Source organism: Mesorhizobium sp. CNPSo 4689, assembly GCF_057784325.1.
Window position 1 is genome coordinate 278,009 of the sequence record NZ_JBWLUZ010000003.1, and the last position, 53,833, is coordinate 331,841.

A 53,833-nucleotide genomic window follows, 5' to 3' on the forward strand; every position below is an offset into this window, starting at 1 on the left:
GGGCCAGGCATCCAGTATTACGCTTACTCACCCTGTCGCCCCGTTCATCGCCTTGAGCTGGGCGGGATCGCGCGGCGGCATGAAGCCCTGCGGAAACACCTTGCAGACGGGGACAGCGAAGGTGGCGATCAAAAGCTCGGCCTCGTTGCGCATTTTCCGTGGAGCCGAATTGTCGTCGCGGATCGTCCTTGCCGAGGCGACAAGCGCGCCATCGCAATCGCAATGATCGTGGCGGGCGATGTAGCAGGCGTCATGGGTCTGGCAGGCGGCATCGAGGCGGTCGACCGGCCTCAACGACAGGTCGCCGCTACGCGTGCCCGGGCCGCAATAATTGCCGAAGACGAAAGGTGAGGGGCGGGCCAGGGCATAGCGGATCGGTTTCGGCAATTCCGCTTCGGGCACCTTGGTCCAGGGGTTGGCGCAGCCCGATAGGAAAACCAGCGGCAGGATGGCAAGAACGGCTCGCATTGTTTCCGCGCCAGCTTTCGAAAATGGTCCACCCGCGCTTGCCGCTCGGTGGCGGATGCCACACTGGCCGATTTTGTGGCAAGGGCAAGGCGCTCAGACGAACAGCGTTCGCTCCCGCTCCACCACCTTTGTAATGAAGCCGGCGACCACCTGGACACGGCGCAGCGGCCTCACCGATTCGTGATAGACCAGCCAGTAGGCGCGGCGGATAGGGGCCACGATGTCGACGGGCACCAACTCCGGCATGGAGCGGGCGACGAAAGTGTGCAGGATGCCGATGCCGGCGCCGGAGCGCACCGCCTCGGCCTGGCCGAGCGCCGAGGAGATGGCGAAGCTGGTGCGCCAATCGGCGCTGAACTCGGCCGCATAGTCGAGCGAGGGGCTAACGATGAGGTCGGGCACGTAGCCGATCAGCGTATGCTGGCCAAGCGCGGCTGCCGTTTGCGGCAGGCCATGCGCCTCGACGTAGGTGCGCGAGGCAAACAGGCCGAGCGTGTAGTCGACCAGCTTGCCCGCCACCAGCCGGCCCTCGGTCGGCCGCTCGACGGTGATGGCGATGTCGGCCTCGCGCCTGGACAGCGAGAACGAGCGCGGCACAGGCACCAGCTGGATGGTGAGTTCGCGGTGGAGTGTCGTCAGCTGGCCGAGGTGCTTGGCCAGGAAGGCGACGCCGAAGCCGTCGGGCGCGCCAATGCGCACCGTGCCGGAGATGTCGTCGCCTTCGCCGGCCACGGTCGAGCGCGCGGCGATCATGTCGCTCTCCATGCGCTCGGCAATGTCGAGGAAGCGTTCGCCCGCCGGCGTCAACTCACTGCCGGTGGTCAGCCGGCGAAAGAGCTTTGTCCTGAGCGCGTCCTCGAGCGCGGCGATGCGGCGCGAGACGGTGGCGTGGTTGAGTTCAAGGCGCTTTGCCGCGCCAAGGATCTGCCCGGCGCGAGCCACGGCGAGGAAGATGCGGACGTCATCCCAGTTCATGGGGGTGGTCCGTATGATGATGGTCGACGTTGCGTTCCTTCGCGCCCCCCTCTGTCCTGCCGGACATCTCCCCCTCTAGGGGGGAGATTGGCGGTTTCGCCGGCAGCTCCCAATTGCCAACCTTTGTGATTGGCGAAAGCAGAGATGACAGCTCAATCTCCCCCCTGGAGGGGGAGATGTCCGGCAGGACAGAGGGGGGCGTGACGAAGCTCAACGTTGGAGTTCCTGTGACGACAAGCACACCCTATCATTTGCGGCAATTGATGCACAGACACCCAGCGCTATCTATTTCCCGCACAACGGTTGCGTTCTGGCTCGCGTTGCCATCGCCCCGACAAAGGCGGACAATGGCTCATCCAAAACAAGGGAGAGAGATCATGATCGAATACGGTCATTACATCGGCGGCAAGCATGTCGCCGGGACCAGCGGCCGCAAGCAGGATGTCATGCAGCCGATGGACGGCTCCGTGCGTGGCACGGTGGCACTGGCTTCGCAGGCGGAACTGCGCGCTGCGGTCGAGAACGCCAAGGCGGCGCAGCCGAAATGGGCCGCCACCAACCCGCAGCGCCGCGTCCGCATCCTGATGAAATTCCTCGAACTGGTCGCCAGGGATTATGACCAGTTGGCCGACATCCTGGCGCGCGAGCACGGCAAGACCATCGCCGACGCCAAGGGCGACATCCAGCGCGGCCTCGAAGTGGTCGAAGTCTGCATCGGCGCGCCGCATATGATGAAGGGCGAATTCACCGACGGCGCCGGCCCCGGCATCGACGTCTATTCGATGCGCCAGCCGCTCGGCGTTGTCGCCGGCATCACCCCGTTCAACTTCCCGGCGATGATCCCGCTGTGGAAGATCGCGCCGGCCATCGCCTGCGGCAACGCCTTCATCCTGAAGCCTTCCGAGCGTGATCCGGGCGTACCGATCCGCATTGCCGAACTGTTCCTCGAGGCCGGCCTGCCGGCCGGCATCCTCAACGTCGTCAATGGCGACAAGGAAGTGGTCGACGCCATCCTCGACGATCCGGACATCAAGGCCGTCGGCTTCGTCGGCTCGACGCCGATCGCCCACTACATCTATTCGCGCGGCACCGCAGCCGGTAAGCGCGTGCAGTGCTTCGGCGGTGCCAAGAACCACATGATCATCATGCCCGACGCCGACATGGACCAGACCGTCGACGCGCTGATCGGCGCCGGCTATGGCTCGGCCGGTGAGCGCTGCATGGCGATCTCGGTGGCTGTGCCGGTCGGCAACGACACCGCCAACCGGCTGATGGAAAAGCTGATCCCGCGCGTCGAAAGCCTGAAGGTCGGCCCGTCGACGGATTCATCCGCCGATTTCGGCCCGCTGGTGACGGCGCAGGCGCTGGAGCGGGTCAAGGGCTATGTCGACATCGGCGTCAAGGAAGGCGCCAAGCTGGTCGTCGACGGCCGCGGCTTCTCCATGCAGGGTTACGAGAACGGCTACTATATGGGTGGCTGCCTGTTCGACAACGTCACCGCCGACATGCGCATCTACAAGGAAGAGATCTTTGGGCCGGTGCTCTCGGTGGTGCGCGCGCCGACCTACGAGAACGCCATCAAGCTCGCCAACGACCACGAGATGGGCAATGGCGTCGCCATCTACACCCGCGACGGCGACGCGGCGCGCGACTTTGCCTCGCGGGTCCAGGTCGGCATGGTCGGCGTCAACGTGCCGATCCCGGTGCCGATCGCCTATTACACCTTCGGCGGCTGGAAGGCGTCGTCCTTCGGCGACCTCAACCAGCACGGCGCGGATGCGTTCCGCTTCTACACCAAGACCAAGACGGTCACCTCGCGCTGGCCGTCCGGCATCAAGGACGGCGCGGAATTCGTCATTCCGACGATGAACTGATCCGTTTCGAATATCGACAATCAAAGGCCCGGCCAAGAACCGGGCCTTTTGCTTTCTGGGATTACGGATCGCGGCCAGTATCTGCCGGAATGCTAATGTGATGGAACCATGCGGGCAGCGGTGATCTTACCTCGCTAAGCGCCGCCGCGGAGGGCCGGCGGATCGATGGCGGTGGCGATTGTTTCGAGCGTCACCGGTGCAAGGAGGTGTGAGATGGTACGTCTCACGGCAATGATGCTTTGCGTGGCGACGGCGCGTCCTTTGCCACCCCAGCTGCGGCGGCCGAACAATGCGCGGCGCGCGCCGACATCGTCAGGGCGCTCGGCGACAAGTTCCACGAAAGCGAAACCGCACGCGGCCTGGTCAATCCAAGCGTCATCCTTGAGGTCTTCGTTTCCGAGCAGGGCACCTGGACGATCCTTGCCACCGACACGCAAGGTCAGAGTTGCGTCATCATGGCGGGCGAAGGTTGGGACGGTGCGACGATGGTGGCTGCCCTGCCGGGTACCTGAAGGTTTTCCAAGGCTGTTGCGGCATGGCCAGACCGCGACTGTCTTTCGGATCTAAAAGGGAACAAGCGGGCGGCGCCCGCTTGTTATTTTCCTTGGCCAGCACCATATATGGAACATAGCGGGAACATCCGCTGGACGGCAGACCGGAACACAGAAAGGAGCGACGCGATGATGACGTCGGAACCGGCCTGGGTCGCCCCGGCAAAATGAGGCCGTCAACCACCTCTTCTTGCCGGGACGCGATGGCAAAGGAGGTGCTTTATGGCACGCAAATCTCTGTCAGCTTGGGTGAAGACCCTGGTTCTTGCCGGTGCACTGGCGATGGGTACGAGTGCCGCCAGCGCCCAGTACCAGTTCTGCGTTGAGCACGGCGTTCTCGTCGCGCATCTGAGCGAGAATTTCCAGGAAAAGCAGTTTGCGTTCGGGCTGATCGGTCAGACCGCGATCATGGAAGTCTTCGTCGCCAAGAGCGGAACCTGGACGATCGTCGTCACCGATGTCGCCGGCACAAGCTGCATCATCGCGGCCGGCAACAATTGGGAAAACGTGGTGGCCCAGCCCGGCCACGATGCGTGACGGAACGAGCGCTGTGCCTTGCGCGCCCGCCGTCAAAGCCGATGAACAATGGCCTCGCCGGCAGCATCGTCATGCGCCGATCTCCAACCGCGTGATCCCTTCGTCGGCCAGCGTGAAGTTGTAATGGAGTGTCGCCGGACTGCCGGGGAAATTGCCCGACACGATGCCGGCGACCCGCCATGCATGGCCATCGACCGTCGCGCCGGCAACCTCGACCGTCACCCGATATTTGCGTGTGGTTGCTTCCATCCAGTCACGGATGGCGGCTGCCCCCTGATGGGTTTCGCCTTCATCACGGACCGTTGCGTTCGGTGAGAAGGGGATGAGCATTCCGTCGATGTCATGCCTGTTCTTGGCGGCAAAATAATCCACCAGTGGCTGGGGCAGTTTCATGGTCATGGGCTCGTCTCCGGTTCCGATTGCCACTGTCGACCTGACGGCCGCGGCGCTTGTCCGGTTCCTAAAATGAGATATGCTGAAGAAATGACAAGAACCGACGAAAAAGTAAGGTACTTACCTGAAAGTAAGGACGGGCCCGAAGGTAAGGTCGAGGTGCTGACGCCGTTGTCAGCGGCGAGTGGCGTCGAGAATGTGCTGCGTATTCTGGAGGGCCGTTGGAAACTGGTGATCCTGTTTCACCTGTTCGGCGGCAAGGTGCTTCGCTTTTCCGATCTCGAACGGGCGATCCCGGCGATCTCGCAGAAGATGCTGATCCAGCAGCTGCGGCAGATGGAGGCCGACGGCATCGTACGCCGAATCGTGCATCACCAGGTGCCGCCGAAGGTCGAGTACTGCCTGACCGACTGGGGCCAGGCGCTATGCCCGGCTCTCGACGCCTTGTTGAAATGGGCGGCGCAGAAGGAGCCGGCCGAACGCTGATTCCGATTCGTCTATCGCGTCGCCGCCGTCTCGGCATGGCCACGCAGCAGCGCCATCAGCCGCTTGGCGTCCTTTGCTGCTCCTTCCTCGTCGCCATCGAGGATCGAGCGGATCAGCGCGACATGGTGCTCGGCCGATTCGGCGAGCCCGGTATCGGCCTTGTAGCGGAACCAGAAGCGGCGGCTGTGGGTCTGCAAGGGTGCGGCAAGCCGCGCCGCGAACGGGTTGTCGGCGGCCTGCGCAAGCGCCTCGTCGAGCGCCTTGTCGGCCTGGATGAAGGCCAGCACATTGCCCGAAATCACCGCCTTCTGCATGGCAAGGGCGGCTTCGTGAAACAGGTCGGCCGCCTCGCGGGTGACGAAGCGTGCGGCCGAGCGGGCGAGCACCACCTCGACGCCGCGACGCGCGTCGAGGACGCGCAGCCAGTCGCCGGGATGGAGCGGAGCAATCGCGATGCCGGCACGTGGCCGGACATCGAGCAGTCCTTCCCAGGCCAGGCGCTGGATCGCTTCGCGCACCGGCGTGCGGCCGAGGCCGAGGCGTTCGATCAGCGCGCCTTCGGTGACGAAACTGGCCGGCGCCAATTCGAGCGTCACGATCATGTGCTCGAGCATGCGATAGGCTTTTGCCGCCGCTGGCTCGGAGCCAGATATATCATCCCACAATGCCATCGCGCCCTCTGATATATTTTAGATATATCATAACAGATTCCGCATTGACAGCGGGTTTCTTGTCAAATATATCACTGATATATCAGATGGAGAGATAACTATGTGGACCGGAGTTTTCCCCGCCGTCACGACCAAATTCACCGAGGACGACCGCCTCGACCACGCCGAGATGGAGCGCTGCTTTGCACTACAGATGGAGGCCGGTTGCGACGGCATCATCGTTTGCGGCTCGCTCGGCGAAGGGCCGATGCTGTCGCATGACGAGAAGATCGAGGTGCTGAAGACGGCACAGAAGGTCGCCGGCAAGAAGCCGGTGCTGCTGACGGTCAACGAGGCCGGCACCCGCGAGGCGGCCAGCATCGCGCGCCGCGCCGCCAAGGAAGGCGCCAACGGACTGATGGTCGTGCCGAGCCCTATCTATCACACCAATGAGGAAGAGACGGTCGCGGCGCTCCGCGCCGTCGCCGAGGCCGGCGACCTGCCGGTCATGATCTACTCCAACCGGCTCGCCTACCGCGTCGACGTTACCGTCGACCAGATGGAGGAACTGGCGGCCGACAAGCGCTTTGTCGCCATCAAGGAATCCTCCGACGACATCCGTCGCTCGACTGAGATCATCAACCGCTTCGGCACACGCTACGACCTGTTCACCGGCGTCGACAATCTCGCCTTCGAGGCACTGTCGGTGGGCGCCATCGGCTGGGTGGCCGGGCTGGTCACCGCCTTCCCGCGCGAGACGGTCGCCATCTACCAGCTGATGAAGCAGGGTCGCCGCGAGGAGGCTCTCTCCATCTATCGCTGGTTCCGGCCGCTGCTCGACCTCGACGTGTCGACCTATCTGGTGCAGAACATCAAGCTGGCGGAAGTGTTTGCTATTCAAACCAACGACCGCGTGCGCATGCCGCGCCAGCCGCTGTCGGGCGAGCGCCGCAAGGCGGTCGAGAAGATCGTCAAGGACGCATTGGCAGTGCGGCCGAAGCTGCCGCAGTTATAAGTAATCTCTTAGAAGATGGCGGCAGCTGATAAGGGGTAGCGCCCACGTGCAAGGAAATTCCAAATCGGCAGAAGAAGGGCGCAGCCCCTCATCCGCCCTTCGGGCACCTTCTCCCCGTGAACAGGGAGAAGGTGAAGACATCGCCATCGTCGGTGGCGGCATCATCGGCATCTGTGCCGCCGCCTATCTCACCGAGGCGGGGAGAAACGTCACGATCTTCGATCGGACCGGCATTTGCGAGGAGACGAGTTCCGGCACTGCCGCCGCCTTCGCCTTTTCCGACGTGCTGCCGCTCGCGCACAAGGGCATGATCAGGCAATTGCCGAAATGGCTTGCCGATCCGCTGGGGCCGCTCAGCATTCCGCCCGCCTATCTGCCGAAACTCCTGCCCTGGCTGTTCCGCTTCTGGCGCGCCGGGCGGGCCGATCTCTACGAAGCCAGCCTTGCGGCGCAGGTCGGCATGATGCGGCTTGCCGAGGCGGAATGGATGGGCCTGCTCGATCGCTCCGGCACGCGGCCGATGCTGCGCGAGGACGGCTCGCTGGAGTTCTACGAGAGCGAGGCCGAGTTTCGCGCTTCGCTGCCGAGCTGGGCGGCGCGCGAGCGCTTCGGCATCGGCTTCCGCCATGTTGAGGGCGAGGAACTGGCGGGGCTGCAGCCAGGCCTGTCGCCGCGTTTCGTCAAGGCCACGTTCGTGCCGGGATGGAAAACCGTCGCTGATCCCAAACTACTCGGCAAGGCGGTCTGGGCCTATGCCGAGGGTCTTGGCGCCCGCTTCGAAAAAACCCGGATCGAGCGTGTCGATGCGGGCCAGGACGGTGCGACGCTGACGCTTGCCGATGGCACCACGCGACGGGCAAGGCAGCTCATCATCGCCGCCGGAGCATGGTCGCATCTGCTAGCGAAAAACCTCGGCGAGCGCATCCCGCTGGAGACCGAGCGCGGCTACAACACGACGCTGCCGAAGACCGCTTTCGACGTGAAGCGGCAACTGATCTTCTCCCGCCATGGCTTCGTCATCACGCCGCTCGAAACGGGCTTGCGCGTCGGTGGCGCGGTCGAACTCGGCGGCATCGAGCGGCCGCCGAATTTCGCCCGCTCGAAGGCCATGCTGGAAAAGGCGAAAGCCTTCCTGCCCGGACTCGATCCGGCCGGCGGTCGCGAATGGATGGGGTTCCGGCCGTCGCTGCCGGATTCGCTGCCGGTCATCGGCGGTGCCCGGAACAGCGCATCGGTCTTCTATGCCTTCGGCCACGGCCATCTTGGCCTGACCCAGTCGGCGGCCACCGGCCGCTTGATCCGCGATCTGGTTCTCGGGCAGACTCCGCCGATCGATCTCGCTCCCTTCAGTCCACAACGGTTTTGAGTTCCAGGAGACGTCATGGCCAAGCAATCCTTCTTCTGCATCGACGGCCATACCTGCGGCAATCCGGTGCGGCTGGTCGCCGGCGGCGGGCCGCTGCTCCAGGGTTCGACGATGATGGAGCGGCGCGCGCATTTCCTCGCCGAATATGACTGGATCCGCACCGGGCTGATGTTCGAACCGCGCGGCCACGACGTGATGTCGGGCTCGATCCTCTATGCGCCGACGCGCGAGGATTGCGACATCGCCATCCTGTTCATCGAGACCTCGGGCTGCCTGCCGATGTGCGGCCACGGCACCATCGGCACGGTGACGATGGCGATCGAGCACGGGCTGATCAAGCCGAAGACACCGGGCGTGCTGAGGCTCGACACGCCTGCCGGCCTGGTCATCGCCGAGTACAAACAGGTCGGCGAGTATGTCGAGGAGGTGCGCATCACCAATGTGCCATCCTTCCTCTATGCCGAGGGCCTGACGGTGGAATGTCCGCAGCTCGGCGAGATCAAGGTCGACGTCGCCTATGGCGGCAATTTCTACGCCATCGTCGAGCCCCAGGACAATTACCGCGACATGGCCGATCATTCCGCCGGCGACCTCATCGCCTGGAGCCCGGTGGTGCGGCAACGGCTGAACGAGAAGTACACATTCGAGCATCCCGAGAACCCGGGCATCAACCGGCTGTCGCACATGCTGTGGACCGGCAAGCCGACGCATCCTGAAGCGGATGCGCGCAATGCCGTCTTCTACGGCGACAAGGCGATCGACCGCTCACCTTGCGGCACCGGAACCTCGGCGCGGATGGCGCAGCTTCATGCCAAGGGCAAGCTCAAGGCCGGCGACAGCTTCGTGCATGAATCGATCATCGGCTCGCTGTTCAAGGGCAGGGTCGAAAAGGAAGCCAGCGTCGCGGGCAAGCCGGCGATTATCCCCTCGATCGGCGGCTGGGCGCGGATGACCGGACTGAACACCATCTTCATCGACGACCGCGATCCGTTCGCGCATGGGTTCATCGTCAAGTGACGTCGATTGGGCCGGCCTGAGATTGTTTGTCGGCTGAAACCTCCTGGCGAAACCAGTCGGCGAATTTGAGCGCTGCCGGTGAGGCTTGCGCCGACATCGTCAGGAAGTAGCCCTTGTCGCGGTTTGTCGCGACCTCCGACAGAACGATCAGGTCGCCGCGCCTCAACTCGTCGCGAAAAACCTCGACCGGACAGAGCGCCACGCCGTGACCGGCGATGACCGCCGTGGCAAGAATGTTGAAGTCGGCAAAAACCGGTCCGTTGCCCACATCGACCCCGGGCAGTCCGGCCTCCAGAAACCATTCACGCCAGCCCTGGCGAGTCTCGTCGTGCAGAAGGTCGGCGACGGCGATGCCGGCCGGCGTGCGCAGATGCTCCCTGCGTGCGAGATAGTGCGGGCTGCATACCGGCCGATTGAAGCGTGAAAACAGCTTTAGGCTGGTGACGTCGGGAGATGGATCGGCACCGAGCGTGATCAGCACGTCGTTCTGGTCGTCGCCGAGCCTCTCGTCGGCCTTGGCGTAGGCGACCCTCATGCCGATACCGGGATGACGCGCGGTGAAGTCCGACAGACGCGGCACCAGCCAGCGGCTGGCGATGGATGGAATACAGCCCACGGACAACGTCTCAAGCCCGGCATTGCGCCGTATTCGGCGGCACGTGGCGCCGAGTTCGGCAAGCGCGCCGCTCGCCGAGGCTAGCAGGAGCACCCCCGCTTCCGTCAGGCGGACCTTGCGGGCATCCCGGTGAAAGAGCGAGACGCCCAGCCATTCCTCGAGCCGCCTGATCTGGTGGCTGATGGCGGGATGGGTGACGTGAAGCTCTTCGCCGGCAGCCGAAAAGCTCAGATGGCGGGCAGCCGCCTCGAAAGCGCGAACGGCATTCAGTGGGATGTAGTCCATCTGTAGAATTTACTAACATATCGTGTGAGAAGCAATCATTTGAAATCCTGCCTTCGCTGCGGCATTCGTTGGCCAAACTATGCCTTTGGAGAGAACGATCGTGTTTACAAGACAACTGACTGATGTAGAAAAAACTGACTTCTTCGTCGATTGGGGCAATGGCACAAGCCATCGCCTGCTGACGCAGCAGGACGGCATGGGCTTCACCGTCTGCCATACCATTGTGCGCGCAGGCAGCGAATCTCGCCTGCACTACCGGAGGCATTTCGAGGCCTGCTACTGCATCGCCGGCGCGGGCGAGGTCGAAGACATGTCCGGCCAGGTGCACCGAATCGAGCCGGGCACGATCTATGTGCTCGACGAACATGACGAGCACTATTTGCGTGCGGACGCGGCCAGCGACATGGTCCTGGTCAGTGTATTCAATCCCCCGTTGAACGGCACCGAGCGGCACGTTCTCGGTCGGGATGGCGGCTCGGCTTACTGACCCTTGCCGCACGATCATCCCCTCTATCGGCGGCTGGGCGCGCATGACCGGACTGAACACCATCTTCATCGACGACTGCGACCCGTTGGCGCATGGTTCGTCGTCAAACAGGGAGAATCCTGACCAAGCGGAACAGCAGGAGCGCAAACGGGACGGCCTTGGCCGGCGCAACGATCCTGCCCATCACCTAATTTTGACGGCGATTTCTTCGAAATGGGGTGCATGATACGGCTGAATCGTCAAAGACATTGCGTTATGCCAATGATAGGGTCCGCGATAGTCCAGGGGTCGGGTAGCGAAAAAACGGGCAATCGGATGGCGTGCCGGCAAAACACGTTCGACGATTGAAAAATCACGTTGCAATCCGGGCTCGAAACTTTACGACTAGGGGAAATACGAAAAGGAATGCGTCCACAAAGGCGACATTCCAGGGGAGCCACGGCAGTATGCAGTACTTCGTCCAGCAGCTTATCAACGGGCTGACGCTGGGATCGATCTATGGGCTGATCGCAATCGGCTATACGATGGTCTACGGCATCATCGGCATGATCAATTTCGCCCATGGCGACATTTTCATGGTCGGCGCCTTCACCGCCCTCATCGTCTTTCTCATCCTCGGCGCGATGTTCTATTCAGTGCCGGTCGTCATCGCCCTGCTGATCATGATAATCGTGGCGATGCTTCTGACCAGCCTCTACAACTGGACCATCGAAAAGGTGGCTTACCGGCCGCTGCGCGGCTCGTTCCGGCTGGCGCCGCTGATCACCGCGATCGGTATGTCGATCGCGCTGTCCAACTTCGTCCAGGTGACGCAAGGGCCGCGCAACAAGCCGATCCCGCCGCTGGTGTCCAAGGTCTACACGATCGAGGGCGTCAGCGTGTCGCTGAAGCAGATCATCATCGTTCTGGTCACGGCAATCCTGCTGGCGATCTTCTGGTATCTCGTCAACAAGACCTCGCTTGGCCGGGCGCAGCGCGCCTGCGAGCAGGACCGCAAGATGGCGGCACTGCTCGGCATCGACGTCGACCGTACCATCTCCATCACCTTCATCATGGGCGCGGCCCTTGCCGCCGTCGCCGGCACGCTGTTCCTGATGTATTACGGCGTCGTGGTGTTCTCCGACGGCTTCGTGCCGGGCGTGAAGGCCTTCACCGCAGCCGTGCTCGGCGGTATCGGTTCGTTGCCCGGGGCCGTGCTCGGCGGGCTGTTGATCGGCTTCATTGAAAGCATGTGGTCGGCCTATTTCTCGATCGACTACAAGGACGTCGCCGCCTTCTCCATCCTGGCGATCGTGCTGATCTTCCTGCCTTCCGGCATTCTGGGCCGGCCAGAAGTCGAAAAGGTCTGAGCTCATGGCAGTCACCGTTTCCCCGGAGCGCGACGTCGTCGCCACTCCCGTGCAGCGCGCTTTCCGCGAGGCGCTCTATGCCGGCGCCATCGCGCTCGGCCTGTTCGTGTTGTTCATCGGCCTGAAGACCGACCAGAACATCTCGAACGAGCTGATCCTGGTGCAACGCTGGGTCCTCCTTGCCATCGTCGTCATCGCTACCGCCGTCGGTCGCTTCGTCTATGTCGGCTATGCGCAGCCGGCGCTGGAACGGGCCAAGGCGCAAAAGGCCGCGGCGCCAGCGGCGGCCGCAACTGCGCCCGGCTTCGTACGCCGAAACTTCAACCAGATCGGCGTTGCCGTGCTGTTGCTGTATCCGGTGGTGATCGTGCTTATGTTCGGCTTCCAGGGTTCGCTGAAATGGGTCGACAATTTCGGCATCCAGATCCTGATCTATGTGATGCTGGCCTGGGGGCTGAACATCGTCATCGGCCTCGCCGGCCTGCTCGATCTCGGCTATGTCGCCTTCTATGCCGTCGGTGCCTATGCCTATGCGCTGCTCGGCACGCATTTCGGCCTGTCGTTCTGGATTCTGCTGCCGGCTGCCGGCCTGATGGCCGCGTTCTGGGGCGTGATGCTCGGTTTTCCGGTGCTCCGGCTGCGCGGCGACTATCTGGCGATCGTGACGCTGGCCTTCGGCGAGATCATCCGTCTGGTGCTGATCAACTGGCGCGAGGTGACCAACGGCTCGGCCGGTATCTCCGGTATCCCGAAAGTCACGTTCTTCGGCCTGATGTCGTTCAACGTTTCTGACCCGAACTACATCGCCAAGGTTTTGGGCATCGCCCAGTCGGGCGCCTACTACAAGATTTTCCTCTATTATCTGATCCTCGGGCTCTGCTTCCTCACTGCCTTCGTCACCATCAGGCTGCGCCGCCTGCCGGTCGGCCGCGCCTGGGAAGCGCTGCGCGAGGACGAGATCGCCTGCCGCTCGCTCGGCATCAACACCACCACCACCAAGCTCACCGCCTTTGCCACCGGCGCCATGTTCGGTGGCTTCGCCGGCTCCTTCTTCGCCGCGCGGCAAGGCTTCGTCAGCCCGGAATCCTTCGTCTTCCTGGAATCGGCGATCATCCTGGCCATCGTCGTGCTTGGCGGCATGGGGTCGCTGGGCGGCATCGCGGTGGCGGCGCTGGTGATGATCGGCGGCACCGAAATCCTGCGCGAGCTGAACTTCCTCAAGGTGGTGTTCGGTCCCGACTTCACGCCGGAACTCTACCGCATGCTGTTGTTCGGCATGGCCATGGTCATCGTCATGCTGTGGAAGCCGCGCGGTTTTGTCGGCAGCCGTGAGCCAACCGCCTTCCTCAAGGAGCGAAAAGCGGTATCGGGCTCCTTCACCAAGGAAGGTCACGGCTGATGAGTGCGAGCCCTTCCACGAACGACTTCATCCTGCAGGTCGAACATTTGTCGATGAAGTTCGGCGGCCTGATCGCCATCGGCGACCTGTCCTTCCAGGCCAGGCGCGGCGAGATCACCGCGCTGATCGGCCCGAACGGCGCCGGCAAGACCACCGTGTTCAACTGCATCACCGGCTTCTACAAGCCGTCGGAAGGCATGATCACGCTCAACCGGATTGACGGCTCGAGCTACCTGCTCGAGCGCTTGCCGAACCACGAGATCCCGGCACGCGCCAAGGTGGCCCGTACCTTCCAGAACATCCGCCTGTTCTCGGGCATGACGCTGCTGGAGAACCTTCTGGTCGCCCAGCACAACAAGCTGATGAAGGCGTCCGGCTATACAATGCTTGGCCTGTTCGGTTTCTCGAGCTACCGCAAGGCATCGACGGAATCGATCGACCTGGCCAAGCACTGGCTGGAGAAGGCCAACCTCGTTGATCGCGCCGACGATCCCGCCGGCGATTTGCCCTATGGCGCGCAGCGGCGCCTGGAAATCGCCCGCGCCATGTGCACGGGGCCGGAGCTTCTGTGCCTAGACGAGCCGGCCGCCGGCCTCAATCCGAAGGAATCGGCGGCACTCAATGAACTGTTGATGGACATCAAGAAAAGCACCTCGATCCTTTTGATCGAGCACGACATGTCGGTGGTCATGCAGATTTCCGACCATGTCGTGGTGCTCGAATACGGGCGCAAGATCTCGGACGGCAGTCCGCAATCGGTGCGCACCGACCCGCGCGTCATCGCCGCCTATCTCGGCGTTGACGATGAGGAGGTCGAGACGGTGCTGATCGAGGTCGGCGACGAGGACGTCATCGAGCAGCTGGACACCGGCCCCGACGCCGCGCACGGCCCGGGCACGTCGTCTTCGTTTCTCGCCGGACCGGTGACCGACACGATCGGCCATAGCGAGGGCGAGCGCGTCACGGTGTCGAAGGGCGCCTCGAAAGCAGAGCAGGTCGATGCAAAGGCCAACGCCGCGCCAAGAACGCCTGCCAAGCGGGCCACGGCCAAGCCGACCGGGTCGACACCCAAGCCGCGCGGAGGGCGTAAGTAATGGCCGGTACAACGCTGCTCGATATAAAGGGCGTCGAGACCTACTACGGCAACATCCGGGCGCTGAACGGCGTCGACGTCAGCGTCAACCGGGGTGAGATCGTGGCGCTGATCGGCGCCAACGGCGCTGGCAAGTCGACGCTGATGATGACCATCTTCGGCGCGCCGCGGGCTCGCGCCGGCACGATCACCTTTTCCGGCACCGACATCACGCAGATGCCGACGCACGAAATCGCGCGCATGCGCATCGCCCAGTCGCCGGAGGGTCGCCGCATCTTCCCGCGCATGACGGTGATGGAAAACCTGCAGATGGGCGCCAGCCTCGACAACCTCAAATATTATGATGAGGATGTCGAGAAGGTGTTCACGCTGTTCCCGCGCCTGAAGGAGCGCATCGCCCAGCGCGGCGGCACGCTATCGGGCGGCGAGCAGCAGATGCTGTCGATCGGACGCGCGCTGATGGCGCGGCCGAAGCTGCTCCTGCTCGACGAGCCGTCGCTGGGGCTGGCGCCGCTGATCGTCAAGCAGATCTTCGACGCCATCCGCGAATTGAACCGCACCCAGGGGCTGACCGTGTTCCTGGTCGAGCAGAACGCCTTCGGCGCGCTGAAGCTCGCCACCCGGGGCTACGTCATGGTCAACGGCAATGTGACGATGAGCGGCACCGGCAAGGAGCTGCTCGCCAATCCGGAAGTGCGCGCCGCCTATCTCGAAGGCGGGCACCACTGAGTTCAGGAGACATCATCATGCAGGGCATTCTCTACGAGGAACCCTCGATCTGGCAGTTCTTCTTCGTCACCTGCCTGCTCGGCGGCTGGGCCGCATGGATGACGGGCAAGGCGAGTGCGCAGACCTGGCGCAGCTTCTTCCAGCTGTTCCTCTACATGCTGGGCCTCGGAATCGGCATCAGGTTCATCCATCACGCGCTGTTCGACGGCACGATGTTCTCGCTGCGTTACTACATCGTCGATACAATCGTGCTGATGATACTGGGCTTCATCGGCTACCAGTACACGCGCACCAACCAGATGGTGACGCAGTATAATTGGCTTTACGAAAGAGCATCGCTTTTGAGCTGGAAACCGAAGGGTTGACGTTCATGATTAACGCCGCTTCGGGGATGAATCGGCGTGACAAGTGCCTGAAAATCGGCAAACTGAGCTTTCTGCGATAAGGGTGGGCATCGCATGAAAGTGTCATCCACGCCCACTCCGTAAATGGGAGCGTTTATATGAAAAAGTCACTCTTGTCCGCCGTGGCCCTGACCGCGTTCATCGCGTTCAGCGGCAGCGCGTGGGCTGACATCCTGATCGGCGTCGCCGGTCCGATCACCGGCCCGAACGCCGCTTTCGGCGCCCAGCTGCAGAAGGGCGCAGAGCAGGCCGTCGCTGACATCAACGCGGCCGGCGGAGTCCTCGGCCAGCAACTCAAGCTGAGCGTCGGTGACGACGTGTCGGATCCGAAGCAGGGCATCTCGGTCGCCAACAAGTTTGTCGCCGACGGCATCAAGTTCGTCGATGGCCACTTCAATTCGGGCGTCTCAATTCCTGCGTCGGAAGTCTATGCCGAAAATGGCATCCTCGAGATCACGCCTGCCGCGACCAATCCGAAGTTCACCGAACGCGGCATGTGGAACACGTTCCGCACCTGCGGACGCGACGACCAGCAGGGCAAGGTTGCCGGCGACTATGTCGCCAAGAACTTCAAGGACGCCAAGATCGCGCTCATCCATGACAAGACGCCTTATGGCCAGGGCCTTGCCGACGAAACCAAGAAGGCGCTCAACGGCAATGGCGTCACCGAAGCCATGTATGAAGGCATCAATGTCGGCGACAAGGACTTCTCGGCGCTCATCGCCAAGATGAAGGAAGCCGGCGTCACCGTCGTCTATTATGGCGGCCTGCACACCGAGGCCGGCCTGATCATCCGCCAGCTCGCCGACCAAGGCCTCAAGGCCCAGTTCATGTCCGGCGACGGCATCGTCTCGAACGAATTGGCCTCCATCGCCGGCGACGCCGTCGAAGGTACGCTGATGACGTTCGCTCCCGATCCGCGCAAGAACCCGAACGCCAAGGAGCTCGTCGAGAAGTTCCGCGCCGCCGGTTTCGAGCCGGAGGCTTATACGCTCTACTCCTACGCCACGATACAGATCATCGCGGCGGCTATCACCAAGACCGGCTCGGCCGACGATGCCCAGAAAGTCGCCGAGACGATCAAGTCGAGCGGCCCCTGGACGACGGCCATCGGCGACATCGGCTATGACGCCAAGGGCGACATCACCCGCCCGGACTACGTCATGTACACCTGGAAGAAGGGTGACGACGGCAAGTACTCCTACTTCGAGCAATAAGCCGACAAACGTCTGAAACCGGAGAATGCCCGGCGCGCCGCGCCGGGCATTTTTCGTTGCTGGCGCGAACAAACCATTTAAATCGGTTTAGATGTCGCGCGAATCCGTTTGCACTGCAGCATTTTCACGTTAATCATTGCGGCAGCCCCCATCCTCTCCGCCTTTGGAGCGCAGTCCTTGGCCATCACGAAAATCCTTGTCGCCAACCGGTCCGAAATCGCCATCCGCGTCTTCCGCGCGGCCAACGAGCTTGGCCTCAAAACCGTGGCGATCTGGGCCGAAGAGGACAAATATTCGCTGCACCGCTTCAAGGCCGACGAAAGCTACCAGGTCGGGCGCGGGCCGCATCTGGCCAAGGACATGGGGCCGATCGAAAGCTATCTGTCGATCGAAGAGGTGCTCCGCGTCGCCAGGCTGTCGGGCGCCGACGCCATCCACCCGGGCTACGGGCTGTTGTCAGAAAGCCCTGAGTTCGCCGAGGCCTGCGCCGAGGCCGGCATAACCTTCATCGGACCCAAGCCGGAGACCATGCGCCGGCTCGGCAACAAGGTCGCGGCGCGCAATCTGGCAATCGAGGTCGGCGTGCCGGTCGTGCCCGCCACCGAGCCGCTGCCGGACGACATGGAGGCAGTCAAGGCGCTCGCCAAGACCATCGGCTATCCGGTGATGCTGAAGGCATCGTGGGGTGGTGGCGGCCGCGGCATGCGGGCCATCCGCTCAGAGGCCGATCTCGCCCGCGAGGTGATGGAAGGCAAGCGCGAGGCCAAGGCCGCCTTCGGCAAGGACGAGGTCTATCTCGAAAAGCTGATCGAGCGCGCCCGCCATGTCGAGGTGCAGGTGCTGGGCGACACGCATCGCAACGCCGTGCATCTGTTCGAGCGCGACTGTTCGATCCAGCGCCGCAACCAGAAGGTCGTCGAGCGCGCGCCGGCGCCCTATCTGAGCGAGGCGCTGCGCCAGGAGCTGTGCGGCTATGCGCTGAAGATCGCGCGCGAGACCGCCTATATCGGCGCCGGAACGGTCGAGTTCCTGCAGGACGCCGACACCGGCAAATTCTACTTCATCGAGGTCAATCCGCGCATCCAGGTCGAGCACACCGTCACCGAGCAGGTGACCGGCATCGACATCGTCAAGGCGCAGATCCACATCCTCGACGGCTTTGCAATCGGCACGGCGGAATCGGGCGTGCCAGCGCAGAAGGACATAAGGCTGAACGGCCACGCGCTGCAGTGCCGCATCACCACGGAAGACCCCGAGCACAATTTCATCCCGGACTATGGCCGCATCACCGCCTATCGCGGCGCCACCGGCTTCGGCATCCGCCTCGACGGTGGTACTGCCTATTCGGGCGCGGTCATCACCCGCTTCTACGATCCGCTGCTGGAGAAGGTGACCGCGTGGGCGCCAACGCCCGCCGAGACGATCGCCCGCATGAACCGTGCGCTGCGCGAATTCCGCATTCGCGGCGTGGCTACCAATCTCACCTTCCTCGAAGCGATCATCAATCACCCGAGCTTCGCCGACAATTCCTACACGACCAAATTCATCGACACGACGCCGGAACTGTTCCAGCAGGTCAAGCGGCAGGACCGCGCGACCAAGCTGCTCAATTATCTGGCCGATGTCAGCGTCAACGGCCATCCCGAGACGCGCGGCCGCCCCATGCCCAAGGCCGATGCGGCGGCACCGGTGGTGCCCTATCTCAACGGCAAGGTGCCTGGCGGCAGCAAGCAGAAGCTCGATGCGCTCGGTCCGGAGAAATTCGCGGCCTGGATGCGTGCGCAGAAAGAGGTTCTGGTCACCGACACGACGATGCGGGACGGACACCAGTCTCTGCTCGCCACCCGCATGCGCACGCATGACATCGCCGGTATTGCCGGCACCTATGCGCGGGCGCTGCCGCAATTGCTGTCGCTCGAATGCTGGGGCGGTGCGACCTTCGACGTCGCCATGCGCTTCCTCACCGAGGATCCATGGGAGCGGCTGTCGCTGGTGCGCGAGGCGGCGCCCAACCTTTTGCTGCAGATGCTCCTGCGCGGCGCCAACGGCGTCGGCTACACCAACTACCCCGACAATGTCGTGCAGTATTTCGTCCGCCAAGCGGCTAGCGGCGGCGTCGACCTGTTCCGCGTCTTCGACTGCCTGAACTGGGTGGAGAACATGCGCGTGGCCATGGACGCGGTCGGCGCCGAGGGCAAGCTGATCGAAGCCGCGATGTGCTACACCGGCGACATACTCGATCCGGCGCGGGCCAAATACGACCTCAAATATTATGTCGGACTGGCGAAGGAATTGCAGGCCGCCGGCGCCCATATCATTGCGGTCAAGGACATGGCCGGGCTGCTGAAGCCGAGTGCCGCGCGCGTGCTGTTCAAGGCGCTGCGCGAGGAAACCGACCTGCCGATCCATTTCCACACGCATGACACTTCGGGCCTGTCGGCGGCGACGGTGCTGGCGGCGGTGGAAAGCGGCGTCGACGCCATAGACGCAGCGATGGACTCTTTCTCGGGCAACACCTCGCAGCCTTGCCTCGGTTCGATCGTCGAGGCGCTGAAGGGCACCGAGCGCGACCCCGGTCTCGACCCGCAATGGATCCGCAACATCTCGTTCTACTGGGAAGCGGTGCGCAACCAGTATGCCGCGTTCGAGAGCGACCTCAAGGGACCGGCTTCGGAAGTTTACCTGCACGAGATGCCGGGTGGACAGTTCACCAACCTCAAGGAGCAGGCGCGCTCGCTGGGGCTCGAAACACGCTGGCACGAGGTGGCGCAGACCTATCACGACGTCAATCTGATGTTCGGCGACATCGTCAAGGTGACGCCGTCGTCCAAGGTCGTCGGCGACATGGCGCTGATGATGGTGAGCCAGGATCTGACCGTCGCCGATGTCGAGAACCCGAACAAGGACATCGCCTTCCCGGACTCGGTGGTGTCGATGCTGCGCGGCGATCTCGGCCAGTCGCCTGGCGGCTGGCCTGAGAAGCTGCAGAAGAAGGCGCTGAAGGGCGACAAGCCGATCACGGCGCGGCCGGGTTCACTGCTCAAGCCGGCCGATCTCAAGGCCAGCCGCAAGGAGATCGAGCAGAAGCTCGAACGCAAGCTCAGCGAATACGAATTCGCTTCGTGGCTGATGTATCCGAAAGTGTTCTCCGACTTCGCCGCCACGCAGGAGATCTACGGGCCGGTCAGCGTGCTGCCGACTCCGACCTATTTCTACGGCATGAAATCGGAAGACGAGATCTTCGTCGACATCGAAAAGGGCAAGACGCTGGTGGTGCGCTGCCTGGCGATCGGCGACGTCGACGAGAAGGGCATGGTCACCGTGTTCTTCGAGCTCAATGGCCAGCCGCGCCGCGTGAAGGTTCCGGATCGCGCACATGGCGCGTCGGCGGCCAAGGCACGGCGCAAGGCCGAGCCGGGCAACGAGGCGCATGTCGGCGCGCCGATGCCGGGCGTGGTCTCCGCGCTTGCCGTTGCCGCCGGTCAGGCGGTCAAGGCCGGCGACGTGCTGCTCTCCATCGAGGCGATGAAGATGGAAACGGCGCTGCATGCCGAACGCGACGGCACCGTTGTCGAGGTGCTGGTCAAGGCCGGCGACCAGATCGATGCCAAGGATCTGCTGATTGCGTTTGGATAAGATCGCGGCGGCGCCGTCGGGAGGCGCTGTCTGCGGCTGGCAGCAACCCTTCGTGTCGCATCGATAACGGCTTGACCCGCGCCGCCCGCTCGGGCATCGAACCCGCTCGAATTTGCCGCGGCGAGAATCGCCTGATCGCGGCGCCGAAACGACGTGGAGAAAAAGATGGCCGACGACATCACCGAGACCAGCCAGACTGTTGCCGCCGGCCAGTTGCGCGCCTTCATCGAACGCATCGAGCGGCTCGAGGAAGAGAAGAAGACGATTTCCGACGACATCAAGGAAGTGTTCGCCGAGGCCAAGGGCACCGGCTTCGACACCAAGGCGATGCGGTCGATCATCCGGCTTCGGAAAAAGGATCAGGCCGAGCGGCAGGAAGAGGAAAGCATCCTCGACCTCTACAAGGCCGCTCTCGGCATGGTCTGAGACTGGTTCGCTTTTCTTTTTAGGCTTGAGCCGATTACCTTCGCGCATGACCCGCGCGGAATAGTCTGCCGAGCGCTTCGAAGCGCGCTGTCGCGCCGGAGGCCACAGGAAGGGGCTATCCCGGCGATAGAGTCGAGCCAGGCGCAGATCTCGGCGAGTTCTGCCAGGAGCATCTCTGGACTTAGCTCCAATGCCCTACTTCAAAGTAGCCGCTGCACGTGTTCAAATTCCATGTTCACCAGCCGCCACGGCTGGTGCCCGGACTTTGGAAGGAGCAGCGCGATGGCAGGTCTCTGGCAATTTGCATCGGCGGCGCTTGCTGCATCGGCGCTCATGGCATTGACGGCGCAGGCAGCGCCGGTGTTGCCGCGAGCGCCGGCAAATCTCTTCGCAGGCGAGGGCCATCCTTGTCGGCACGAAATCCGTATCGACTTCGAAATCGTCCAGCTCGTCGAAATCGACGTCGAAGAGCTGCTCCGGCGGCTCCTGCAGCAGTGACAGGGATCGCGACCGCGACAGAAATACAAACGGCAGCACGTCGACCAGCACCAGCACCTCGACGAGCTCGTCCAGCAACTCGAATTCCAATTCGAACTCGAACTGATCGAACCCGTCTCATCGCTCCAGAGCCCGCTTCTCGTGACGGCAACGCAAAGCGGCTGCGTGGGAGAGGGCCAGCGGGGCCTGAGTGCCCCCTCTTTTGGATTTCTGTTGTTTTAGCTTCGCTAAGCTGAACCGTCGCGCGAGGGTATCGCGCGCGGGCCGATGCCGTTTGGAGCTCGGCGTCCACCTTGGCGGATGGCCGATGCCATGGGTTCGCAATATGGCTTCGCCAGTGCCCTTTTTCGGCATCTTTCGTCGCCTCGCATCAGGGGTGCGTTTTCCCTTCCCACATGCCCTATGACCGGTTGACTAAGAAACATGACTCTCTTAGTCAACATTGAACTTGAATCAGCTAGTCAACAATTCACACGCGCCGGTGACCACTGTCCGCGGCGACCAAAGCAGTGGGGCATATCGAAATGGCATTTCATCGTGGTGGCGACGTGGTTGAACGTGGCGGAGTCCTTTACCGAGGAAGGCTGATTGCCTGCCTGTCGACGCTGCTTTGCGCAGGTCATGCGGCGGCGCAGGAAAGCGGCGCTTCCGCATCGGACGGCACGACGGTGCTGGAGCAGATCACGGTGAGCGACAAAGCCGCCCAAAGCGCGTCCGAGGATGACAGCAAGACGGTCGTCGCCAAGCGCAGCTCCGGCGCAACCAAGACCGACACGCCGCTGATCGAGACGCCGCGCTCCGTGTCGGTGGTGACGCGCAAGGAGATGGAACAGCGCGGCGCGCAGGACATCATCGAGGCGGTCCGCTACTCGGCGGGCGTGACGACCGGCGCCTATGGCTTCGATCCGCGTTTCGACCAGATCTACATCCGCGGCTACAGCACGACGACGATCGGCGATTACAAGGACGGCCTGCGCCAGCCATACATGAACTACGGCACCTTCCGCACCGACCCCTATTCGCTCGAGCGCGTCGAGGTGATCAAGGGGCCGGTGTCCGTCCTCTACGGTGCCGGCACGCCCGCCGGCATCATCAACAAGGTGTCGAAACTTCCCACCGAAGAGAAGATCCGCGAGGTGGAGTTGCTCTACGGAACGCAGGACAGGGCGCAGGCGGCATTCGATTTCAGCGGCCCGGTTCAGGAGGGCAGCAACGATTTCTTGTACAGGGTCGTCGGCCTGGCGCGGAACGGCGAAACCAATTTCGACATCGCCGACGACCGTTATTTCCTGCAGCCTTCGCTGACCTGGGCTCCGGATGCCGCCACGTCGTTTACGATCTATGGGCTGGTGCAGGCCGACGAAACCGACACCGACGTCGGCGCCGTGAAGGACCCGTCGGGAAACATTCTCCAGCTGCGTTCCAGCGATCCGGACTACGACTACCAGAAGATGCGGCAGCAGCAGATCGGCTACAGGTTCGAGCATGAGTTCGACGGCGGCATCACGTTTCGACAGAACCTTCGCTATTCGCATCTGGACCTGAGATCGCGCTATCTCGGCATCTATGACTGGACGGGCACCGTCGCCCATCGCGGCGCGAGCTCGATCCGCGACGAGATGAACGTCTTCCAGGCCGACAACCAGCTCGAAGCCAAGTTCGACACCGGGCCGCTGGCGCATACAGTTCTCTTCGGCCTCGACTATACCAACGTGACGTCTTCCTTCGGCTACGGCTTGGACTTCGTCACCAATCCGGCCTACGACTTCGACATCGCCAATCCCACCTATGGTGTCTCCGGCCCGACGCCGGATTACACTTTTATGCAGTCCGACGCGGATCTGCGCCAGACCGGCCTCTATGTGCTGGACCAGATCGAAATGGACAAATGGCGCTTCACGCTTGGCGGTCGCCAGACCTGGGTCGAGCAGACCCGCGTTCAGCTTCTGAGCGACGGCTCCGAGGATGTGAAGAAGGACGCATTCAGCGTCCAGGCCGGGGCCCTCTATCTGTTCGACAACGGCGTCGCGCCTTTCGCCAGCTACGCGACCTCGTTCGAGCCGATCAACAACCAGTCGGTGTCGGGCGGCATCCTCAAGCCTCAGGAGGGCGAGCAGTTCGAACTGGGCGTCAAGTACCAACCGCCGGGAACCGATATGCTGCTCTCGGCGGTCACCTATCATCTTGTTGAGAAGAACAAGCCGGTCGTCGTCGACGCCAATCTGGGGACATACCGTTCGCTGGGCGAGGTGACCAGCAATGGCTTGGAGCTGGAGGCGCGCGCGGCCGTCATGAACGGGCTGGAGGTGGTCGCCGCCTACACCTACAACCATGCCGAAATCACCGCAGGCGACGGTGTCGGCAATGCGCCGGCCGTCACGCCCGAACATGTGGCGACCCTCTGGGCGAACTACACGTTCGATCAGAGTTCGACCGTTTCGGGCCTGTCGGTGGGGGCCGGGGTGCGGCTCCTCAGCGAGACCTATACGGACACCGCCAACACCAGCAAGAATGACGCGGCCTTCTATCTTGATGCCTCCGCATCCTACGATTTCGGCGCCATCGACAAGAAGTATGACGGCGTCACCGCGGCCTTTGCCGTCCGCAACATTGCCGATGATCGCGCGACGGTGTGCAACGAAGGCTATTGCTATCTCGGCCAGGGCCGCAACATGACCGCGTCCCTGAAATACCGCTGGTAGGTTCCGTGCTCCCTGGCGATGGCCGGGCGTGACCGTTGCATGTCAGCATGATGGTGTGATGTAAGGCAGCCTCGGCTATCCATGAGGCTGCAACGAGCATCGAACCAACCATGAGCGAATTCGATTTCGGAGCCCGCCGCGGTTCGGAATTCCGGCATCGCGGCTTCTGGGCGCTGTTTGCGGAGCGGCATCCGGAAGAAAGGGCAAGGCTGGCCCGGCGCGGACCCTGGTTCTGGCAGCGCGGGCTGCCGGACTTCGCACTGGTCCTTTCCATGTATGTCGCGCCGGCGCAGAACCATGCCGGCGTCTTCTTCGGGCGCAATGAGAAGCTCGGCGCTACCGAGGTCTGGTCGCGGCTGAAGCCGTTCCAGCCGGCGATCGAAGGCAGGCTGAAGCTCAGGCCGGAACAGAGTTGCGAGGGGCTCGGCATCAATTCGCTGTGGCGCGTGAACTGCTTTGCCGAGGACAATTGGCCGGCGATGGCCGACTGGCTGGTGACGGAATGCTCGCGCTTCGAGCGCGCCGTGACCGAAGTGCTCGGAGATGGCGGCGACGGTTCATGAATCGCCTCGCCCTGCTTGCGACTGCGGCCATCCCGACAGGATCGCGATGGCCGCAGCCGGGTCAGGTCTGGTTTAGTTCGGCTTCGCCTGGTCGCGGCCGATCTCGTCCAGATGGTTTTGCAGCGTCAGATGGTCGAGCGCGTCCACAGGCAGGTTGGTGAACAGCGAGATGCGGTTGTTCAGCATGCGATAGGCATCGGCGAAGGCGAGGTGCATCTCAGCGGCGGTGCCGTCCGCCTTGGCCGGGTCCGGTATCGCCCAGAGCGCCGTCATAGGATGGCCGGGCCAGATGGGGCACGCCTCGTTTGCGGTGTTGTCGCAGACCGTGAAGACAAAATTCATTTCCGGCGCATCGGGCGCTGCAAACTCGTCCCAGCCTTTCGAGCGGGCAAAACTCGTGTCGTAGTTGAGGCTTTCCAGCAGCTGCAACGCGTGGGGATTGACCGTGCCTCTCGGCTGCGAACCGGCGGAAAAGGCCTTGAACTTGCCGGCGCCGATCCGGTTGAGGATGGCCTCGCCCATGATGGATCGCGCCGAATTGGCGTTGCAAAGAAACAGGACGTTGTAGAAATTGTCGCTCATCTCAAGACCTCCCTGGCAGGCGACTGGATGATTGGCCGGCAGTTCCGGCAGGTGCCGATGATGCCGACAGGGGCGACGTAGGAAGGTTTGACGACGGTTTGATGACAATCGTTCAAATAACAGGCTCGCGCATACCCGACTATAGCTTCGCGTCGACAGACTTGCTGCATTCGGCATGTCGGCCGCCGTTAAAAAGAAGGCCGCGGCAATGAGTTCTCCGGAGCCCCTGGCAGGCGAAGGCGGCGAGGCAGGCCGCACGCCGGGCTTCTTCCGCTCGCGCTGGCAAGGCCTGGTGCCGCTCGATCGACTGTTCTGGCGCGACCTGGTGCTTGTCGGCACGGCGATCAACATCGCTTTGTCGGTGGTGGCGCTGATCCTGCTCGGGATGAAGCTGTCGCTGGCCGTGGTCCTGGCGGTGCATTTCCTGCCAGTGCCCTACAATATCTTCCTGACCTTTGCCGTCTGGCGCACCGCGGAAAGATCCGGTGGTGCCAAGGCTTCGCTGATGATGCTGGGTTCCGCGCTTTGGCTGATCCTGGTGGTCGTGGTCTGACAGGCTCGAATGCTTGTTCACCGGCAAAGAAAAAGGCGGCCGAAGCCGCCTTTCCATTTTCATCGACTTGCCGCTCTATCTCTTGCTTAGACGCAATTCCGGACGGAAAACCGTTCACACTTTCCTGGAATTGCTCAGGCGGCCGGTTCGAATTTCAGCGCCACGCCGTTGATGCAATAGCGCAGGCCTGTCGGCGGCGGGCCGTCGTCGAAGACATGGCCGAGATGGCTGCCGCAGCGGGCGCAATGGCATTCGGTGCGGACCATGCCATAGCTGCGGTCGATCGTGTTCTCGACGGAGCCCGGCACCGGGTCGTTGAAGCTCGGCCAGCCGGTGCCGCTCTCGAACTTCAGTTTGGATTCGAACAGAGGCTGGTCGCAGCCGACGCAGGAAAAGGTACCGGCGCGCTTCTCGTAGAGCAAGGCGCAGCTTCCGGGACGTTCGGTGCCATGATTGCGCATGACGGCATATTGCTCAGGCGCCAGCCGGGCGCGCCATTCGGCGTCGGTGCGGGTAACGGGGTAGGTGTGGGTGTCCATGAAGAATCTCCTCGGCCTTGGCGGCTTGTTACTACAGCGCCGCGCGTCCGTCGGACGCGCAAAGGACGCTGTAGCGCTTTGGTTTGCGCATGATCCTTTCCGAACCGGAGGTTCGGGGTCATGCGCGAGTTGCAGCCTGTATTCGCACCAAGATAGGCATTTGTTACGGCGTTTGCCCGGATTTTCGATCGTGCTCTCAGGCGATCGCCGCGAGATAACGCGCAACCGAAGCTCCGAATGCCACTTTCGCCCCGCCGATGATGTTCTGGTTCCACCAGGCACCATAGATATGGTCGAACTCGAAAGGCTCCAGCGCCGCCGCGATGCGGCGCAAAGCCGTCGCGTTCAGCGGGATGTAGTTCGGGTAGCTGTACATGAAGCTGACATGACGGCGGGTCGGCGTGACTTGCAGGATGTCGCCGGACAGCAGGGCGTTGCCGCCGTCGCGCTTCCAGTGCATCACCTGGCCACCAGCAAAGTGGCCGCCGCAGCGGATGAGTGTCAGCGATGGATTGATGGCAAGCCTCTCGCCTTCCCAACTAACGATGGCAGGATGCGGCCGCATGATCCATTGGCGGTCGTCGGCATGGAGATAGATCGGCACGCCGCCAAACGCTTCGCTCCACTCGACCATCACCGAATAGTAGTGACAGTGCGAGATGGCGATGGCAGCCAGGCCGCCACGCCGGTTGATCTCGGCCGCCGCTGCGTCGCTGACCATCGAGATGCAATCCCACAGCACATTGCCGTGCGGCGTTTGCGCCAGCAGAGCCCGCTGGCCGATGGCGAAACGCGGCTCGATGCCGAAGGCGAGCACGCCGGCTTCGTCCTTCATCACAAGCCGATGCGTGGCGGCGAGCTCTTCCGGCGTGATCCAGGCCTGGCCCTCCCAGCGCACGAACTGCCGTTCGTCCTCGCAGATCGGGCAGTGTTGCGGCGGCGCATCGCTCGCCGCGAACTGGACACCGCATTGCAGGCAGAGAAAGCAGGTCATGGTGGCTCCGGGAGACTGCTCAGTGCTTGCGCGAAAGCTGCTTCGTCGCGGCCTCGAGCCCGGCCAGCGTCAGCGGAAACATGCGGCCGCCGAAGATGTCGCGGATGATAGTGATCGAATGGGTAAACCCCCAGTTCTTCTGGTTTTCCGGGTTAAGCCAGACGGCGTTCGGCCATTGCTGCAGCAGGCGAGCCAGCCAGATCGCGCCCGCCTCCGGGTTCCAGTGCTCGACCGAGCCGCCTGGGTGTGCGATCTCGTAGGGGCTCATCGAGGCGTCGCCGACTATAATCACCTTGTAGTCCGGCCCGTATTTGTGGAGCAGGTCGAAGGTCGGGGTCGTCTCGGCGAGACGGCGGCGATTGTCCCGCCAAACGCCTTCGTAGAGGCAGTTGTGGAAATAGAAATATTCGAGCTGGCGGAATTCGGCGCGAGCGGCCGAAAACAGCTCCTCGACGGTCCTGATGTGGTCGTCCATCGAGCCGCCGACATCGAAGAACATCAGGAGCTTCACCGCATTGCGCCGTTCGGGCCGCGTCTTGACGTCGAGATAGCCGTGCTCGGCGGTGGCGTGGATGGTGCCGGGCAGGTCGAACTCCTCCTCGGCACCCTCGCGCACCCAGCGCCGCAGCCGCTTCAGCGCGATCTTGATGTTGCGGGTGCCAAGTTCGACTGCGTCGTCGAAATTCCTGAACTCGCGCTTGTCCCAGACTTTGACCGCGCGGCGGTGGCGGCTTTCGTGCTGGCCGATGCGCACGCCTTCGGGATTGTAGCCATAGGCGCCGAAGGGCGAGGTGCCGCCGGTGCCGATCCACTTCGAGCCACCCTGGTGCCGGCCTTTTTGCTCCTCAAGCCGCTGTTTCAGCGTTTCCATGAGCTTGTCGAAACCGCCGAGCGCCTCGACCAGCTTTTTCTCCTCCTCGGTCAGGTGCTTTTCGGCGAGCCGGCGCAGCCATTCCTCGGGAATGTCGGCGACGTCGACCGCATCCGGTCCGCCCAGCGCCTCGACGCCCTTGAAGACATGCGCAAACACCTGGTCGAAACGGTCGATGTGGCGCTCGTCCTTCACCAAAGCGGCGCGGGCGAGGTAGTAAAAACCCTCGACGTCATAGTCGACCAGCCCGGCCTCCAGCCCCTCCAGCAGCGACAGATATTCCCAAAGCGAGACGGGAACCCGTGCGGCCTTCAGTTCGAGGAAGAAGGGGATAAACATGGCGCTATCTACAGCAGATCATACTCGATGAATCCCGTCCGCCGCGCCACATGGTCGTAGAGCTTGCGCGCGGTGGCGTTGGTCTCGTGCGTCATCCAGTAGACGTTCTTGACGCCGATCTTTGCCGCTTCCTGCTTCACCGCTTCGATGAGCGCAGCACCCACGCCCTTGCCGCGCACCTCCGGGTCGGCGAACAGGTCCTGCAGATAGCAATTGTTTTTTTCCGACCAGCAGGAGCGGTGGTAGAGATAGTGAGTGAGGCCAACCGCCTTGCCGTCGAGGGTGGCGATGAAACCCTTCGGCTCGAACTCGCCTGCCGTGAACAGCCGCTTCCAGGTGACGGCGTAGACCTCCTCCGGGAGCTTGGTTTCGTAGAAGGTGAGATAGGCGGTCCACAGGCGCTGCCAGTCGGCACGGTCGGACTGCGCCAAGGGGCGGATGGTGATCTCGGTCATTTCGTTCTCCTCCGAAGCTTGTGGCTTGAAGCTGCCTCGGCGCCCGGTTGGCGGCAACGGTCCAGCGAGGGGATAACCGCTGTCCGGTCTTTTCCTACCCCTGCCGTCTCGCCATGAAAGCCAGGCGCTCGAACAGATGCACGTCCTGCTCGTTCTTCAGCAGCGCGCCGTGCAGCTTGGGCAGGGCATTCTTCGGATCGGCGCGCAAATCCTCGGGCGCGATGTCGTCGGCAACCAGCAGCCGGATCCAGTCGAGCGCCTCGGAGGTCGAGGGCTTCTTCTTCAGCCCGGGCACGTCGCGGATCTCGTAGAACTGGGTGAGTGCGGCGCGAACCAGATTCTGCTTGATGCCGGGATAGTGCACGTCGACGATTCTGTGCAGCGTCTCGACATCGGGAAAGCGGATGTAGTGGAAGAAGCAGCGGCGCAGGAAAGCGTCCGGCAGTTCCTTCTCGTTGTTGGAGGTGATGATGACGATTGGCCTGACCGCGGCACGGATCGTCTCGCCGGTCTCGTAGACGAAGAACTCCATCCGGTCGAGTTCCTGCAACAGGTCGTTGGGGAACTCGATGTCGGCCTTGTCGATCTCGTCGATCAAAAGCACGACCTTCTTGCCGGCCGCAAACGCCTCCCACAGTTTGCCGCGCTTGATGTAGTTCCTGATGTCGTTGAAGCGGTCGTCGCCGAGCTGGCTGTCGCGCAGCCGCGAAACGGCGTCATACTCGTAGAGGCCTTGCTGCGCCCTTGTGGTCGACTTCACGTGCCATTCGATCAACTCGAGGCCGAGCGCTGCCGCCACCTGGCGGGCAAGCTCCGTCTTGCCGGTGCCCGGCTCGCCCTTGACCAGCAATGGCCGCTCCAGCGCGATCGAGGCGTTGACCGCGACCATCAGATCCTTGTCGGCGACATAGGCCGCCGTGCCTTCGAAACGCATTTTTGCTCCTCGGTTCGATCGAGCCGACCGTAAGGAGGCGGCTTGGCCGGCGCAAGGGTGGGTGGCGGTGGCGAGGGCCTGGACCCAGCGTGGAAAGAATGTCGTCTCTCTGGCGCTTGGCCACCCATCGGCCTATATTGGGGTTGGCGGTCTGCGCTTCCCGGCAGGAGACACTTTTCCCCGGGGCCTTAACGATCCTTAGGGAGCTGTCCCTGGGAAGACCCGTGGGTTTTCTCACACGGCGCCCACCTACTTTGTAGGCACCCGGGATCGACTTCTCCACCGGTTGTGTGGATCGTCACTCGTTGAAAAGATCATATTTGGCGGATTTTGTCGTCGCGCCGCTTTGTGCGGTGCTCACGAACGAAAAGTTCGCTCCGCTCCTCCAAAACGTCGCTCCTAAAACTCCATCCAAATCTGACCTTTTCTAGCGTCGCGCATGACATCTTCCAAAGAACTAAAAAAACAGCTGCGCAAGGAAGCTCTCGGGAGGCGCGATGCCCTCGACGAATTCTGGCGCGTGGAAATCGCGCTCGAAATGGCCGAGACCGCGCGCGACCAGCTCGCGGTCGAACCGGGCCAGATCGTCTCCGGTTTCTGGCCGATGCGTTCGGAAGTCGACGTCCGGCCATTGATGTTCGCCTTGCGCGAAAAGGGCGCGCGGCTCTGCCTGCCGGCCATTCTCGACAAGACCACCATCGTCTTTCGCGAACTGGTGCGTGGCACGCCACTGGTCGAGATGGGCTTCGGCACAATCGGCCCGCATGAAGAGGCCGCGGTGCTCGACCCGGCCGTAATGCTGGTGCCGCTCGCTGCTTTCGACGCGCGCGGCCACCGCATCGGCTACGGCGCCGGCTATTACGACCGCGCCATCGCCAAGCTTGTCGACAAGGGGCAGCCGCCACGGCTGATCGGCATCGCCTTCGACTGCCAGGAGGTGGCACAGGTGCCGGACGAAAACCATGACGTGATCATTCCGGAAATACTCACCGAGAGCGGGCTGCGCCGGTTCGGTATCTCTTGAAATATGATGATCCGCTTAACGCGTTTCTAAGACATATCGGATAGTACTTCTGTAATACAATCCGATTCGATGGCAGCAATAGCTATGATCTTATTGCGTTTCCTCCTGATGCCGTTCGCCTTGATCGCGGTAGTGTTGTTTGCGATGGGATTGCACATCACCGGAACCACCCTGTATCACAAAGCCGCCTGGTATCAGACGGTCGCCACCGTGACGGATGTCGATCCCTACACTGAAACGAAAAAAAACGGCCTCACGATAGATGGCATCAATGTCGCCGTTGCCTATGTGGTTGACGACGCGCCGATGACTTGGTCCGGAAAGGGAAACGTCATCGGTCTTTACCAGGCGGCCATAGGCGACAAGGTAGAAATGTATTACGACCCTGCCGATCCATCGAACCTCGATACCGCTGCAATGAAAGGCTGGCGCGGCGGGCTGTTGCTGGATGCCGCTACCGGCGGTTTCAGCGCCTTCTACGTCTGGTTCTTCTGGCTACGCCGGCGGAACGCGCCGTAGACGCCGCCTGGCCCGATCGCGTTGCGGGCGCACAGGTGCCGGATGAGAATCACGGCGTGATCATTCCGGAAATACTCACCGAGAGCGGGTTGCGTCGCTTCACCCCGCAATTGTAGATAGTCTTGGGGTGCATGGTCTTTTGCGGAAAGTCATGCAGCTGGTGCTTCATGGACTTTCGGCTCGGGATCTTATGAGACTTCTCTTCCTCGGCGACATGGTTGGCAAGACTGGACGGACAGCGGTGTGGGAACAACTGCCCGGCCTGATCGCCGATTTCAAGCTCGACTTCGTCATCGTCAATGGCGAGAATGCCGCTGGCGGCTTCGGCATCACCGAAGAGATCTTTCGCGAGACGATCGCGGCCGGTGCCGACGTCGTCACCACAGGCAACCATGTCTGGGACCAGCGCGACGCGCTTGTCTTCGCGCCGCGCGAAGAGCGCTTCCTGCGCCCGTCCAATTTTCCCAAGGGCACGCCGGGGCGCGGCTCCGGCGTCTACATCGCCAGGAACGGCGCGCGGGTCCTGGTCGCCAACATCATGGGCCGCGTGTTCATGCACCCCGAGTTGGACGATCCGTTCCAGGCCGGCGAGCGCGAACTCGCGGCCTGCCCGCTCGGCGAACAGGCCGATGCGGCAGTCATCGACTTCCACGCCGAGGCGACGTCGGAAAAGATATGCTTCGCGCATTTCGTCGACGGCCGCGCCAGTCTGGTCGTCGGCACCCATACCCACCAGCCGACCGGCGACCACCAGATACTCAATGGCGGCACCGGCTATATGTCCGACGCCGGTATGTGTGGAGACTATGATTCCTCGCTCGGCATGGACAAGGAGGAGCCGCTCAACCGCTTTCTGTCGAAAGTGCCGAAAGGTCGCTTCGAGGCGGCGAACGGGCCGGCGACGCTGTGCGGCGTCGGCATCGAGATTTCCGACCGCACCGGGCTGGCCGAGAAGATCGCGCCGTTTCGTCGCGGGCCGCGGCTCGAGGAAACCGCGCCGTCCTTCTGGTCATGACATTGATATAGACGCACGCAATACCTAATTGCCGGCGACACCTGCTTCAGATCGTAGAGGGGACGACCTCCATGCAGCTCATCGAATTCCTGGCACCGCATTTTGCCTTTGTCTCCGACCCGACCGCCTGGGTCGCGCTGTTGACGCTGGTGGTGCTGGAGGTCGTGCTCGGCATCGATAATCTGATCTTCATCTCGATCCTGACCAACAAATTGCCGGAAGCGCAGCGGGCCCGCGCCCGGAAGCTGGGCATCTCGGCGGCGCTGATCATGCGGCTGGTGCTGCTTGCCACCATCTCGATCATCGTCCAGCTGACGACGCCGGTGTTCACCGCCTTCGGTCATGGCTTCTCCTGGCGCGACCTGATCCTGATCGCCGGTGGCCTGTTCCTTGTCTGGAAAGCGACCAAAGAAATCCACCATACGGTCGATCTCGACGATCATCAGGATTCGATGATGGGAGAGACGCTGCAGCTTTCGCTCGCCGGCGCCATCTTCCAGATCCTGCTGCTCGACCTCGTCTTCTCGATCGATTCGATCATCACCGCCGTCGGCATGACCGACGAGATCGCCATCATGTACATCGCCGTGATCGTGGCGGTCACCGTGATGATGCTGGCCGCCGCGCCGCTCGCCAACTTCATCGCCAAGAACCCGACGATCGTCATGCTGGCGCTGGGCTTCCTCTTGATGATCGGCATGACGCTGATCGCCGACGGCATGGGTTACCATGTGCCGAAGGGCTACATCTACGCCGCTATGGGGTTCTCGGCGCTGGTCGAAGGCCTCAACATGCTGGCGCGGCGGCGGCGGAAGGCAAGGTCCGGCGGCGGGCACTGAGGCTGGCCGGCTCTTAGCTCGCCGGCACACCCTTCGGATGGCGATCGCCGATTAGGCCAAGCGTCAGGCCCTGTTCCAGCCACGCCTTGGCGCCGGCCAGCACGAGCGAGAAGCCGCCGGTCGAATCGATCGCCTGCTTGACCTGTTCGTCACCGCTGCCGGCGAAGCCGAAATTGCGGATATCGAGAAAGGTCGCGTTGCCCGGTATCTCGGTGAAGGTCCAGACCACCGTGGTCGGCGGGTCGCTCCACTGCATGACGATCTTCTTGTCCTTGACGATCTCGCTGACATCGACTGCCGTCGAGACGCCGTACATGCGCCATTCCCACTGAACCGGCTTGCCTGCGTCCAGCCGGCCGCTACCATGGGTGAACCAGAATTTCGTGGTGATCGCCGGGTCGACGATCGCTTCAAACACCTCGGCAACGGGCCGCCTGATCAGCATGGCGGTTTCGGCGGTTGGTGCTTCGCGGATTTCCATGGCGGTCTCCTTTCAGGCTTTGGCCCTCACCAGGCGTCCGGTTCGCGCACCATGTGGATGATGCTGGCCGGATTGGCGATCCAGAAGCCGCGAAAACCTTCGCCCAGGAGTTCGATCGCGTCGCAGCGCACAACGCCGGTCTTGGCGAAATGATCCGCGGCGACCGGGAAATCGTCCGTAAACAGCTCCAGCCAGATTTCGGCCTGGCTCATCATCGGCGCTTCATCGATCCACAGGCGGTTGGGGCCGAGCTCGAAGCCGATTGCCGGCGCCTTGGCGGTGAACGGCTTCAGGCCGACGACATCGCGGTAGAAGGCGATCGTCGCCTCATATTGATGCGGCGGTACCTTCATGGCGATGTTGACGCCGCCGGTGATCTTCGCGGTCATTGCTGGCTCCGTTGTCATGTTCAGCTGCTGCTTGTCGGCTCGGCCCAGCGCTCGCTACGCCAGATTGATCTGCCAGGAGACTCCGAACCTGTCGTTGAGCCATGCGAAACGGCGGCTGAAGCCATAATTGTCGGGCGCCATCAGGAACGCGCCGTCCTTCGCCATTGCCTCGACAATGCGGTTCAGCTCCTGCTCGGAGGAACAGTCCACGTAGAGCGAGGCCGACGGCGTGAAGGTGAAGGCATGGTGCACCGGGCTGTTGAAAACCATCACGTCCAGGCCGCCGATGGACACACGCGCCAGCTTGAGCGTTCCTTCCGGGCCATCTTCGCCGGGGCCGTAACGGGTGACGTCAAGGACACTGCTGTCGGGAATGGTCTCGCAGTAGAAGGTCGTCGCTTCCTCGGCCTTGCCCTCGAACATCAGGAATGGCGTCACCTTCTTCATAGCAGGTCTCCGTCTCCATCCACGGTCGCTCAGATATTGGTCTCGTTGGCGGGTTCGCCCTTCATCTCACTGCGGTAATAGCCATCGCGCAGGTTTATGCCGTATTCGACATAGGCCTTCATGCAGGCCAGCATCTGCGACCAGCCCTCGCAATTGAGGTAGGATTTTTTCAATCCGACCTCTCCTTCACGCCAGCCGGCCTCTGCGATGGTGACGAAGGTGCCGCCATCGTCCAGCGGCTCGAAATTCATTTCGATGCGCGTCTTGTAGGCCGACTTGCCGTCGGCGTCGGTGGCGTCCCAACGCAGCACGATGCGGCTGTCTTTCGCGACCTCGTCGACTTCGACGGGCACCGTCTTCCACCATGTTACGGTAGTGCCCGCCACCAGCGGTGCGCTGGCGCCGCCTATGGTGGTGAAGTAGCCGCTGAGCTTGTTCGGATTGACGACCGCGTCGAAGACTTCGGCGACCGGTTTGCCGATGCGTCCGGAGATCTTGTATCCAAGGGACATATCCACAGCTCCTTCCTTGATCTGCCCAACAATATGTTATAGAAATATAACATGTCAAGCCGATCGCAAGACGACAATGTTTTCAAGGCGCTGGCGCATCCACGCCGGCGCGAATTGCTTGACCAGATGAAGGACGCGCCGCGCACCACCGGCATGCTGTGCGAAGCCTTTCCCGACATGGACCGCTGTACCGTCATGCTGCACCTCAAGGTGCTGGAGGAGGCCGAGCTGATCGTGGCGCGGCGCGACGGGCGCGAGCGCTGGAACCATCTCAACGCGCTGCCGATCAAGCAGATCCACGACCGCTGGATCAGCCAGTATGCCGGCCACGCGATCAGCATCATCGACCGGCTGAAGTCCGATCTCGAGGCGTGAACGGCCGCGGGCCAGACCCGTCGGGCTGATCCCGTACTGGTCGCCAACGGCGCGGCTGGACGAATTGAGCCGATTTATTTATAAGCCGGCCATTCCGACAGAGAGCGTCGTATGTCCAACCGGGCATACTAGGGACGTTCTGAAAATTTGAATTCGAGCATTTTCGCAAACGTCGGGTGAAACCGCCCGGCCGCAAATGCTCTAGCCGAAGACGACAGGGGTGCCATGGCTGGCCATTCACAGTTCAAGAACATCATGCACCGCAAGGGCCGCCAGGATGCGGTGCGGTCGAAAATGTTTTCCAAGCTGGCGCGCGAAATCACCGTCGCCGCCAAGACCGGGACGCCGGACCCGTCGATGAACCCGCGCCTGCGCCTTGCCGTGCAGAATGCCAAGGCGGTGTCGATGCCGAAGGACAACATCCAGCGCGCCATCAACAAGGCGTCGATGGGCGATGCCGAAAACTACGAAGCCGTGCGCTACGAAGGCTACGGGCCGGGCGGCGTGGCGCTGATCGTCGAGGCGCTGACCGACAACCGCAACCGTTCGGCCTCGAACGTGCGCGCGGCCTTTACCAAGGCCGGCGGGGCGATGGGCGAAACCGGCTCGGTGTCGTTCATGTGGGATCGGGTCGGCGAAATCTATTATCCGGCGTCAGTCGGCAGCGCCGAAAAGGTCATGGATGCGGCGATCGAGGCCGGCGCCGACGACGTGCAGTCGGACGAGGAAGGCCACACCATCTATTGCGCCTTCGAAAATCTCGGCGAAGTCTCCAAGGCTCTGGAAGGCGCGCTCGGCGAAGCCGAATCGGTGAAGCCGATCTGGCAGCCGCAGAACAATATCCCGGTCGACGAGGAGCGCGCGCAGTCGCTGATGAAGCTGGTCGCCACGCTCGAGGACGACGACGACGTGCAGAGCGTCTACGCCAATTTCGAGGTCGACGACGAGACCATGGCCAAGCTCAGCGCGGCATGACCGAAAAGCCGCTGCCCACCATCCGCATCACCTATTGCACGCAGTGCCAGTGGCTGTTGCGCGGCGGCTGGATGGCGCAGGAACTGCTTTCCACCTTTGGCACGGATCTCGGGGAGGTGACTCTGGTACCGGGCACCGGCGGCATCTTCACCATCTCCTGCAACGACACGCTCATCTGGGACCGCAAGCGCGATGGCGGCTTTCCGGATGCGGCCAAGCTCAAGCAGCTGGTCCGCGACGTCATCGACCCGGACCGCGATCTCGGCCATGCCGACCGCAAGGGGCATACGTCAAAAGACACGCAAAAAGACACGGCCTGAGGCGAGGTCTTTTTTTGCCTTTGGGCGGTCGCTTTCAGATCAATGCGAAAATGAAGCAGGCCATCGCAACGATGGCGGTGATGGTGCGGACGTGGTTCCACATCACCCACTTGCTCAGATAGTTCGTCCACACGGCGGCACCGTTGCTGCTTGCCGGATCGACGGCGGCGAGCGCGTCGTTGAGCGGCACGTTGAAGACCATGGTCACGATCGGGCTGCCAACGAGATAGAGCAGCGCGCCGGTGAGCAGCCAGAAAGAGCCCGGCTGGCCCCAGCCGATGATCGCGCCGGCAATGAGCACCAGGCAGACCAGCCCGGTGCCGAAAAGCGCGGTCATGAACAGCGGCGTGATGACGGTGACGTTGATCGAATTCATCGCGGCGATGCCGCCTGGGGCGGGCAGCCGGGCAAGTCCCGCCATGATGAAATTGGAAAAGGCGAAGAACACGCCGCCGACGATGCCCGAGCCGAGCGCGGCGATGAAGATGAGGGCGGGAAGAAGCTTCGCGATCATGTCAGTTGCTCCAGATGCCGGAAGCGGCGGTTTCGGTTGTATAGGCGGAAAAGTCTTTTGGCGCACGGCCGAGAACACGCTGGACACCGTCGGTCAGCGCCTCGTTGCGGCCGTCGAGCACCTCGGTGAACAGCTCGTTGAGCAGCCAGGCAAACTCGGCCGGCAGTTCGTGCGCGGCGATTGCGGCGGCGAACTCGGCATGCGAAATCTGCTTGAAGCGGATGTCGCGGCCGGCCGCCTTGCCGATCTCGGCGATCGCGTCGGCGAAACTCAGCAGCCGCGGTCCGGTCAGTTCATAAAGCTGGCCGACATGCCCTTGCTGGGTAAGCGCCGTCACGGCGGCCTCGGCGATGTCGTCTGCATCGACAAAGGGTTCTCCGACATCGCCGACCGGCAACGCAACCTCGCCCTCGAGCAAGGGGTCAAGCAGAAAGCTCTCACTGAAGTTCTGGGCAAACCAGGCACAGCGCAGGATCGTCCAGTCGGCGCCCGAAGCCTTCAGCATCTCCTCGGCGCGCTGGGCCTCCGTTTCGCCCCGCCCCGACAGCAGCACCAGCCGCGTGATGCCGTTTTGCACCGCAAGATTGGCGAAAGCGCCGACCGCTTCAGCGGCACTCGGCACGGAAAGATCGGGGTAGTAGCTGATGTAGACGGCGCCCACGCCCCGCATTGCCGGGGCCCAGGTCGCGTCGTCTTCCCAGTCGAAGGATGGGGCGCCGGAACGTGAGCCGATGCGCACCGGAAGGCCGCGCGCCGTCAGCCGCTCGGCGATGCGGCGGCCGATCTTGCCGGTGCCGCCGAGGATCAAGGTCGGATGTTTCGCTGTGGTGTCAGTCATCTCGGTTTCCTCTTTCACAAACATGAGAAATCCTCACATTTGCAAAACGTGATAAACCCTCGTATTTTGCGAGTCAAGCCAGTTTGTCGAAGAATGTTTCCGGAGAGAGCCATGGAAGGCAGGATCGCGTCGCCTCAACAGGATGGGCAGGTCGCATCGCCGCGCCGGGCGCCCAGCCAGCAGCGCAGCCGCGAGCGGGTCGAGCGGATGCTGGCCGCCGCCTCGGTGCTGATCGCCGAGCAGGGCAGCGACGCCATGCGCATGGGCGAGGTGGCGGAAAGGGCAGGCGTGTCGATCGGCTCGCTCTACCAGTTCTTCCCGGACAAGCGGGCGATCGTTTGGGCGCTGGCCGAGCGCTACACCGCCGAAAGCCAGGCCTGCATCGCGGCCGCGCTGAAGGACATCGGCGATGCCGAAGGCCTGCGGCAGGCGTTTTCGGAGCTGGTGGACATCTACTACCGGCTGTTCCTGGCCGAGCCGGTCATGCGCGACATCTGGTCGGGCACGCAGGCCGACAAGGCGCTGCGCGAGCTCGAGCTGGCGGACAGCCGCGCCAATGCCGAATTCCTCATCGCGGTGCTGAGGCGGCTCAAGCCCGGTGCTGATCCGGTGGCGCTGGAGACGACGGCGTTTTTCGTCTGGCAGATGGGCGAGGCCGCGATGCGGCTGGCGATCTCTGTCGATCGAGAGGAAGGCGACAGGCTGGTGGCAGCCTACAAGCGCATGGCGCTGCGGGAATTGCTTGCCGAGTAGGCCGCGCGCTAGCGGCTGAGAAGTGGCAGGGCCCAATCAACAAAAAACCCGCCTCGAAGGCGGGTTCTTTATCCGTGAAAGGCTGTTGCGGCTTAGATGCCGAAGCCTTCGAAACGCTTCTTGAACTTCGACAGGCGACCGCCGCGGTCGAGCAGGGTCTGCTGGCCGCCGGTCCAGGCCGGGTGGGTGGTCGGGTCGATATCGAGGTTCATCGTATCGCCTTCCTTGCCCCAGGTCGAACGGGTCATGTATTCGGTGCCGTCGGTCATGACGACCTTGATCGTGTGGTAGTCGGGATGGATGTCGGTCTTCATGGTTCTGTTCCTGGCTTGCCGGCGCTGCCGACGGGCCCATGGCCTGCGTCGATGCGCCCCTTTTTAAAATTCGAAGCCGCAGCTATTGAGGAGCCACGGCTTCTAAAACGGTCGGCGAGCCTATACATCAGCCGGAATTGAATCACAAGGCCGCGGCAGGCGCATATTGAAGACGCCCACCTGGAAGCGGCCAGAGGAAACGGTCATGGCGGATATCAGCGGCGAGGAAGACGGGCGCCGGCGCTCGCTCGGGCCGCTGGGGCGCCTTTTTCCCTACATCACCCGCTACCGCAAGCTGGTCATCGGTGCGATCATCTCGCTGATCGTCGCCGCTGCGACGACGCTTGCCTTGCCGCTCGCCGTGCGGCGCATGATCGACCACGGCTTTTCCGCGTCCGATTCCAGCTTCATCGCCGAATATTTCGCCATGCTGGTGGTGATGGCCGCATTGCTGGCGGCGGCCTCGGCCAGCCGCTACTATTTCGTCATCACGCTCGGCGAGCGCGTTGTCGCCGACATCCGCAGCGATGTGTTTGCCCATGTCACGACGCTGTCGCCGGCCTTCTTCGACACCGCACAGTCGGGCGAGATCGTGTCGCGGCTCGCCGCCGACACCACGCAGGTGAAATCAGCGGTCGGCGCCACCGCCTCGGTGGCGCTGCGCAACGTCATCCTCGGCCTTGGCGCGGTGGCGATGATGGTCGTCACCAGCCCGAAACTGTCAGGCCTGGTGATTGCCGCGATTCCTGTGATCGTGCTGCCGCTGGTCGCCTTCGGGCGCTCGGTGCGGCGGAAATCGCGACAGGCGCAGGACACGCTGGCCGACGCCACCGCCTATGCCAGCGAGCAGATCGGTGCGGTGCGCACGCTGCAGGCCTTCACCAACGAAAAACTGGTCACCGGGCGGTTCTCGGCCGCCGTGGAAGCCGCCTTCGAGGCGGCGCGGGCCTCGATCTTTGCCCGCTCCTTCCTCACCTTCTTCGCCATCTTCATGATCTTTTCCTCGGTCGTGGCGGTGCTCTGGTTCGGCTCGCGCGACGTGCTTGCAGGCACGCTGTCGCCGGGCACGCTCGGCCAGTTCCTGCTTTATTCGGTGTTTGCCGCCGGCGCGCTCGGCGCGCTGTCGGAGGTCTGGGGCGAGCTTTCCCAGGCGGCGGGCGCGGCGGAGCGGTTGACCGAGATCCTGGCCGAGAAACCTGCCATCCAGTCGCCGGCCAATCCGGCGCCGCTGCCGGCGAAGGCGAGAGGCGCGATCAGCTTCGACGACGTGTCCTTCTCCTATCCGGCAAGGCCCGACCGCGCCGCCGTCCACGGCCTGAGTTTTCAGATCAAGCCCGGCGAGACGGTGGCGATCGTTGGTCCCTCGGGCGCCGGCAAGAGCACGGTGTTTTCGCTGATCCTGCGCTTCTACGATCCCGAGACCGGCCGTATCGTCATCGACGGGGTCGACTTGCGCGAGGCCGATCCCGCTGATGTCAGGGAGCGCATTGCGATCGTGCCGCAGGACGTCACCATCTTCGCGGCCAGCGCGCGCGACAATATCGGCTTTGGCCGGCCCGGCGCCAGCACCGCAGAGATCGAGGCGGCGGCCAAGGCGGCCCTCGCCGACGAGTTCATCTTGAAGCTCGATAAAGGCTATGACAGCCAGGTCGGCGAACGCGGCGTGACGCTTTCCGGCGGCCAGCGCCAGCGCGTGGCGATTGCCCGCGCCATCCTGCGCGACGCGCCGATCCTGCTGCTCGACGAGGCCACGTCGGCGCTCGACGCCGAAAGCGAGACGCTGGTGCAGACGGCGCTGGAGCGGCTGATGCAGGACCGCACCACTTTGGTCATCGCCCACCGGCTGGCGACGGTGCTGAAGGCCGACCGCATCCTGGTCATGGAGGCCGGCCGCATCGTCGAGGAAGGCACCCACCAGAGCCTCGTCGCCAAGGGCGGCATCTATGCGCGGCTGGCCAAACTGCAATTCGAGACCGGCGCCAGCGCCTTCAAGGGCGCGGCCGAGTAGCCGGCGCACCCGGCACGGCCCTGCTGTCAGGCGGTGCCGTAGCGCTTCTTCAGATGCTCGGTGAAATGCGTTGCGTTGAGTTCTTCGCCGGTGGCGCGTTCGAGCAGATCCGGCGTCGACCAGCGCGACCCTTGCGACCATATTTTTTCACGGCGCCAATCGTTGATGGCGCTGAAGTCGCCCTTGGCGAGGTCACTGTCGGTTAGAGGATGGTCACGCGTCAGCGCCGCCCATTGCTGCGCCGCCATCATGGCGCCCAGCGTGTAGGACGGGAAATAGCCGAACGCCGCACCTGGCCAATGCACGTCCTGCATCGGGCCGTCGGCGGGGTTGTCGATGGTCGACAGGCTGAGATAGTCGCGCATCTTGGCGTCCCAGGCCTCCGGCAGGTCGGCCAGGTCCAGCCGGCCCGAAACCAGTTCCTGCTCCAGTTCATAGCGCAGGATGACGTGCAGCGGGTAGGTGACCTCGTCGGCATCGACGCGGATCAGGCCGCGCTCGACCCGGTGTACATGCGGCAGGATGTCGTCGAGCGGCCAGGCCTCGCCGAGATGCTTTTCGACCACCGGCAGCGCCCAGCGCCAGAAGGCCGGATTGCGTCCGATCTGCTTTTCGACGAACAGGCTCTGGCTTTCATGCACCGCCATGCCGCGCGCCTTGCCGAGCGGCCAATGCGACCAGGCCGTGGGCAGGTTCTGCTCATAGAGCGCGTGGCCGGTCTCGTGCAGCACACCCATCAGCGCCGACAGGAAATCGGTCGTCTTGTAGCGGGTGGTGATGCGCACGTCGCTCGGCACACCGCCGCAGAAAGGGTGATGCGACACCGACAGCGAGCCGTGCGTCAGGTCGAAACCGACGGCCGCCATCATGGCGAGGCCAAGCTCGCGCTGCCTGTCGATCGCATAGCTGCCGGAGAGCGGCTTCAGCGGGCGCTCGGCCAGCCGCGCCTCTTGCACGGCCAGCGCTTCCGGCACGAAACCCTTGAGAAAGGTCTTCAGTTCGGCGAACACGGGTGTGATGTCGGCGGCGCGGTTGCCGGGATCGTACTGTTCCATCAATGCGTCGTAAGGGTCGAGGCCAAGCACGTCGGCGCGCAATGCCGCTTCCTCTCGTACCAGGGCGACTACGCCTTCCAGCGACGGCAGGAAGCCTGCCCAGTCGTTCTTGGCGCGCAGATCACGCCAGAGCTGTTCGGAGCGCATGCGCGCCGTCGTCTGGCGCTCGACGAACTCGACCGGCAGGCAGGTCAGGTTGGTGTATTGCCGGCGCAACTCCCCGACCGCCGCCTGCTGTTCCTCGTTCAGCACCTCTTGTTCCGCAGCGGCGATCCAGTCTGATATTTCGGGCGCGGTCGCCCGGGCGTGAAGCATGCCGGCAAGCGCCGACATTGCCTCGGCGCGCTTCTCGCCGCCGCCGACCGCCATATGCGTCGCCTCGTCGGCGCCGAGGATGGCAAGCGCATGCTCCAGCGCTTCGAGCTTGTGGCCGAGGTCGTCAAGTTTCTGAAAGGACATTGTGGATTCCGTCAGCTTCGATTGGCTGGCGGGAAAAGATACCAACATGCCGGGGTTGGCAACCCTGAGCCTAGCGAGAGCCGCGCTCGAGGCACCTTGCGCAGCGACGCCCGTGCGTGATCAATGCTGGCTGGCCGAAAAGACGGCAAACGGAAGGGCAAAATGATCGGCAACATTCTGGTCGGGCTGGTGGCGCTGATCCACTGCTACATCGTCTATCTGGAGATGGTGCTGTGGGATACGCCGCGCGGCCACAAGGCGTTCGGCCTGACACCTGACTTTGCCAAGGCGTCCACGGTGCTCGCAGCCAACCAGGGGCTCTACAACGGCTTTCTCGCCGCCGGCCTGATCTGGGGCCTTACGCTCGGGGCGGCTGGCTTCCAGATCAAGGTGTTCTTCCTGCTTTGCGTCGCCATAGCAGGCCTCTATGGCGCGGCGACCGCCAGCAGGAAGATCCTGTTCATCCAGACCGTGCCGTCCGTGCTTGCCCTGATCGTGCTCTGGCTTGGCTGGTAAAAAGGCGCCCTTGGGGATGAGTTCCCTTGGGCGCCAGGTCGTCCCTTCCTCTTGTTCCGATGATCAGCCGTTCGGATAGTGGCCGCCGTCGGCGCCGTCGCCCATCAGGAAGACGGCGCCGGTGTCGATCCGGAGGGCCTGGTCGACATTGTCGAGCCGGCGCAGCAAATCATGATACTGCGCAGCCGGTATCCGGCCATGATCCGCGGCGGCCGTTCTTGCTGCCGCCTGGCTGATATGAGCGGCGCGCATGTGCAGTTGCTGCGCCTCGGCCGGCGTAATCGTGTTCGCCTGCCTTGCGTCGGCGATGCCTTCGTCGACGCCCTTCACCTGATCGATCAGGCCGGTCACGCGCGGGCCGACCATGTCCGTCGGGTCCGTTGCGTCGAGAGCACCCTTGTGATGTCCGGCGGCATAGGCGCCGGCCAAAGGAACCGCCACGAGAAAGGCGGCGATCGTTGCAGTCCTGATTGTCTTGGGAGCAAAAGAGCGCATGGCTGCGTCCTCCTCTTTACTGTGGAAGGGGCGATTGCTGCGCCCACTTCCGGTCACAGGCCGTCCGGTTCCGTCGCGTCGCGATGATGGGAGTCATCGCCGGCGGTTCTCGGCCTCCGCAGCGAAAACTAGAAGCGACCGGCGGCGAAGTGTAATTAAAAAAAGATAATCTTTTCAGGCCTTGCCGGCCTGATATCTGCGCCCTAGCGTTGAACCGGCGAACAAATTCGCGTGATGCGCGATCACCGTTCGGTGAGCTTCAGTTCAATGCGGCGGTTCTTATTGCGGGCCTCGTCGGTGTCGGCGGGGTCGAGCGGCTGGAACTCGCCGAAGCCGGCGGCGACCAGCCGGTTGGCCGGCACGCCGTTCTCAATCAGGAACTTCACCACCGAGGTCGAGCGCGCCGTCGAAAGCTCCCAATTGTCGCGGTAGCGGCCGGTGCCGGACAGCGGCTTGTTGTCGGTGTGGCCGTCGACGCGCAGCACCCAGTTGATCTCCGGCGGGATCTCCTTCTGCAGTTCGATGATGGCATCGGCGAGCTTCTTCATCTCGACCTTGCCGGCATCGTTGATCACCTCGGAGCCGGTGGGAAACAGCACTTCCGACTGGAAGACGAAACGGTCGCCGACGATGCGGATGTTCTCGCGGTCGGCGAGGATTTCACGCAAGCGGCCGAAGAAGTCGGAGCGGTAGCGGTTCAGCTCCTGGACGCGCTGCGCAAGTGCCACGTTGAGGCGGCGGCCGAGATCGGCGATCTTGGTGTTGGAGTCGCGGTCGCGCGTCTCGGACACGTTGAGCGCGTCTTCGAGCGCGCCGATCTGCTTGCGAAGTGCTGCGATCTGCTGATTGAGGATCTCGACCTGGCTCAGCGCCTGCTGGCTGATCTGGCGCTGGCTGTCGAGTTCGCCGGAAAGGGCCGTGGCACGCTGGTTGGCCGCATCGCCGGCGCCGGCGCCTTGCGCGAGCAATTGCTGGAGCCGGCTCTTTTCCGCCTCCGACGCCGACAGCGAGGCCTGCAGATTGGCGAGCGAATCCTCCTTGTCCTGCGTCGACGAGCGCTCCAGCGCCAGGAGCTGGGTCAATTCGTTGATCTGCGAGTTGAGGCGGCTGAGCACAGTGTCCTTGCCGGAGATTTCGCGGCCGAGCAGGAACTGCGCCAGCACGAAGACGGTGAGCAGGAACATGATCGCCAGGAGCAGCGTCGACAGCGCATCGACGAAGCCCGGCCAGTAGTCGATGCGGCGATCGGCGCGCCGTGCCCTGGCGAGAGCCATGCTAGTGGACTCCCTGCTTCTTCAGGGCGTCGGCGATCTTTTCCAGCGTGTTGCGCATCGCCTTCTGCTCGTCTGACTGCGCCTCGACCCAGTCGCGCATGATCTGCTGTTCGGAGCGCATGTTCTTGACCAGACCGGAGATGCCGTCGGCGAGATTGGCCATGGCGGTGGCGACGCGCGGATTGGAGCCGCCGCCATTCTCCTGCAGGCTGCGCAGCCTTTCCGACAACAGGCGGATCTCGTCGGAAGGTTCGCTCCTGACCGGATCGGCAACGACGATGTCGGAGGAGAGATCGGTGACCGAGGACAGCCAGTTTTCCAGCTCGGTGTAGAAGCGGGTCTGGGCGCGGCCTGCCTGCAGGTCGAGGAAGCCGAGCACCAGCGAGCCGGAGAGACCGAACAGCGAGGACGAGAAGGCGGTGCCCATGCCGGCCAGCGGCGCCGACAGGCCTTGCTTGAGCGACTCCAGCACAGCGGCGGCATCACCGGTGCCGGGATCGAGAGATTCGATGGTTTCGCGGATCGAGCCGATGGTGTTGAGCAGGCCCCAGAAGGTGCCGAGCAGGCCGAGGAACACCAGGAGGCCGACGAGATAGCGCGAGGTGTCACGGCTTTCGTCGAGGCGGGTGGCGATCGAATCGAGCATGGTGCGCATCGAGGAGGTCGAGAAGGCCACCGTCGACGAACGGCCGATCATCGCCTTCATCGGCGCCAGCAGCACCGGTTCGGTGGTTTCCGAGCCGGCGCGGAAGGAGTTGACCCAGCGCACCTCGCGAAACAGGCGCCCGACCTGGGCGAAGGCCAGCAGGATGCCGACCACCAGCACGCCGATGATCAGCCCGTTGAGGCCCGGATTGGTGACGAATGCGCTCGAGACCTGGCGGGTCAGGATGGCGGCGATGAAGGCCACGATGACCAGGAAGATCAGCATGGTCAGCAGAAAAACCTGCGGGCTGGACAGTTTATGGGGGTCGTAGATCAGAACGTCGGAGCGCCTGCCGATGCCGAAGGATCTGAGAAAAGCCATTCGTGCCCCGTTTCCGATGCCGCTGCCGCCGATCAACTTGTTCGCGACTCTAAACGGAATTGTGACCAAATTGAATGGCGCTTGGCAATATTGCCGGCCAAAGCTCAGAAGCGGTTTATCACCAGGCAGTCGACCATGGCGGCCAGATGCAAGCCGGCGCCGGTCACGACAAAGCCGTGCCAGACCGCGTTGTGGAAGCGCAGGCCCTTCCAGGCGAAGAAGATGACGCCCAAGGAGTAAACAACGCCGCCGGCGACGATCAGCGCGATCGATATCGTCGGCAAGGTCTGCACCAGCGGGCCGACCAGGACGATGCCGCTCCAGCCGATGGCGAGATAGAAGACGACCGCCAGCCGGTCGAAGCGGCCGGGAAGAAACACTTTTATGGCGATGCCGATCGCCGCCGAGACCCAGACCAGGACGATCATCGAGACAGCCAACGGCGAGCCATCGAGTTGGGCGAGGAAGGGCGTATAGGTCGCGGCGATCAGGAGATAGATCGCGGCATGGTCGAAGCGACGCAGGATCCACTTCGCCGGCGACGACACCGGCCAGAGATTATAGGCCAGCGACACCGACAAGACGGTAAGCAGCGAGACGACGTAGAAGGCGGCGGCGATATACTCGCCGGGACCGGCATGGAAGGCCGCCAGCGCCAGGAATGCCGAGCCGGCCGAGATCGCCAGCACGATGCCCACCGCGTGGACGATGCCGTCGGCGATCATTTCGGCGCGCGAATAGTGCCAGCGGCCCATGAACGGGATGTCGAGCTGGGATTGTGGTCCGGTATCGCTCATGAATGGCCCTGCATCGCCCGTATCTGGGCGGTTGCCGGACAGTATTTCAAGCTTTGGTTGCGATTTTGCGACTGCGGCGCTTCAGCGCGGCAACCTTCATCAGAGCGGTTCAGTTTGGGTAGAATCGTTGAGCCGCCCTGAGTATTTGTCCTACGCAATTCCGGACGGAAAACCGCTACACACTTTTCCTGGAATTGCTCTAACGCGGCGTAACCGGCTTCTTGACCGTCTTCAACAGCGCGCGCTGGATGATCTCGTTGCCGGCGACGACCGAGCCGTTGTCCAGCATGTCCTGGCCGCCGTCGAAGTCGGAGACGAAGCCGCCTGCTTCGCGGATCAAGAGCAGGGCGGCGGCGATGTCCCAGGCCGACAGGCCGACTTCCCAGAACCCGTCCATGCGGCCGGCGGCGACATAGGCGAGATCGAGCGAGGCGGAGCCGAGGCGGCGCACGCCTGAAACCTCGGCCATCACATTGCGCAGTTCGACAAGGAAATTGCCGTGCTGGCCGCGGCCGAGATGCGGCATGCCGCAGCCGATCACCGCGTCGACCAGCTTGGTGCGGCCGGCGACGCGCAGCCGGCGGTCGTTCATGAAGGCGCCGCCGCCGCGCTCGGCGGTGTAGAGCTCGTCCATCGCCGGATTGTAGATGACGCCGGCGACGATCTGGCCCTGGCGCTCGAGCGCGATCGAGATGGCAAATAGCGGAATGCCGTGCAGGAAATTGGTGGTGCCGTCGAGCGGGTCGACGATCCAGCGGTGCTGGCCGTCATCGCCCTCGACGGCGCCGCGCTCCTCCATCAGGAAGGAGTAAGCCGGCCGTGCCTTCGACAGCTCGGTGAACAGGATGTCCTCGGCCTTGCGGTCGGCCTGGCTGACATAGTCGCCCGGCCCCTTCATCGAGACCTGCAGGTTCTGCACTTCGCCGAAGTCGCGCGACAGCGAGCGGCCGGCCTTCATGGCGGCCTGGACCATGACATTGAGGATCGCGGAGCGCGCCATTTTTGTTCTTCCCGCTGCTCGCAGCCCTAATCGGCGCGGCGAATGTAAGTGATTTCGTTGGTGTCGACGAGGATGCGCTCACCGGCGCCGATGAACGGCGGCACGAGAACGCGGATGCCGTTTTCCAGGATCGCCGGCTTATAGGACGAGGCCGCCGTCTGGCCTTTCACCACCGGGTCGGCCTCGGTGATGGTCAGCGTCACCTGGTCGGGCAGCGAAATACCGATCGGCCGCTCTTCATAGAGCTGCACCGTCACCATCATGCCGTCCTGCAGGAAGGCGGCGCGGTCGCCGACGAAATCCTTCTGCAGTTCAAGCTGTTCGTAGCTCTCGGTATCCATGAACACCAGCGCGTCGCCCTGCTCGTAGAGGAAGGAAAAGTCCTTCATCTCCAGCCTGATCTGCTCGACCGTCTCGGCGGAGCGGAAGCGCTCGTTGAGCTTGGTGCCGTTGATGAGGTTCTTCAGCTCGACCTGGTTGTAGGCGCCGCCCTTGCCGGGCTTGACGGTGTTGGTCTTGACCGCCACCCACAGGCCGCCATCGTGCTCGATGACATAGCCCGGACGGATTTCGTTGCCATTGATCTTGGCCATGTTGAGTTGTTCCGGAATGAGATTGTCGCCTGACGGCGATTTGGCGCCTCCAAGACCACAAATCGGCTGGAGAGGCAAGGGAGCGGGGCGACACAGGCCTGATCGGCGGCGACGGCGTTCCTACCTGACCTGCGGTAGCGTCAAGGCAGGCGGTTGGCCTTCTGCAGCGCCTGCCTCGTCTGGTCGTCGGTCAGGCCTTGCAGGAAATCGTCCATCTGCGGATCGATCAGCCCGGCGCGGCGGGCGACGACGTACCAGGCGCCGGCAAGGATCAAATCGGGGTCGGTGCCGATGCCTTCCATATAAAGCTTGGCGAGGCGGTTCTGGGCCGCGACGTTGCCGCCCTCGGCGGCCTGCTTCATCCAGCCGAAGCCGGATTTGAGATCGCGATTGCCGCCGCGCCCTTCGATCATCCAGGTGGCGAGGTCGATCTGCGCCGTGTCGTAATTCTGCCTGGCGGCCTGCGCCAAAAGGGTGCGCGCCTGGGCATCGTCGCGCGGCTTGCCGCCGATGCCATTGGCATAAATCTGCGCCATCGCATATTGCGCGTCTGCGAGCCCGGTGGCTGCGGCGCGTTCGTAGTAGGACGCGGCCTTGGCCATGCCGACATCGCCCGGGTCCTGCTGGACGAGCAATTGCGCGAAATTGAACTGCGCCAGCCGGTTGCCGGCCTCGGCGGCGGCCTGCATCAGCGCATAGGCCCCCTTCTCGTCCTTCTTGACGTAGCGGCCGTCGAGCAGCATCAGCGCGTACTGGAACTGCGATTCCGGCACGCCCTGCTCGGCGGCAAGCGCGTACCATTTCGCGGCTTCCGCCGCGTTCAACGGCACGCCAAGCCCGCGCGACAGGATCTCGGCCACCAGCGTCTCGGCAGCCGGATCGCCGTTCTGCGCGCGCACCAAAGCGAGATTGTAGGCGGTCTTGTAAAGCCCGCGCTGAAAGGCGCCATAGGCCGGATCCGCCGGCTTGGCGCCGAAACGATCGGGATTGATGGTGTCGACCGACGGCAGCGGTGCCGTGGTGGCGGGCTGCGGCAGCGGTGTCTCGATCGGCTTGTCGACATGCGCGCCTGCATCCGGCTTGGGCTGCGGCAGCGGAACGGTCTGCGCGGCAGAGGCGGGCTGGGCAGCAACGGCCACGACAAGAGCCAGGAGAGGAAACCGCAGCCAGCGCACGTCAGTCCTCGAAACGCGGCGCGGTTTCGTCTAGCATCGCATTGGCGGTGGCGACTGCCGCCTTCGGGTCGATGCCGTCGGCAAAGACGGCGCTGGACAGCGCCACGAATTCGGCACCCGTGACGGCCACGGTTTCGACGGAAGCGATCTCGGAGCCGGCCATGACGATGCAGGGAATCTGGATCATATCCGCCCACCATTGCCCGAGCGACAGATTGCGCGGATGCGGCTCCGGCTTGTTGTCGTAGCCGAAGCGGCCGAAGAAGATGTAGTCGGGCCTGGCTTCACCGAGTTCCAGCGCGTCGTCGCGGGTCTTGGCGCCGCCGGCGCCGACCATCATTTTCCCCTGAAAATGTTCGATGGTCTCGGCAAGTTCGCCCTTGGAGACCTCGACATGGATGCCGTCGGCCTGGACACGTCCGGCGATGCGGCTGTCGCCGGCGATGACGACGGCGATGCCGGCAGCCTGTGCGAGCGGCACGATCTGTTCGGCGAAGGCCTGGAAGGAGGCCTCGTCCATGCCGTTTTCAGGCAGGATGAGCGAGGCGACGTCGCCGCCTTCGAAGGCCGCCGCAATGCGCTCGGCCGGCGCGTCTTTCGGCGCGATCAGCACGATCCGGCAGCGGTTGGGCGGTGTGGCGTCGTTCATTGGCTTTCGATCCCGGTTTTCGCCTATGCCGGGCGAAGATGGTTGCATTGCGGCATAGAGCAAAGCGCCCGCCTTGAACAGGCGGGCGGGGATCATTGCGACGCCCTTGGTTTACGATCATCGGCGGGCGGCCGATCTGAGGCTCATTTGACGGCCTGAGCGCTTTCGACCGGCGGCTTCGATCTCCACAGCGACCAGCTGAGATTCATCCCGGCGGCGGCAACCAGGATGGCAGCAGCGCCGATGATCTGGGCGGGATGCAGACGATGGCCGAAGGCCACGACATCGACCAGGATCGCCACGACGGGATAGATGAAGGACAGCGATCCCTGCAGATGCGTCGGCAGCTTCTGGATGGCGCCATACATCAGGATGTACATCAGGCCGGTGTGGACGATGCCGAGCGTCGCCAGCATGGTCCAGCTCCACGCGTCGGCGGGAAGATCGGAAAGATTGGCAAAGGGCGCCAGCATGACGACGCCGACGCAGACCTGGATCAGCGCGATCAGGTGCGGCGGCGTGCCCCTGAGCTTCTTGGTGACGATGGCGGCGACGGCCCAGAAGAAGGCCGCCCCCAGCGCCATCGCGATGCCGGTAAAATAGTCGGTGCCGACATTGCCAGCGTCGGGCGTGGCCTGCACGATCAGCAGCATGCCGGCGAAGGCAATGCCAAGCCAGGTCAGCTTGGTCAGGGTCAGCCGCTCGCCGAAGAACAGCGCGCCGAAGCCGACCAGCATGAAGGGCTGGGTGTTGTAGACAGCGGTTGCGATCGAGATCGAGGCGCGCGAAAAGGCGCTGAACAGCAAGAGCCAGTTGATGACGATGGCCGCGCCGCCGAGGGCGGCGATCGCCACGATGCGAAGCGTCAGCCTGCCGCGCAGCAAGCCAAGTGCTGCGCAGACAACCAACAGCATCACGGCGCCAAAAGCGCAACGCCAGAACACCACGTCCATGATCGGCTGGCCCGACATGACGACGAACCAGCCGATCGTGCCGAGGATCGCCATTGCGGCCGTCATTTCGATCGTGCCGCGCACCGTGTTGTCCATAGCTTGCTCCCGGATCATCGATGCTTGACAATCCCATGTTGTGCCGGCGCGTTCCATGAGATAGGAAGGGGCATGTAGATATGTTGCCTAATTTAATTAGGCGTTGTCGGCTTTTTATCTCAGGAAGTAAAAATGCTGGACGAGCAGGACAAAAAACTTCTCGAGATCCTGGTGAGAGATTCACGAACCTCGCTGAAGGACCTGGCGCAGCAGATCGGGCTGTCGTCGCCGAGCGTCTCGGAGCGGCTGCGGCGGCTCGAGGAGCGCGGCGTCATCCGGGCCTTCACCATCGAGATCGATCCACAGGCGCTGGGCTTTTCGCTGCAGGCGATCGTGCGCATCCGGCCGCTGCCGGGCAAGCTGCATATCGTGCAGAAGCTGATCGAGGAGATTCCAGAGTTCGGCGAATGCGACAAGGTCACCGGCGACGACTGTTTTGTCGCGCGGCTGTTCGTGCGTTCGATCGGCGAACTGGACCACCTGCTCGACCGCATCGCCGACAAGGCGGAGACGAGCACTGCCATCATCAAGGCGCAGCCGATCAGGCGCCGCCCGCCGCCGCTCGATACCCCCGCCCGAAGCTGACCTACAGTTCGAGCTTGTAGCCGATATGGCTGGCCTTGAAGCCAAGCCGATCATAGAAGCGATGCGCGTCCTGGCGGCTCTTGTTGGTTGTCAACTGGACCAGCCTGCAGCCACGCTGGCGGCACTCTTCGACCGCCCACTCCAGCAGGCGTTGCCCCAGCCCCGTCCCGCGCCGGTCGTCGGCGATGCGGACGGCTTCGATCTGACCGCGCAACGCACCCTGTAACGACAGCCCGGCAAGGTAGGTGATCTGCAGCGTACCGATGATGCGGCTGCCCTCGGTCATGACGGCGAGAAACTGGTTGGGGTCCGCATCGACGGCCGCGAAGGCATCCCGATAGGCCTTGGCAAGTGGCTCGCTGGTGTCCTCGCGGCCGCGTCCAAGCGGATCGTCCGCAAGCATGGCGACGATGGCCGGAAGGTCGGCTTCTTCCGCGCGGCGGATATTGATTTCGTTCAATCTCAAAACCCTATGGCCCGGACATAGCGCGCTGGCGGACCATCTTATGCATCGGCCGGCCAGATGCCGCAAATCCGTGAAGCGGGGTTACGGACAGTTGATCGCCAGCAGCCGCTGCCTCCAATATTGGCTGTCGCGGCGCGAAGGTTTCTGGGTTATTGCAGGGGCCACCGTCTTCCCCTCCAGCCTTCCTTCACCGATGTCAGGTCTGCTCGCCGATCCGTGGTTCTATGCCGCCGCCCTTCCGGCGGTCATTCTCGTCGGCCTGTCGAAAGGCGGCTTTGGCGGGGCGGTCGGCTTTGTCGGCGTGCCCTTGATGGCGCTGACGATGCCGCCGGTGCAGGCCGCCGCCATCCTGCTGCCGATCCTGTGCCTGATGGACATCGTTTCGGTCTGGACATGGTGGGGCGTCTACGACCGCAAGATGCTGATCGACATGATGCCGGGAGCGGTGATCGGCATCGGCCTCGGCTGGTTGACGGCTGCTTTGGTCACCGAAGAGATGGTGCGGTTGATCGTCGGCGCGGTCGCGCTGATCTTCGTGCTGCGCTGGCTCTATCTGCAGTTCCGCCACGGCGCCGACCATGCGGCGGCACCCAACCGCGTGGCCGCCGCCTTCTGGGGCACCGTCGCCGGCTTCACCAGCTTCGTCGCGCATGTCGGCGGCCCGCCCTTCCAGGTCTATGCCTTGCCGATTCGACTCGATCCGAAGGTGCTGTCCGGGACGTCGGCGATCTTCTTCGCCGCCACCAATGCGCTGAAGCTGATCCCCTATTTCGCGCTCGGCCAGTTCGACACCGCCAATTTGACCGCATCGGCGGTGCTGATGCCATTGGCGCCGCTCTCGACCATCGCCGGCGCCTGGCTGGTGCGGCGCATGCGGCCGGAGATTTTTTATCCGTTCACCTACGCGACCGTGGCCGTCGTCGCGGTCAAGCTTCTGCGGGACGGGATTGCCGGCCTGTTTTAGATCGCGAGGGGCGGCCACGCGGCTGCCCCATCACCGTTTCAGGCAGCGCTCTCCACGAGCCGGCTGCTGCCGCCAAAGGCGAGCGTGGCGCCTGCCACCACGACCAGCGCCATGCCGGCGAGGACGGCGAGGTCATGCGCGGTCGGCTTGAGAACCATGTCGGCGACGATCACCAGCATCACCGCATAGTCGAAGCGCGCCACGCTCATCATGCGCTGGCCCATGGCAAGGGCGGCCGGCGTCACGCCGTCCTTGGCGATCATGCCGGCCATCCGCTCGGCGGTCGGCTTGAAGATGAACATGCCGATCGAGAAGGTGGTGGCGTAGCCGGCAAGGCCGATCAGGATCCAGAGGTCGGAGAAGCCGATCCAGAAGCCGCACATGATGAGCCCGAAGATGAGCG

62 protein-coding genes, 1 other RNA gene and 2 pseudogenes (1 of these 65 only partly in view) are annotated in these 53,833 nt (G+C 63.3%); 34 read left to right on the forward strand and 31 right to left on the reverse strand.

Annotated elements, in window-relative coordinates; all coding sequences use genetic code 11:
* Positions 1-27 precede the first annotated feature (27 nt).
* Together AC04SI_RS06375 and AC04SI_RS06380 are read right to left on the reverse strand one after the other, a co-directional pair.
* Complete coding sequence (locus tag AC04SI_RS06375; protein WP_006204835.1) at positions 28-468, reverse strand: phospholipase A2 family protein; 441 nt, start codon at positions 466-468, stop codon at positions 28-30.
* Positions 469-561: 93 nt separating this feature from the next.
* Positions 562-1,443, reverse strand: coding sequence for a LysR family transcriptional regulator (locus AC04SI_RS06380; RefSeq protein ID WP_404282871.1), 882 nt, complete (start codon positions 1,441-1,443; stop codon positions 562-564).
* A gap of 377 nt (positions 1,444-1,820) precedes the next feature.
* On the opposite strand from AC04SI_RS06380, the gene AC04SI_RS06385 reads away from it, so the two are divergent.
* The 3 genes from AC04SI_RS06385 (at position 1,821) to AC04SI_RS06395 (ending at position 4,405) form a co-directional block, all read left to right on the forward strand.
* Positions 1,821-3,317: a CoA-acylating methylmalonate-semialdehyde dehydrogenase gene (locus AC04SI_RS06385; protein ID WP_404282872.1), complete on the forward strand. Its 1,497-nt coding sequence runs from the start codon at positions 1,821-1,823 to the stop codon at positions 3,315-3,317.
* A gap of 239 nt (positions 3,318-3,556) precedes the next feature.
* Positions 3,557-3,829, forward strand: coding sequence for a hypothetical protein (locus AC04SI_RS06390; RefSeq protein WP_488474019.1), 273 nt, complete (start codon positions 3,557-3,559; stop codon positions 3,827-3,829).
* A 261-nt stretch (positions 3,830-4,090) separates the two neighbouring features.
* Entirely contained in the window at positions 4,091-4,405 is a 315-nt protein-coding gene (locus AC04SI_RS06395) for a hypothetical protein (RefSeq protein ID WP_404282876.1), read from the forward strand.
* 69 nt (positions 4,406-4,474) lie between these two features.
* Here the strand turns inward: AC04SI_RS06395 and AC04SI_RS06400 are convergent, their stop codons facing one another.
* A complete protein-coding gene (locus tag AC04SI_RS06400) occupies positions 4,475-4,804 on the reverse strand; it encodes a nuclear transport factor 2 family protein (protein WP_404282878.1) in 330 nt (109 codons plus the stop codon).
* Positions 4,805-4,960: 156 nt separating this feature from the next.
* On the opposite strand from AC04SI_RS06400, the gene AC04SI_RS06405 reads away from it, so the two are divergent.
* Positions 4,961-5,284, forward strand: a complete 324-nt coding sequence (locus AC04SI_RS06405; protein WP_404282989.1) for a winged helix-turn-helix transcriptional regulator — start codon at positions 4,961-4,963, stop codon at positions 5,282-5,284.
* Between the two features lie 11 nt (positions 5,285-5,295).
* Here AC04SI_RS06405 and AC04SI_RS06410 read toward each other — a convergent pair whose 3' ends face one another.
* The gene (locus tag AC04SI_RS06410) at positions 5,296-5,955 is read right to left on the reverse strand and encodes a GntR family transcriptional regulator (RefSeq protein WP_488474020.1); all 660 of its coding nucleotides are present in this window, start codon (positions 5,953-5,955) and stop codon (positions 5,296-5,298) included.
* A gap of 100 nt (positions 5,956-6,055) precedes the next feature.
* Here AC04SI_RS06410 and AC04SI_RS06415 point away from each other — a divergent pair, with 100 nt between their 5' ends.
* From AC04SI_RS06415 to AC04SI_RS06425, 3 genes are read left to right on the forward strand one after another with little or no spacing between them, the layout of a single operon-like run.
* Entirely contained in the window at positions 6,056-6,949 is an 894-nt protein-coding gene (locus tag AC04SI_RS06415) for a dihydrodipicolinate synthase family protein (RefSeq protein WP_404282882.1), read from the forward strand.
* A gap of 46 nt (positions 6,950-6,995) precedes the next feature.
* Entirely contained in the window at positions 6,996-8,315 is a 1,320-nt protein-coding gene (locus tag AC04SI_RS06420) for an NAD(P)/FAD-dependent oxidoreductase (protein ID WP_404282884.1), read from the forward strand.
* Positions 8,316-8,330: 15 nt separating this feature from the next.
* On the forward strand, positions 8,331-9,332 hold the full coding sequence (locus tag AC04SI_RS06425; protein ID WP_404282886.1) for a 4-hydroxyproline epimerase: 1,002 nt from the start codon (positions 8,331-8,333) through the stop codon (positions 9,330-9,332).
* On the opposite strand, the gene AC04SI_RS06430 is transcribed toward AC04SI_RS06425, so the two are convergent.
* On the reverse strand, positions 9,325-10,233 hold the full coding sequence (locus tag AC04SI_RS06430; RefSeq protein WP_404282887.1) for a LysR substrate-binding domain-containing protein: 909 nt from the start codon (positions 10,231-10,233) through the stop codon (positions 9,325-9,327). The two genes, AC04SI_RS06425 and AC04SI_RS06430, sit on opposite strands and share 8 nt — an antisense overlap.
* A 100-nt stretch (positions 10,234-10,333) precedes the next feature.
* Here AC04SI_RS06430 and AC04SI_RS06435 point away from each other — a divergent pair, with 100 nt between their 5' ends.
* The 10 genes and pseudogenes from AC04SI_RS06435 (at position 10,334) to AC04SI_RS06480 (ending at position 20,973) form a co-directional block, all read left to right on the forward strand.
* A complete protein-coding gene (locus tag AC04SI_RS06435) occupies positions 10,334-10,720 on the forward strand; it encodes an ectoine synthase (RefSeq protein ID WP_192182011.1) in 387 nt (128 codons plus the stop codon).
* A gap of 7 nt (positions 10,721-10,727) precedes the next feature.
* Positions 10,728-10,817, forward strand: a pseudogene (locus tag AC04SI_RS06440) (proline racemase family protein); the annotation flags it as partial.
* Between the two features lie 349 nt (positions 10,818-11,166).
* A complete protein-coding gene (locus AC04SI_RS06445) occupies positions 11,167-12,069 on the forward strand; it encodes a branched-chain amino acid ABC transporter permease (protein WP_404282889.1) in 903 nt (300 codons plus the stop codon).
* A gap of 4 nt (positions 12,070-12,073) precedes the next feature.
* Positions 12,074-13,468 carry a high-affinity branched-chain amino acid ABC transporter permease LivM gene (gene livM, locus AC04SI_RS06450; RefSeq protein WP_404282891.1) on the forward strand — a complete coding sequence of 465 codons (1,395 nt, stop codon included), beginning with the start codon at positions 12,074-12,076 and terminating at the stop codon, positions 13,466-13,468.
* Positions 13,468-14,562, forward strand: coding sequence for an ABC transporter ATP-binding protein (locus AC04SI_RS06455; RefSeq protein WP_404282893.1), 1,095 nt, complete (start codon positions 13,468-13,470; stop codon positions 14,560-14,562). Before livM ends, AC04SI_RS06455 begins: the two co-directional genes overlap by 1 nt.
* Positions 14,562-15,290 carry an ABC transporter ATP-binding protein gene (locus tag AC04SI_RS06460; protein ID WP_404282894.1) on the forward strand — a complete coding sequence of 243 codons (729 nt, stop codon included), beginning with the start codon at positions 14,562-14,564 and terminating at the stop codon, positions 15,288-15,290. Before AC04SI_RS06455 ends, AC04SI_RS06460 begins: the two co-directional genes overlap by 1 nt.
* 17 nt (positions 15,291-15,307) lie before the next feature.
* On the forward strand, positions 15,308-15,655 hold the full coding sequence (locus AC04SI_RS06465) for a DUF6867 family protein (RefSeq protein WP_404282896.1): 348 nt from the start codon (positions 15,308-15,310) through the stop codon (positions 15,653-15,655).
* 137 nt (positions 15,656-15,792) lie between these two features.
* The gene (locus AC04SI_RS06470) at positions 15,793-16,911 is read left to right on the forward strand and encodes a branched-chain amino acid ABC transporter substrate-binding protein (RefSeq protein ID WP_404282898.1); all 1,119 of its coding nucleotides are present in this window, start codon (positions 15,793-15,795) and stop codon (positions 16,909-16,911) included.
* Between the two features lie 177 nt (positions 16,912-17,088).
* Positions 17,089-20,547, forward strand: coding sequence for a pyruvate carboxylase (gene pyc / locus AC04SI_RS06475; protein ID WP_404282900.1), 3,459 nt, complete (start codon positions 17,089-17,091; stop codon positions 20,545-20,547).
* Between the two features lie 165 nt (positions 20,548-20,712).
* Positions 20,713-20,973: a DUF2312 domain-containing protein gene (locus AC04SI_RS06480; protein WP_006204859.1), complete on the forward strand. Its 261-nt coding sequence runs from the start codon at positions 20,713-20,715 to the stop codon at positions 20,971-20,973.
* Positions 20,974-21,195: 222 nt separating this feature from the next.
* Here the strand turns inward: AC04SI_RS06480 and AC04SI_RS06485 are convergent, their stop codons facing one another.
* A complete protein-coding gene (locus AC04SI_RS06485; RefSeq protein ID WP_488474021.1) occupies positions 21,196-21,561 on the reverse strand; it encodes a hypothetical protein in 366 nt (121 codons plus the stop codon).
* 434 nt (positions 21,562-21,995) lie between these two features.
* Between AC04SI_RS06485 and AC04SI_RS06490 the strand changes: the two genes are divergently transcribed.
* Together AC04SI_RS06490 and AC04SI_RS06495 are read left to right on the forward strand one after the other, a co-directional pair.
* Positions 21,996-24,173 carry a TonB-dependent siderophore receptor gene (locus tag AC04SI_RS06490; RefSeq protein ID WP_404282904.1) on the forward strand — a complete coding sequence of 726 codons (2,178 nt, stop codon included), beginning with the start codon at positions 21,996-21,998 and terminating at the stop codon, positions 24,171-24,173.
* Between the two features lie 110 nt (positions 24,174-24,283).
* Positions 24,284-24,736 (forward strand): hypothetical protein, encoded by a 453-nt coding sequence (locus tag AC04SI_RS06495; protein ID WP_404282905.1) that lies wholly within the window; start codon positions 24,284-24,286, stop codon positions 24,734-24,736.
* Between the two features lie 72 nt (positions 24,737-24,808).
* Here AC04SI_RS06495 and AC04SI_RS06500 read toward each other — a convergent pair whose 3' ends face one another.
* Entirely contained in the window at positions 24,809-25,318 is a 510-nt protein-coding gene (locus AC04SI_RS06500; RefSeq protein ID WP_404282907.1) for an arsenate reductase ArsC, read from the reverse strand.
* A 208-nt stretch (positions 25,319-25,526) separates the two neighbouring features.
* Here AC04SI_RS06500 and AC04SI_RS06505 point away from each other — a divergent pair, with 208 nt between their 5' ends.
* Complete coding sequence (locus AC04SI_RS06505) at positions 25,527-25,871, forward strand: hypothetical protein (protein ID WP_404282908.1); 345 nt, start codon at positions 25,527-25,529, stop codon at positions 25,869-25,871.
* A gap of 134 nt (positions 25,872-26,005) precedes the next feature.
* On the opposite strand, the gene msrB is transcribed toward AC04SI_RS06505, so the two are convergent.
* The 5 genes from msrB to AC04SI_RS06530 form a co-directional block, all read right to left on the reverse strand.
* Complete coding sequence (msrB, locus tag AC04SI_RS06510; protein ID WP_488474022.1) at positions 26,006-26,410, reverse strand: peptide-methionine (R)-S-oxide reductase MsrB; 405 nt, start codon at positions 26,408-26,410, stop codon at positions 26,006-26,008.
* 196 nt (positions 26,411-26,606) lie between these two features.
* The gene (locus tag AC04SI_RS06515; protein ID WP_404282911.1) at positions 26,607-27,404 is read right to left on the reverse strand and encodes an MBL fold metallo-hydrolase; all 798 of its coding nucleotides are present in this window, start codon (positions 27,402-27,404) and stop codon (positions 26,607-26,609) included.
* 19 nt (positions 27,405-27,423) lie between these two features.
* On the reverse strand, positions 27,424-28,614 hold the full coding sequence (locus AC04SI_RS06520; RefSeq protein ID WP_404282913.1) for a vWA domain-containing protein: 1,191 nt from the start codon (positions 28,612-28,614) through the stop codon (positions 27,424-27,426).
* A gap of 8 nt (positions 28,615-28,622) precedes the next feature.
* On the reverse strand, positions 28,623-29,069 hold the full coding sequence (locus AC04SI_RS06525; RefSeq protein WP_404282915.1) for a GNAT family N-acetyltransferase: 447 nt from the start codon (positions 29,067-29,069) through the stop codon (positions 28,623-28,625).
* 94 nt (positions 29,070-29,163) lie between these two features.
* Complete coding sequence (locus tag AC04SI_RS06530; RefSeq protein WP_404282917.1) at positions 29,164-30,003, reverse strand: AAA family ATPase; 840 nt, start codon at positions 30,001-30,003, stop codon at positions 29,164-29,166.
* 145 nt (positions 30,004-30,148) lie between these two features.
* Between AC04SI_RS06530 and ssrS the strand changes: the two genes are divergently transcribed.
* The 6 genes and pseudogenes from ssrS (at position 30,149) to AC04SI_RS06560 (ending at position 33,400) form a co-directional block, all read left to right on the forward strand.
* Positions 30,149-30,304: non-coding RNA, 6S RNA (gene ssrS, locus AC04SI_RS06535), on the forward strand.
* A 138-nt stretch (positions 30,305-30,442) separates the two neighbouring features.
* A complete protein-coding gene (locus AC04SI_RS06540; protein ID WP_404282919.1) occupies positions 30,443-31,027 on the forward strand; it encodes a 5-formyltetrahydrofolate cyclo-ligase in 585 nt (194 codons plus the stop codon).
* A gap of 69 nt (positions 31,028-31,096) precedes the next feature.
* The gene (locus AC04SI_RS06545; RefSeq protein ID WP_488474063.1) at positions 31,097-31,546 is read left to right on the forward strand and encodes a hypothetical protein; all 450 of its coding nucleotides are present in this window, start codon (positions 31,097-31,099) and stop codon (positions 31,544-31,546) included.
* A 29-nt stretch (positions 31,547-31,575) separates the two neighbouring features.
* Positions 31,576-31,662 (forward strand): annotated as a pseudogene (locus AC04SI_RS06550) (5-formyltetrahydrofolate cyclo-ligase); the annotation flags it as partial.
* A 74-nt stretch (positions 31,663-31,736) separates the two neighbouring features.
* Positions 31,737-32,561 (forward strand): TIGR00282 family metallophosphoesterase, encoded by an 825-nt coding sequence (locus tag AC04SI_RS06555; protein ID WP_404282923.1) that lies wholly within the window; start codon positions 31,737-31,739, stop codon positions 32,559-32,561.
* Positions 32,562-32,632: 71 nt separating this feature from the next.
* Positions 32,633-33,400: a TerC family protein gene (locus AC04SI_RS06560; protein WP_404282925.1), complete on the forward strand. Its 768-nt coding sequence runs from the start codon at positions 32,633-32,635 to the stop codon at positions 33,398-33,400.
* Between the two features lie 13 nt (positions 33,401-33,413).
* Here AC04SI_RS06560 and AC04SI_RS06565 read toward each other — a convergent pair whose 3' ends face one another.
* Genes AC04SI_RS06565 through AC04SI_RS06580 form a run of 4 tightly spaced genes read right to left on the reverse strand, consistent with a single transcriptional unit; the run spans position 33,414 to position 35,229 of the window.
* Positions 33,414-33,881: an SRPBCC family protein gene (locus AC04SI_RS06565; RefSeq protein ID WP_404282927.1), complete on the reverse strand. Its 468-nt coding sequence runs from the start codon at positions 33,879-33,881 to the stop codon at positions 33,414-33,416.
* Between the two features lie 26 nt (positions 33,882-33,907).
* Complete coding sequence (locus AC04SI_RS06570) at positions 33,908-34,270, reverse strand: hypothetical protein (protein WP_404282928.1); 363 nt, start codon at positions 34,268-34,270, stop codon at positions 33,908-33,910.
* A 54-nt stretch (positions 34,271-34,324) separates the two neighbouring features.
* Entirely contained in the window at positions 34,325-34,717 is a 393-nt protein-coding gene (locus AC04SI_RS06575) for a VOC family protein (protein ID WP_404282930.1), read from the reverse strand.
* A 29-nt stretch (positions 34,718-34,746) separates the two neighbouring features.
* A complete protein-coding gene (locus AC04SI_RS06580) occupies positions 34,747-35,229 on the reverse strand; it encodes an SRPBCC domain-containing protein (protein WP_488474023.1) in 483 nt (160 codons plus the stop codon).
* Positions 35,230-35,280: 51 nt separating this feature from the next.
* Here AC04SI_RS06580 and AC04SI_RS06585 point away from each other — a divergent pair, with 51 nt between their 5' ends.
* From AC04SI_RS06585 to AC04SI_RS06595, 3 genes are all read left to right on the forward strand, one after another.
* On the forward strand, positions 35,281-35,604 hold the full coding sequence (locus tag AC04SI_RS06585; protein WP_192182035.1) for an ArsR/SmtB family transcription factor: 324 nt from the start codon (positions 35,281-35,283) through the stop codon (positions 35,602-35,604).
* A 225-nt stretch (positions 35,605-35,829) separates the two neighbouring features.
* Positions 35,830-36,579 (forward strand): YebC/PmpR family DNA-binding transcriptional regulator, encoded by a 750-nt coding sequence (locus tag AC04SI_RS06590; protein ID WP_192182036.1) that lies wholly within the window; start codon positions 35,830-35,832, stop codon positions 36,577-36,579.
* Positions 36,576-36,899, forward strand: coding sequence for an Rdx family protein (locus AC04SI_RS06595; RefSeq protein ID WP_404282935.1), 324 nt, complete (start codon positions 36,576-36,578; stop codon positions 36,897-36,899). Before AC04SI_RS06590 ends, AC04SI_RS06595 begins: the two co-directional genes overlap by 4 nt.
* Before the next feature lie 34 nt (positions 36,900-36,933).
* On the opposite strand, the gene AC04SI_RS06600 is transcribed toward AC04SI_RS06595, so the two are convergent.
* On the reverse strand, positions 36,934-37,413 hold the full coding sequence (locus AC04SI_RS06600; protein WP_404282937.1) for an anthrone oxygenase family protein: 480 nt from the start codon (positions 37,411-37,413) through the stop codon (positions 36,934-36,936).
* Between the two features lies 1 nt (position 37,414).
* Entirely contained in the window at positions 37,415-38,251 is an 837-nt protein-coding gene (locus AC04SI_RS06605; RefSeq protein ID WP_404282939.1) for an NAD(P)H-binding protein, read from the reverse strand.
* 111 nt (positions 38,252-38,362) lie between these two features.
* On the opposite strand from AC04SI_RS06605, the gene AC04SI_RS06610 reads away from it, so the two are divergent.
* Entirely contained in the window at positions 38,363-39,004 is a 642-nt protein-coding gene (locus tag AC04SI_RS06610; RefSeq protein ID WP_404282940.1) for a TetR/AcrR family transcriptional regulator, read from the forward strand.
* A gap of 92 nt (positions 39,005-39,096) precedes the next feature.
* On the opposite strand, the gene rpmE is transcribed toward AC04SI_RS06610, so the two are convergent.
* Entirely contained in the window at positions 39,097-39,318 is a 222-nt protein-coding gene (rpmE, locus tag AC04SI_RS06615) for a 50S ribosomal protein L31 (protein WP_006200144.1), read from the reverse strand.
* A gap of 205 nt (positions 39,319-39,523) precedes the next feature.
* Between rpmE and AC04SI_RS06620 the strand changes: the two genes are divergently transcribed.
* A complete protein-coding gene (locus AC04SI_RS06620) occupies positions 39,524-41,326 on the forward strand; it encodes an ABC transporter transmembrane domain-containing protein (protein ID WP_404282942.1) in 1,803 nt (600 codons plus the stop codon).
* Positions 41,327-41,352: 26 nt separating this feature from the next.
* Here the strand turns inward: AC04SI_RS06620 and AC04SI_RS06625 are convergent, their stop codons facing one another.
* A complete protein-coding gene (locus AC04SI_RS06625) occupies positions 41,353-42,840 on the reverse strand; it encodes a carboxypeptidase M32 (RefSeq protein ID WP_404282944.1) in 1,488 nt (495 codons plus the stop codon).
* Between the two features lie 162 nt (positions 42,841-43,002).
* Here AC04SI_RS06625 and AC04SI_RS06630 point away from each other — a divergent pair, with 162 nt between their 5' ends.
* Entirely contained in the window at positions 43,003-43,356 is a 354-nt protein-coding gene (locus AC04SI_RS06630) for a DUF1304 domain-containing protein (protein WP_488474024.1), read from the forward strand.
* A gap of 63 nt (positions 43,357-43,419) precedes the next feature.
* Here the strand turns inward: AC04SI_RS06630 and AC04SI_RS06635 are convergent, their stop codons facing one another.
* From AC04SI_RS06635 to AC04SI_RS06675, 9 genes are all read right to left on the reverse strand, one after another.
* On the reverse strand, positions 43,420-43,851 hold the full coding sequence (locus AC04SI_RS06635) for a hypothetical protein (protein WP_488474025.1): 432 nt from the start codon (positions 43,849-43,851) through the stop codon (positions 43,420-43,422).
* Between the two features lie 242 nt (positions 43,852-44,093).
* Positions 44,094-45,125, reverse strand: coding sequence for a peptidoglycan -binding protein (locus tag AC04SI_RS06640; RefSeq protein ID WP_404282948.1), 1,032 nt, complete (start codon positions 45,123-45,125; stop codon positions 44,094-44,096).
* Position 45,126: 1 nt separating this feature from the next.
* Positions 45,127-46,152, reverse strand: coding sequence for a MotA/TolQ/ExbB proton channel family protein (locus AC04SI_RS06645; RefSeq protein WP_404282950.1), 1,026 nt, complete (start codon positions 46,150-46,152; stop codon positions 45,127-45,129).
* A gap of 104 nt (positions 46,153-46,256) precedes the next feature.
* Positions 46,257-46,949: a PAQR family membrane homeostasis protein TrhA gene (trhA, locus tag AC04SI_RS06650; protein ID WP_404282952.1), complete on the reverse strand. Its 693-nt coding sequence runs from the start codon at positions 46,947-46,949 to the stop codon at positions 46,257-46,259.
* 199 nt (positions 46,950-47,148) lie between these two features.
* Positions 47,149-47,949 (reverse strand): inositol monophosphatase family protein, encoded by an 801-nt coding sequence (locus AC04SI_RS06655; protein WP_404282954.1) that lies wholly within the window; start codon positions 47,947-47,949, stop codon positions 47,149-47,151.
* A 26-nt stretch (positions 47,950-47,975) separates the two neighbouring features.
* Complete coding sequence (gene efp, locus AC04SI_RS06660; RefSeq protein WP_192182049.1) at positions 47,976-48,542, reverse strand: elongation factor P; 567 nt, start codon at positions 48,540-48,542, stop codon at positions 47,976-47,978.
* Between the two features lie 140 nt (positions 48,543-48,682).
* On the reverse strand, positions 48,683-49,681 hold the full coding sequence (locus AC04SI_RS06665) for a tetratricopeptide repeat protein (protein ID WP_404282955.1): 999 nt from the start codon (positions 49,679-49,681) through the stop codon (positions 48,683-48,685).
* Positions 49,682-49,718: 37 nt separating this feature from the next.
* Positions 49,719-50,366, reverse strand: a complete 648-nt coding sequence (locus AC04SI_RS06670; RefSeq protein WP_404282957.1) for a thiamine phosphate synthase — start codon at positions 50,364-50,366, stop codon at positions 49,719-49,721.
* A 143-nt stretch (positions 50,367-50,509) separates the two neighbouring features.
* Positions 50,510-51,415, reverse strand: a complete 906-nt coding sequence (locus AC04SI_RS06675; protein WP_404282958.1) for a DMT family transporter — start codon at positions 51,413-51,415, stop codon at positions 50,510-50,512.
* A 132-nt stretch (positions 51,416-51,547) separates the two neighbouring features.
* Here AC04SI_RS06675 and AC04SI_RS06680 point away from each other — a divergent pair, with 132 nt between their 5' ends.
* On the forward strand, positions 51,548-52,000 hold the full coding sequence (locus tag AC04SI_RS06680) for an Lrp/AsnC family transcriptional regulator (protein ID WP_192182053.1): 453 nt from the start codon (positions 51,548-51,550) through the stop codon (positions 51,998-52,000).
* A gap of 1 nt (position 52,001) precedes the next feature.
* On the opposite strand, the gene AC04SI_RS06685 is transcribed toward AC04SI_RS06680, so the two are convergent.
* Entirely contained in the window at positions 52,002-52,403 is a 402-nt protein-coding gene (locus AC04SI_RS06685; RefSeq protein WP_404282990.1) for a GNAT family N-acetyltransferase, read from the reverse strand.
* Positions 52,404-52,659: 256 nt separating this feature from the next.
* On the opposite strand from AC04SI_RS06685, the gene AC04SI_RS06690 reads away from it, so the two are divergent.
* Positions 52,660-53,430: a sulfite exporter TauE/SafE family protein gene (locus AC04SI_RS06690; protein WP_404282991.1), complete on the forward strand. Its 771-nt coding sequence runs from the start codon at positions 52,660-52,662 to the stop codon at positions 53,428-53,430.
* Positions 53,431-53,468: 38 nt separating this feature from the next.
* Here AC04SI_RS06690 and AC04SI_RS06695 read toward each other — a convergent pair whose 3' ends face one another.
* Positions 53,469-53,833, reverse strand: partial view of a DUF2269 family protein gene (locus tag AC04SI_RS06695; protein WP_404282960.1) — the 3' portion only. Its footprint extends 187 nt past the window's final position; the window shows 365 of its 552 coding nt (coding positions 188-552); its start codon lies beyond the right edge, outside the window; its stop codon occupies positions 53,469-53,471.

Bases quoted from the DNA above. Each gene is read 5' to 3' on its own strand.
- AC04SI_RS06375 (WP_006204835.1), bottom strand. From the start codon at position 468: ATGCGAGCCGTTCTTGCCATCCTGCCGCTGGTTTTCCTATCGGGCTGC.
- AC04SI_RS06380 (WP_404282871.1), bottom strand. From the start codon at position 1,443: ATGAACTGGGATGACGTCCGCATCTTCCTCGCCGTGGCTCGCGCCGGG.
- AC04SI_RS06385 (WP_404282872.1), top strand. From the start codon at position 1,821: ATGATCGAATACGGTCATTACATCGGCGGCAAGCATGTCGCCGGGACC.
- AC04SI_RS06395 (WP_404282876.1), top strand. From the start codon at position 4,091: ATGGCACGCAAATCTCTGTCAGCTTGGGTGAAGACCCTGGTTCTTGCC.
- AC04SI_RS06400 (WP_404282878.1), bottom strand. From the start codon at position 4,804: ATGACCATGAAACTGCCCCAGCCACTGGTGGATTATTTTGCCGCCAAG.
- AC04SI_RS06410 (WP_488474020.1), bottom strand. From the start codon at position 5,955: ATGGCATTGTGGGATGATATATCTGGCTCCGAGCCAGCGGCGGCAAAA.
- AC04SI_RS06415 (WP_404282882.1), top strand. From the start codon at position 6,056: ATGTGGACCGGAGTTTTCCCCGCCGTCACGACCAAATTCACCGAGGAC.
- AC04SI_RS06425 (WP_404282886.1), top strand. From the start codon at position 8,331: ATGGCCAAGCAATCCTTCTTCTGCATCGACGGCCATACCTGCGGCAAT.
- AC04SI_RS06430 (WP_404282887.1), bottom strand. From the start codon at position 10,233: ATGGACTACATCCCACTGAATGCCGTTCGCGCTTTCGAGGCGGCTGCC.
- AC04SI_RS06445 (WP_404282889.1), top strand. From the start codon at position 11,167: ATGCAGTACTTCGTCCAGCAGCTTATCAACGGGCTGACGCTGGGATCG.
- livM (WP_404282891.1), top strand. From the start codon at position 12,074: ATGGCAGTCACCGTTTCCCCGGAGCGCGACGTCGTCGCCACTCCCGTG.
- AC04SI_RS06455 (WP_404282893.1), top strand. From the start codon at position 13,468: ATGAGTGCGAGCCCTTCCACGAACGACTTCATCCTGCAGGTCGAACAT.
- AC04SI_RS06460 (WP_404282894.1), top strand. From the start codon at position 14,562: ATGGCCGGTACAACGCTGCTCGATATAAAGGGCGTCGAGACCTACTAC.
- AC04SI_RS06465 (WP_404282896.1), top strand. From the start codon at position 15,308: ATGCAGGGCATTCTCTACGAGGAACCCTCGATCTGGCAGTTCTTCTTC.
- AC04SI_RS06470 (WP_404282898.1), top strand. From the start codon at position 15,793: ATGAAAAAGTCACTCTTGTCCGCCGTGGCCCTGACCGCGTTCATCGCG.
- AC04SI_RS06480 (WP_006204859.1), top strand. From the start codon at position 20,713: ATGGCCGACGACATCACCGAGACCAGCCAGACTGTTGCCGCCGGCCAG.
- AC04SI_RS06490 (WP_404282904.1), top strand. From the start codon at position 21,996: ATGGCATTTCATCGTGGTGGCGACGTGGTTGAACGTGGCGGAGTCCTT.
- AC04SI_RS06495 (WP_404282905.1), top strand. From the start codon at position 24,284: ATGAGCGAATTCGATTTCGGAGCCCGCCGCGGTTCGGAATTCCGGCAT.
- AC04SI_RS06500 (WP_404282907.1), bottom strand. From the start codon at position 25,318: ATGAGCGACAATTTCTACAACGTCCTGTTTCTTTGCAACGCCAATTCG.
- AC04SI_RS06505 (WP_404282908.1), top strand. From the start codon at position 25,527: ATGAGTTCTCCGGAGCCCCTGGCAGGCGAAGGCGGCGAGGCAGGCCGC.
- msrB (WP_488474022.1), bottom strand. From the start codon at position 26,410: ATGGACACCCACACCTACCCCGTTACCCGCACCGACGCCGAATGGCGC.
- AC04SI_RS06515 (WP_404282911.1), bottom strand. From the start codon at position 27,404: ATGACCTGCTTTCTCTGCCTGCAATGCGGTGTCCAGTTCGCGGCGAGC.
- AC04SI_RS06520 (WP_404282913.1), bottom strand. From the start codon at position 28,614: ATGTTTATCCCCTTCTTCCTCGAACTGAAGGCCGCACGGGTTCCCGTC.
- AC04SI_RS06525 (WP_404282915.1), bottom strand. From the start codon at position 29,069: ATGACCGAGATCACCATCCGCCCCTTGGCGCAGTCCGACCGTGCCGAC.
- AC04SI_RS06530 (WP_404282917.1), bottom strand. From the start codon at position 30,003: ATGCGTTTCGAAGGCACGGCGGCCTATGTCGCCGACAAGGATCTGATG.
- AC04SI_RS06540 (WP_404282919.1), top strand. From the start codon at position 30,443: ATGACATCTTCCAAAGAACTAAAAAAACAGCTGCGCAAGGAAGCTCTC.
- AC04SI_RS06545 (WP_488474063.1), top strand. From the start codon at position 31,097: ATGGCAGCAATAGCTATGATCTTATTGCGTTTCCTCCTGATGCCGTTC.
- AC04SI_RS06555 (WP_404282923.1), top strand. From the start codon at position 31,737: ATGAGACTTCTCTTCCTCGGCGACATGGTTGGCAAGACTGGACGGACA.
- AC04SI_RS06560 (WP_404282925.1), top strand. From the start codon at position 32,633: ATGCAGCTCATCGAATTCCTGGCACCGCATTTTGCCTTTGTCTCCGAC.
- AC04SI_RS06565 (WP_404282927.1), bottom strand. From the start codon at position 33,881: ATGGAAATCCGCGAAGCACCAACCGCCGAAACCGCCATGCTGATCAGG.
- AC04SI_RS06570 (WP_404282928.1), bottom strand. From the start codon at position 34,270: ATGACCGCGAAGATCACCGGCGGCGTCAACATCGCCATGAAGGTACCG.
- AC04SI_RS06575 (WP_404282930.1), bottom strand. From the start codon at position 34,717: ATGAAGAAGGTGACGCCATTCCTGATGTTCGAGGGCAAGGCCGAGGAA.
- AC04SI_RS06580 (WP_488474023.1), bottom strand. From the start codon at position 35,229: ATGTCCCTTGGATACAAGATCTCCGGACGCATCGGCAAACCGGTCGCC.
- AC04SI_RS06585 (WP_192182035.1), top strand. From the start codon at position 35,281: ATGTCAAGCCGATCGCAAGACGACAATGTTTTCAAGGCGCTGGCGCAT.
- AC04SI_RS06590 (WP_192182036.1), top strand. From the start codon at position 35,830: ATGGCTGGCCATTCACAGTTCAAGAACATCATGCACCGCAAGGGCCGC.
- AC04SI_RS06595 (WP_404282935.1), top strand. From the start codon at position 36,576: ATGACCGAAAAGCCGCTGCCCACCATCCGCATCACCTATTGCACGCAG.
- AC04SI_RS06600 (WP_404282937.1), bottom strand. From the start codon at position 37,413: ATGATCGCGAAGCTTCTTCCCGCCCTCATCTTCATCGCCGCGCTCGGC.
- AC04SI_RS06605 (WP_404282939.1), bottom strand. From the start codon at position 38,251: ATGACTGACACCACAGCGAAACATCCGACCTTGATCCTCGGCGGCACC.
- AC04SI_RS06610 (WP_404282940.1), top strand. From the start codon at position 38,363: ATGGAAGGCAGGATCGCGTCGCCTCAACAGGATGGGCAGGTCGCATCG.
- rpmE (WP_006200144.1), bottom strand. From the start codon at position 39,318: ATGAAGACCGACATCCATCCCGACTACCACACGATCAAGGTCGTCATG.
- AC04SI_RS06620 (WP_404282942.1), top strand. From the start codon at position 39,524: ATGGCGGATATCAGCGGCGAGGAAGACGGGCGCCGGCGCTCGCTCGGG.
- AC04SI_RS06625 (WP_404282944.1), bottom strand. From the start codon at position 42,840: ATGTCCTTTCAGAAACTTGACGACCTCGGCCACAAGCTCGAAGCGCTG.
- AC04SI_RS06630 (WP_488474024.1), top strand. From the start codon at position 43,003: ATGATCGGCAACATTCTGGTCGGGCTGGTGGCGCTGATCCACTGCTAC.
- AC04SI_RS06635 (WP_488474025.1), bottom strand. From the start codon at position 43,851: ATGCGCTCTTTTGCTCCCAAGACAATCAGGACTGCAACGATCGCCGCC.
- AC04SI_RS06640 (WP_404282948.1), bottom strand. From the start codon at position 45,125: ATGGCTCTCGCCAGGGCACGGCGCGCCGATCGCCGCATCGACTACTGG.
- AC04SI_RS06645 (WP_404282950.1), bottom strand. From the start codon at position 46,152: ATGGCTTTTCTCAGATCCTTCGGCATCGGCAGGCGCTCCGACGTTCTG.
- trhA (WP_404282952.1), bottom strand. From the start codon at position 46,949: ATGAGCGATACCGGACCACAATCCCAGCTCGACATCCCGTTCATGGGC.
- AC04SI_RS06655 (WP_404282954.1), bottom strand. From the start codon at position 47,949: ATGGCGCGCTCCGCGATCCTCAATGTCATGGTCCAGGCCGCCATGAAG.
- efp (WP_192182049.1), bottom strand. From the start codon at position 48,542: ATGGCCAAGATCAATGGCAACGAAATCCGTCCGGGCTATGTCATCGAG.
- AC04SI_RS06670 (WP_404282957.1), bottom strand. From the start codon at position 50,366: ATGAACGACGCCACACCGCCCAACCGCTGCCGGATCGTGCTGATCGCG.
- AC04SI_RS06675 (WP_404282958.1), bottom strand. From the start codon at position 51,415: ATGGACAACACGGTGCGCGGCACGATCGAAATGACGGCCGCAATGGCG.
- AC04SI_RS06680 (WP_192182053.1), top strand. From the start codon at position 51,548: ATGCTGGACGAGCAGGACAAAAAACTTCTCGAGATCCTGGTGAGAGAT.
- AC04SI_RS06685 (WP_404282990.1), bottom strand. From the start codon at position 52,403: ATGCTTGCGGACGATCCGCTTGGACGCGGCCGCGAGGACACCAGCGAG.
- AC04SI_RS06690 (WP_404282991.1), top strand. From the start codon at position 52,660: ATGTCAGGTCTGCTCGCCGATCCGTGGTTCTATGCCGCCGCCCTTCCG.